This is a genomic window from Micromonospora sp. AMSO1212t, from assembly GCF_008868145.1.
In the GTDB taxonomy this organism is placed as follows: Bacteria; Actinomycetota; Actinomycetes; order Mycobacteriales; family Micromonosporaceae; genus Micromonospora; species Micromonospora tulbaghiae.
This window is the reverse complement of sequence record NZ_WBKS01000002.1, coordinates 1-57,671: the sequence shown is the minus strand read 5'-3', so window position 1 is coordinate 57,671 and position 57,671 is coordinate 1. Positions and strand designations below refer to the sequence as shown.

Annotated in this window: 34 protein-coding genes (1 of these 34 running past the window's edge); 12 read left to right on the top strand and 22 right to left on the bottom strand. The window is 74.2% G+C overall.

The window, feature by feature from the left end; all coding sequences use genetic code 11:
* The 14 genes from F8279_RS00755 to F8279_RS00690 all read right to left on the bottom strand — a co-directional run.
* Positions 1–14,981, bottom strand: the 5' portion of a protein-coding gene (locus tag F8279_RS00755; RefSeq protein WP_151498777.1) for a non-ribosomal peptide synthetase. The gene continues 31 nt to the left of window position 1, outside the view; only the first 14,981 of its 15,012 coding nucleotides appear in the window; the start codon lies at positions 14,979–14,981; its stop codon lies off the left edge, out of view.
* Positions 14,982–14,986: 5 nt separating this feature from the next.
* Positions 14,987–24,202, bottom strand: coding sequence for a non-ribosomal peptide synthetase (locus tag F8279_RS00750; RefSeq protein ID WP_151498776.1), 9,216 nt, complete (start codon positions 24,200–24,202; stop codon positions 14,987–14,989).
* A 106-nt stretch (positions 24,203–24,308) separates the two neighbouring features.
* Positions 24,309–25,097, bottom strand: a complete 789-nt coding sequence (locus F8279_RS00745; protein ID WP_151498775.1) for an ABC transporter permease — start codon at positions 25,095–25,097, stop codon at positions 24,309–24,311.
* The gene (locus F8279_RS00740; RefSeq protein ID WP_151498774.1) at positions 25,094–26,056 is read right to left on the bottom strand and encodes an ATP-binding cassette domain-containing protein; all 963 of its coding nucleotides are present in this window, start codon (positions 26,054–26,056) and stop codon (positions 25,094–25,096) included. Before F8279_RS00740 ends, F8279_RS00745 begins: the two co-directional genes overlap by 4 nt.
* 43 nt (positions 26,057–26,099) lie before the next feature.
* Positions 26,100–27,116: a 2,3-diaminopropionate biosynthesis protein SbnB gene (gene sbnB, locus F8279_RS00735; RefSeq protein WP_091416745.1), complete on the bottom strand. Its 1,017-nt coding sequence runs from the start codon at positions 27,114–27,116 to the stop codon at positions 26,100–26,102.
* 16 nt (positions 27,117–27,132) lie between these two features.
* Positions 27,133–28,122: a 2,3-diaminopropionate biosynthesis protein SbnA gene (gene sbnA, locus F8279_RS00730; protein ID WP_225853064.1), complete on the bottom strand. Its 990-nt coding sequence runs from the start codon at positions 28,120–28,122 to the stop codon at positions 27,133–27,135.
* Positions 28,123–28,391: 269 nt separating this feature from the next.
* Positions 28,392–29,339 carry a beta-ketoacyl-ACP synthase 3 gene (locus tag F8279_RS00725; protein WP_091416742.1) on the bottom strand — a complete coding sequence of 316 codons (948 nt, stop codon included), beginning with the start codon at positions 29,337–29,339 and terminating at the stop codon, positions 28,392–28,394.
* A gap of 22 nt (positions 29,340–29,361) precedes the next feature.
* On the bottom strand, positions 29,362–30,078 hold the full coding sequence (locus tag F8279_RS00720) for a 2-hydroxychromene-2-carboxylate isomerase (RefSeq protein WP_091418401.1): 717 nt from the start codon (positions 30,076–30,078) through the stop codon (positions 29,362–29,364).
* Positions 30,075–30,977: a thioesterase gene (locus F8279_RS00715; RefSeq protein ID WP_151498773.1), complete on the bottom strand. Its 903-nt coding sequence runs from the start codon at positions 30,975–30,977 to the stop codon at positions 30,075–30,077. Before F8279_RS00715 ends, F8279_RS00720 begins: the two co-directional genes overlap by 4 nt.
* The gene (locus F8279_RS00710) at positions 30,974–31,798 is read right to left on the bottom strand and encodes an alpha/beta fold hydrolase (protein ID WP_175438663.1); all 825 of its coding nucleotides are present in this window, start codon (positions 31,796–31,798) and stop codon (positions 30,974–30,976) included. Before F8279_RS00710 ends, F8279_RS00715 begins: the two co-directional genes overlap by 4 nt.
* Complete coding sequence (locus tag F8279_RS00705; protein ID WP_091416730.1) at positions 31,795–32,712, bottom strand: beta-ketoacyl synthase N-terminal-like domain-containing protein; 918 nt, start codon at positions 32,710–32,712, stop codon at positions 31,795–31,797. The genes F8279_RS00710 and F8279_RS00705 overlap by 4 nt, the downstream gene beginning before the upstream one ends.
* Positions 32,702–33,829, bottom strand: a complete 1,128-nt coding sequence (locus tag F8279_RS00700) for a beta-ketoacyl synthase N-terminal-like domain-containing protein (protein ID WP_151498772.1) — start codon at positions 33,827–33,829, stop codon at positions 32,702–32,704. Before F8279_RS00700 ends, F8279_RS00705 begins: the two co-directional genes overlap by 11 nt.
* Positions 33,807–34,928, bottom strand: coding sequence for a beta-ketoacyl synthase N-terminal-like domain-containing protein (locus F8279_RS00695; RefSeq protein WP_151498771.1), 1,122 nt, complete (start codon positions 34,926–34,928; stop codon positions 33,807–33,809). Before F8279_RS00695 ends, F8279_RS00700 begins: the two co-directional genes overlap by 23 nt.
* On the bottom strand, positions 34,925–36,133 hold the full coding sequence (locus F8279_RS00690) for a beta-ketoacyl synthase (RefSeq protein WP_151498770.1): 1,209 nt from the start codon (positions 36,131–36,133) through the stop codon (positions 34,925–34,927). Before F8279_RS00690 ends, F8279_RS00695 begins: the two co-directional genes overlap by 4 nt.
* 280 nt (positions 36,134–36,413) lie before the next feature.
* Between F8279_RS00690 and F8279_RS00685 the strand changes: the two genes are divergently transcribed.
* The 3 genes from F8279_RS00685 (at position 36,414) to F8279_RS00675 (ending at position 38,817) form a co-directional block, all read left to right on the top strand.
* Positions 36,414–36,959, top strand: coding sequence for a DUF3995 domain-containing protein (locus F8279_RS00685; RefSeq protein ID WP_151498769.1), 546 nt, complete (start codon positions 36,414–36,416; stop codon positions 36,957–36,959).
* A gap of 164 nt (positions 36,960–37,123) precedes the next feature.
* Entirely contained in the window at positions 37,124–38,140 is a 1,017-nt protein-coding gene (locus F8279_RS00680; protein ID WP_175438662.1) for a sensor histidine kinase, read from the top strand.
* 20 nt (positions 38,141–38,160) lie between these two features.
* Complete coding sequence (locus tag F8279_RS00675; RefSeq protein WP_225853063.1) at positions 38,161–38,817, top strand: response regulator transcription factor; 657 nt, start codon at positions 38,161–38,163, stop codon at positions 38,815–38,817.
* A gap of 60 nt (positions 38,818–38,877) precedes the next feature.
* Here F8279_RS00675 and F8279_RS00670 read toward each other — a convergent pair whose 3' ends face one another.
* The gene (locus F8279_RS00670) at positions 38,878–39,660 is read right to left on the bottom strand and encodes an AfsR/SARP family transcriptional regulator (protein ID WP_091416704.1); all 783 of its coding nucleotides are present in this window, start codon (positions 39,658–39,660) and stop codon (positions 38,878–38,880) included.
* 265 nt (positions 39,661–39,925) lie between these two features.
* A complete protein-coding gene (locus F8279_RS00665; RefSeq protein WP_208576252.1) occupies positions 39,926–40,456 on the bottom strand; it encodes a hypothetical protein in 531 nt (176 codons plus the stop codon).
* A 229-nt stretch (positions 40,457–40,685) separates the two neighbouring features.
* On the opposite strand from F8279_RS00665, the gene F8279_RS00660 reads away from it, so the two are divergent.
* A complete protein-coding gene (locus F8279_RS00660) occupies positions 40,686–41,360 on the top strand; it encodes a pyridoxamine 5'-phosphate oxidase family protein (protein WP_151498768.1) in 675 nt (224 codons plus the stop codon).
* 48 nt (positions 41,361–41,408) lie between these two features.
* On the opposite strand, the gene F8279_RS00655 is transcribed toward F8279_RS00660, so the two are convergent.
* A complete protein-coding gene (locus F8279_RS00655; protein ID WP_225853062.1) occupies positions 41,409–42,314 on the bottom strand; it encodes a helix-turn-helix domain-containing protein in 906 nt (301 codons plus the stop codon).
* 297 nt (positions 42,315–42,611) lie between these two features.
* Between F8279_RS00655 and F8279_RS00650 the strand changes: the two genes are divergently transcribed.
* The 6 genes from F8279_RS00650 to F8279_RS00625 are packed head-to-tail and all read left to right on the top strand — an operon-like array spanning position 42,612 to position 47,706.
* Entirely contained in the window at positions 42,612–42,986 is a 375-nt protein-coding gene (locus F8279_RS00650) for a cupin domain-containing protein (protein ID WP_091416694.1), read from the top strand.
* A complete protein-coding gene (locus tag F8279_RS00645; protein WP_151498766.1) occupies positions 42,979–44,343 on the top strand; it encodes a class I tRNA ligase family protein in 1,365 nt (454 codons plus the stop codon). Before F8279_RS00650 ends, F8279_RS00645 begins: the two co-directional genes overlap by 8 nt.
* Positions 44,336–45,379: an FAD-binding oxidoreductase gene (locus F8279_RS00640; protein ID WP_151498765.1), complete on the top strand. Its 1,044-nt coding sequence runs from the start codon at positions 44,336–44,338 to the stop codon at positions 45,377–45,379. The genes F8279_RS00645 and F8279_RS00640 overlap by 8 nt, the downstream gene beginning before the upstream one ends.
* Positions 45,379–46,638, top strand: coding sequence for a SidA/IucD/PvdA family monooxygenase (locus F8279_RS00635; protein WP_151498764.1), 1,260 nt, complete (start codon positions 45,379–45,381; stop codon positions 46,636–46,638). The genes F8279_RS00640 and F8279_RS00635 overlap by 1 nt, the downstream gene beginning before the upstream one ends.
* Positions 46,639–46,643: 5 nt before the next feature.
* The gene (locus F8279_RS00630) at positions 46,644–47,018 is read left to right on the top strand and encodes a hypothetical protein (RefSeq protein ID WP_225853061.1); all 375 of its coding nucleotides are present in this window, start codon (positions 46,644–46,646) and stop codon (positions 47,016–47,018) included.
* A complete protein-coding gene (locus F8279_RS00625) occupies positions 47,011–47,706 on the top strand; it encodes a LysE family translocator (RefSeq protein ID WP_151498762.1) in 696 nt (231 codons plus the stop codon). The genes F8279_RS00630 and F8279_RS00625 overlap by 8 nt, the downstream gene beginning before the upstream one ends.
* Before the next feature lie 59 nt (positions 47,707–47,765).
* On the opposite strand, the gene F8279_RS00620 is transcribed toward F8279_RS00625, so the two are convergent.
* Genes F8279_RS00620 through F8279_RS00610 form a run of 3 tightly spaced genes read right to left on the bottom strand, consistent with a single transcriptional unit; the run spans position 47,766 to position 52,832 of the window.
* The gene (locus tag F8279_RS00620; RefSeq protein ID WP_151498761.1) at positions 47,766–49,289 is read right to left on the bottom strand and encodes a class I SAM-dependent methyltransferase; all 1,524 of its coding nucleotides are present in this window, start codon (positions 49,287–49,289) and stop codon (positions 47,766–47,768) included.
* Between the two features lie 34 nt (positions 49,290–49,323).
* Positions 49,324–51,114, bottom strand: coding sequence for an ABC transporter ATP-binding protein (locus F8279_RS00615; protein WP_151498760.1), 1,791 nt, complete (start codon positions 51,112–51,114; stop codon positions 49,324–49,326).
* Positions 51,111–52,832, bottom strand: coding sequence for an ABC transporter ATP-binding protein (locus F8279_RS00610; protein ID WP_091416669.1), 1,722 nt, complete (start codon positions 52,830–52,832; stop codon positions 51,111–51,113). The genes F8279_RS00615 and F8279_RS00610 overlap by 4 nt, the downstream gene beginning before the upstream one ends.
* Before the next feature lie 170 nt (positions 52,833–53,002).
* Here F8279_RS00610 and F8279_RS00605 point away from each other — a divergent pair, with 170 nt between their 5' ends.
* Positions 53,003–55,033 carry an acyl-CoA dehydrogenase gene (locus F8279_RS00605; protein WP_151498759.1) on the top strand — a complete coding sequence of 677 codons (2,031 nt, stop codon included), beginning with the start codon at positions 53,003–53,005 and terminating at the stop codon, positions 55,031–55,033.
* A 36-nt stretch (positions 55,034–55,069) separates the two neighbouring features.
* Here the strand turns inward: F8279_RS00605 and F8279_RS00600 are convergent, their stop codons facing one another.
* Together F8279_RS00600 and F8279_RS00595 are read right to left on the bottom strand one after the other, a co-directional pair.
* A complete protein-coding gene (locus tag F8279_RS00600) occupies positions 55,070–56,047 on the bottom strand; it encodes a hypothetical protein (protein ID WP_192580592.1) in 978 nt (325 codons plus the stop codon).
* A complete protein-coding gene (locus tag F8279_RS00595) occupies positions 56,044–56,382 on the bottom strand; it encodes a PadR family transcriptional regulator (RefSeq protein WP_091416661.1) in 339 nt (112 codons plus the stop codon). Before F8279_RS00595 ends, F8279_RS00600 begins: the two co-directional genes overlap by 4 nt.
* Positions 56,383–56,811: 429 nt before the next feature.
* On the opposite strand from F8279_RS00595, the gene F8279_RS00590 reads away from it, so the two are divergent.
* The coding region (locus F8279_RS00590; RefSeq protein WP_151498758.1) for a cellulose-binding protein at positions 56,812–57,671 on the top strand (860 nt) is incomplete at its 3' end.

The window sequence follows — 57,671 nt, the reverse complement described above, 5'->3', positions numbered from 1 at the left end:
CGGACGCCGGCGGTGGTCTGGTCGCCGGCGGCGGCGGCATGCCCGCCGGTCCCGGCGTGCGTGTCGTCGGCGGCGTGCCGGTCGGCCTCGGCGTCGATCGCCGCGAGGCGGTCGGCGAGCACCCGGCCGACGGCGGCCAACGGCTCCGGCTGGGTCATGTCGTTGTGCCGGCAGTCGACGTCGTGCGTGCGCACGCCCGACAGGTGCGGTCGCCACGCGGCCACCGGGTCCAGGCTGGGCGCCCGGTCCCGGGTGGCCACGAACAGCAGCGCGTCGAGGTCCACGTGCCCCGGCCGGTGCTCACGGGCCAGCCGGGTGTTGTTGGCGAACACCTCGTACAGCGCGGTGAGGTGTCGCGCCTCCAGCCGGCCGAGCACGCCCTCGTTGCGGTTGAGCAGCTCGGCCACCTGCTCCTCGCCGGCCGGCGCACCGTCGGCGTCGGCCGGGTAGCCGGCGAGCTGAAGCATCCCGGCGAGGAACTCCGCGCGGTTCAGCGTGCCCCCGTCGGCCCGCTCCGCCTCGGTCTTCGGGAACGCGTCCAGCATCGCCAGCAGTGCCACCCGCTCCCCCCGCGCACGCAGCCGGGCCGCGATCTCGTGTGCGACCAACCCGCCGAACGACCAGCCGAGCAGGTGGTACGGGCCGGTGGGCTGGACCTCGCGGATTCGGGCCAGGTAGTCCTCGGCGACCCGCCCGACACTGTCCGGCAGGTCCTCCTGCCCGGCCAGGCCGGCGGACTGGAGCCCGTAGATCGGGCGGTCGGTGAGGTGCCCCATGAGGCCGGAGTAGGACCAGCTGAATCCGCTTGCCGGGTGGATGCAGAACAGCGGCGGCCGGGCGCCGTGGCGGCGCAGCGGCAACAGCACCTCGAACGCGCCCCGGCCGTCGTCGCCGGTGTCCAGCCGGTCGGTCAGCTCGGCCACCGAGGGCGCCTCGAACAGCGTACGCAGCGCCAGGTCCACCCCGAAGGTGGCGCGTACCCGGCTGATCAGCCGGCTGGCCAGCAGCGAGTGCCCGCCCAGGTCGAAGAAGCCGTCGTCGATGCCCACCTCGGACACGCCGAGCACCTCGGCGAACAGGCCGCACAACACCCGCTCGCGATGGCTGCGCGGGCCGCGCCGGTGGGCTCCCGCGCCGGTGTCGGTCGTGTCCGGCACCGGCAGTGCGCCCCGGTTGAGCTTCCCGTTCGGGGTCAGCGGCAGGTCGTCGAGGACCACCACGGCCGCGGGCACCATGTACTCGGGCATCGCCGCGGCCACCAGCGCCCGCAGCGCGGCCGGCTGCGGCGACGCGCCCGGGGCCGGCACCACGTACGCGACCAGCCGCTGGTCGCCGGGGCGGTCCTCGCGGACGACCGCCGCGCACCGGGCGACCTCGTCGGAGGCGGTCAGCAGCGCCTCGATCTCGCCCAGTTCGATGCGGAAGCCGCGCAGCTTGACCTGGTCGTCGACCCGCCGCAGGAACATCAGCTGGCCGGTGTCGGTCCAGCGCACCACGTCACCCGTGCGGTACATCCGGGTGCCGGGAGGGCCGAACGGATCGGCCACGAACCGGCCCGACGTCTGGCCCGGCCGGGCCAGATACCCGCGGGCCAGGCCGCCACCGGCCACGTACAGCTCGCCCGGTACGCCGGGCGGCACCGGACGCAGCCGGGCGTCGAGCACGTACAGGCGGGTGTTCGCCAGCGGCCCGCCGATCGGCAGCGGCCCCGGCGGCACCTGCCGGCCCGGCTCGATCCGGTACTCGGTGCAGTTCACAGTGGTCTCGGTCGGGCCGTACATGTTGTAGACGGCCACCCCGGGATGCCGCTTGCGCCAGTCGTCGACCACCTCGCCGAGCAGCAACTCCCCGCCGAGCAGCAGTTCGTCGGTCGGCGCGTAGTCGTCGGGCAGCGCGGCCAGCAACGGCAGGTGGCTGGGAGTGGCCTTGAGGAACGTGCAGGCGTGCCGGGCCAGCCGCCGCCGGGTGGCCGGATCGTCGTCCAGGCCGGCGACGTGCACGGTGCCGCCGACGGTGAGCGGCACCCACATGCCGGTCACGCTCAGGTCGAACGACACCGACGAGTGCAGCAGCACGCTGCCGCGAACGCCCCGGTAGCCGCCCCCGGCGAAGGTGAGGTAGTCGGTGAGCGAGCGGTGCTCGATCACCACCCCCTTGGGCCGCCCGGTCGAGCCGGAGGTGTAGATGACGTACGCCGGGTTGTGCGGCCGCGGGGCGGCGCGGCCGGTGCCGGGCGACGGCTCGGCGGCGACACCGTCGGGCTCCACCTGATCCACCAGCAGCCGCGGCACGTCGCCGGCCCGCCCGGCCGGCAGGGCGGTCGCCGTGGCCGCGTCGGTGAGCAGCAGCGCCGGTACGGTGTCGGCGAGCATGAAGGCGATCCGGTCCGCCGGGTAGCCCGGGTCGACGGGCACGTACGCGCCGCCGGCCTTGAGCACCGCGAGCAGCCAGCCGACCAGCCGGGCGGAGCGGGGCAGCGCCACCGCGACGAACCGCTCCGGTCCCACGCCGTGCGCCACCAGCAGCCGGGCCAGCCGGTCGGTCTGCTCGTCCAGTTCGGCGTAGGTCAGCTCGGTGTCGGCGTCGACCAGGGCCGGGGCGTGCGGCGTACGGGCGACCTGCGCGGCGAACAGCTCCGGCAGGGTCGCCGCCGGCACCGGCGCTGCCGTGTCGTTCCACGTCACCAGCACCTGCCGGCGTTCCTGCTCGGTGAGCAGGTCCACCGCGCCGATCGGCTGCTCCGGGTCGGTGGCCAGCGCGTCGAGTACGGCCTGGAACCGCGCGGCGATCCGCTCGACCGTGGCGTGGTCGAACAGGTCGGCGCTGTACTCGATCCGGCCGGACAGGCCGGCCGGCGCGTCGTCGGCGTCGGCCCGTTCGGCGAGACTGACGTTCAGGTCGAACTTCGCCCCGCCGGTGCCCGCGGTCAGGGCGGACACGGCCAGCCCGGGCAGCGCCACGTCGAGCCGGGCGTGGTTGTGCACCGCCAGCACCACCTGGAACAGCGGATGCCGGGCCACCGACCGGGCCGGGTTCAGCACCTCGACCAGCCGCTCGAACGGCACGTCCGCGTTCGCGTACGCGGCCAGGTCGGTGGCGCGGACCCGGTCCAGCAGTTCGGCGAAGCTCGGGTCACCGGCGGTGTCGGCCCGCAGCACCAGCGTGTTGACGAAGAAGCCGACCAGCCCGTCGAGGGCCTCGTCGACCCGGCCCGCGACCGGCGTGCCCAGCGGGATGTCCTCCCCCGCCCCGAGGCGGGTCAGCAGCGCGGCCAGCGCGGTCTGCGCGACCATGAACAGGCTCGCCTGCCGGTCCCGGGCCAGGCCGGTCAGCCGGCCGTGCAGCTCGGCCGGCACGTCGAAGGTGACGCTGCCGCCCCGGCGGGAGGAGACCGCCGGCCGGGGCCGGTCCACCGGCAGCTCGAGCTGCTCGGGCAGGCCGGCCAGGGCGTCGGCCCAGTAGGCGGTCTGCCGGCCGGCCAGGCTCGCCGGGTCGGCCTGGTCGCCGAGGGCCTGCCGCTGCCAGATCGCGAAGTCTGCGTACTGCAACGGCAGCGGGGTGAACTCCGGCGCGCGTCCGGCCCGGCGCGCCGTGTACGCGGCGGCGAGGTCCGCCGACAGCGGTCCGGCCGACTGCCCGTCGCTGGCGATGTGGTGCATCAGCAGCAGCAGGACGTGGCTGTCCGTGGCGAGGCGGAACAGGTGCGCGCGCAGCGGCGGCTCACCGGCCAGGTCGAACCGGTGCCCGATCGCCGCGGCCAGCACGGCCGGCAGCTCACCGGCGGTCACGTCCCGCTCCGCCAGCGCCGGCACGGCTGCCGCCGGGTCGAGGATCCGCTGGTACGGCTCGCCGTCGACCTCGACGAAGACGCTGCGCAGTGTCTCGTGCCGGGCGGTGACGTCGGCCAGCGCGGCACGCAGCGCGCCTCCGTCCAGCTCGCCGTCGAGGCGCAGCGCCAGCGGCACGTTGTAGCTGACGTCGGAGGCGTCGAATCGGTTGAGGAACCACAGCCTGCGCTGCGCGTACGACACCGGCACCAGCGGCGGGCGCGGGGCCGGGCGCAGCGGCGGACGGCTGTCCTGCCCGGCCAGCAGCCGGGCGGCGAGGCCGGCGACGGTCGGGGTCTCGAAGACCGACCGGACCGGCAGTTCCACGCCGAAGACCGTGCGGACCCGGTTGACGATCCGGGTGGCCAGCAGCGAGTGGCCACCGAGGGCGAAGAAGTCGTCGTCCACACCCACCCGGGCGGCGCCGAGCACCTCGGCGAAGACCCCGCAGAGCAGTTCCTCCTGCGGCGTGCGGGCGGCCCGGCCCGCGCCGCCCGTGGAGAAGTCCAGCGTGGGCAGCGCCCGGCGGTCGACCTTGCCGTTGGCGCTCAGCGGTAGCGCGTCCAGGACGAGCACCGCCGAGGGGACCATCGCGTCCGGCAGCCGGCCGGCGACGTGCTCGCGCACCGTCTCCGGTGCGGCGTCGCCGACCACGTAGCCGACGAGCCGGTTCGTGCCGGCCGGGTCGGTGTTCACCGCCACCGTCGCGGCGGTCACCCCGGGGGCGCCGCGCAGCGCCGCCTCCACCTCGCCCAGCTCGATCCGCTGTCCACGGATCTTGACCTGGTCGTCGGCGCGGCCGAGGAACTCCAACTGGCCGTCCGCGCGGTGGCGGACCCGGTCGCCGGTGCGGTAGAGCCGGGCCCCGGGCCGGCCGGAGAACGGGTCGGCGACGAAGACGGCGGCGGTGCGCGCCGGGTCGCCCAGATAGCCCCGGCCGACCCCGACGCCGCCGACGCAGAGTTCGCCCGGCACGCCGGGCGGCACCGGCTGGAGGTTCGCGTCCAGCACGTACAGCCGGGTGTTGCGCACCGCGCGGCCGATCGGCACCCGGTCACCCGCGGCGTCGGCCGGCACCGTGACGACCGCGTGGGTGACGTCGTCCGAGCACTCCGTCGGCCCGTACGCGTTGAGCAGCGGGACGGAGGGGTAGCGGGCGAGCCACCTGTGGCACAGCTGCGGTGGCAGCGCCTCGCCGGTCACCAGCAGCCAGCGCAGTGCCGGCAGTCGCGGCGGCGGCGCGCCGGCGTCCCACGCGTCCAGCGCGGTGCGCAGCAGCGACGGCACCACCTCCAGGACGGTCACCCGGTGGGCGTCCACCCGGCCGAACAGCGCGCCGGGGTCCAGCGCCGTCTCGTCGTCGACGACGTCCACCGCGCCGCCGGTGAGCAGCGAGGCGAGCATCTGCCACACCGACACGTCGAAGGTGAGCGCGGCGTTCTGCACGACGACGTCGCCGGCGGTGAGATCCAGGTCCTCCACCTTGGCCAGCAGGTGGTTGAGCATCCCCTGCCGGTGCACCATGGCGCCCTTCGGGCGGCCGGTGGAACCGGAGGTGAAGATGACGTACGCGAGGTCGTCCGGGCCGGCCGTCAGTGGCGCCGGCGGCGTCACCGGACCGGTACCCGCCAACGGCAGCACGGTGATCGGCACCCCGGCGCGGGCCACCACCTCGGCCGCCGCCGCCTCGTACGCGGGGTCCACCAGCAGCCACCGGCTGCCGCTGCCGGCCAGCAGGTCGGCGTTGCGCGCCACCGGCGAGCGCGGGTCCAGCGGCAGATAGGCGCCGTCGGCGGTGAGCGCGGCCAGCACGCCGGTGACGGCGTTCACGCCCCGGTCGGTCAGCAACGCGACGAGCGCGCCCCGCCCGGCACCGGCGGCGCGCAGCCGCGCGGCGAGGGCGTCGGCGCGGGCGAGCAGCCCGGCGTAGGTGACGGTCTGCCGGGGGTCGGTCACCGCCACCGCGTCGGGTCGGGTGGCGGCGACCGCCCGGATCAGCGCCACCGTGTCCTCGTCGGGCAGCGGCCGCCCGGTGACGTTCCAGTCGTCGAGCACGAGCCACCGTTCGTCCCGCCCGACCACGTCGACGACGCCGATCGGCGCGTCGGGGGTGGCCACCGCCGCCTCCAGCATGCGGATGAGTCCGGCGAGGATCCGCTGGGCGGTCGCGTCGTCGAACAGGTCGGCGCTGTAGTCCAGCCGCCCGTCGATGCCGCCGTTCGCGCCCGGCCGTTCGGTGAGGTCGATCGACAGGTCGAACTGGGCGGCGTGCGCGCCGACCTGGTCCACGGTGACCCGCAGCCCCGGCAGGTCCAGTTCCACTGTGGCGTTGTTCTGCAGGACCACCATGACCTGGAACAGCGGGTTGCGGGCCATCGACCGGGGCGGGTTGAGGACCTCCACCAGCCGCTCGAACGGAGTGTCCTGATGGGAGTAGGCGGCCAGGTCGGCGGTGCGGACCCGGTCGAGCAGCTCCCGGAAGGTCGGATTGCCGGCGGTGTCGGTACGCAGCACCAGCGTGTTGACGAACATGCCGACCAGGTCGTCGAGGGCCTCGTCGGTACGCCCGGCGATCGGGCTGCCGATCGGCACGTCGGTGCCGGCGCCCAGCCGGGTGAGCAGGGCCGCCAGGGCCGCCTGGAAGACCATGAACAGGCTCGCCCCGGTGGCGTGGGCGAGCGCGTCGAGCCGCTCGTGCAACGCCGGTTCGACGACGAAGCTCAGCATGCCGCCCTGGTGGGTGGCGACCGGCGGGCGCGGCCGGTCGGCAGGCAGCGTCAGCTCCTCCGGGACGCCGGCCAGGGCGTCGCGCCAGAACCGCACCTGCTCGGCGATCGCGCTGCCCGGGTCGGACTCGTCGCCGAGCACCGCCCGCTGCCAGATGGCGTAGTCGGCGTACTGCACCGGCAGCGGGCCGAACTCCGGCTCGCGGCCGGCGACGCGGGCGGCGTACGCGGTGGAGAAGTCCCGGCCCAGCGGCGCCATCGACCAGCCGTCACCGGCGATGTGGTGCAGCACCAGCAGCAGGCGGTGCTCCCCGTGGCCGAGGGCGAAGAGCCGGGCCCGCAGCGGCGGGTCCACGCCCAGGTCGAAGCCGCGCGCGGTCTCCGCGAGCAGAAGCACACGCAACCGGTCCGCATCGGCCGGCTCGGCGGTGACCTCCGGGCAGGCCGCGTCCGGGTCGAGGACCACCTGGTACGGGTCGCCGTCGACGTCGGGGTAGACGGTGCGCAGGCTCTCGTGCCGGGCGATCACGTCGCGCAGCGCGGCGCGGAGGGCTGCCACGTCCAGCTCACCGGTCAGCCGCAGCAGGATGGGGATCTTGTACGGGGAGTCGGCGCCGGAGAGCCGGTTGATGAACCAGAGCCGGTTCTGCGCGTAGGACAGCGGGATACGGTCCGGGCGGGGCATCGGCGTGAGCGCCTGCCGGGCCGCCTTCGCCCCGCCGAGGCGCTCGGCCAGGCCCGCCACGGTGGGCGACTCGAACAGATCCCGGATGGCCAGTTCCGCGCCCAGCGCGGTGCGGATCCGGCTGACCAGGCGGGTGGCCAGCAGCGAGTGGCCGCCGAGCGCGAAGAAGTTGTCCTCGATGCCGACCTCGGTCAGGCCGAGCACGTCGGCGAAGAGCGCGCAGAGCGTCTCCTCCTGCCGGTTGCGCGGCGCCCGGCGAGTGGAGCCGGCCGTGTAGTCGGGTGCCGGGAGGGCCCGCCGGTCCACCTTGCCGTTGCCGGTCAGCGGCAGGGCGTCGAGCGTCACCACCGCGGCCGGGACCATGTACTCGGGCAGCACCGTGGCGGCTCGGGCGCGCAGCGTCTCCGCCTCGGGGGTGGGTGCGTCGGCGGCCGGCACGACGTACGCGACGAGCCGCTTGTCGCCGGGGCGGTCCTCGCGCACCACCACGGCGACCTGGCCCAGGCCGGGTTCGCGGGCCAGCACCGCCTCGATCTCGCCGAGTTCGATCCGGAAGCCGCGGATCTTGACCTGTTCGTCGGCGCGGCCGACGAACTCCAGTGCGCCGTCGGGGCGCCGGCGCACCACGTCGCCGGTGCGATACATCCGCTCCCCGGCCGGGCCGAACGGGTCGGCCAGATACCGTTGCGCGGTCAGCCGGGGCCGGTTCAGGTAGCCCCGGGACAGTCCGGCTCCGGCGACGTACAGCTCACCGGCCGTCCCGGGCGGCGTGGGACGCAGGAAGTCGTCGAGCACGTACAGCCGCATGTTGTCCAGCGGCCGCCCGATCGGCACCGAGTCGGGCACCTCGGCCACCGCGCGCATCAGGTGGTGGGAGGCGAAGGTGGTGGTCTCGGTCGGGCCGTAGCCGTCACCGACCACCAGGCCGGGGCAGGCGGCCAGCACCCGACGCACCATCGGTGCGGGCACCACGTCCCCGCCGGTCCAGACCTCCTGCACCCGGGCGAACGCCTCCGGGGCCTCCTCGGCCAGCAGCCGGAACAGCCCGGCGGTCAGCCAGAGCGCGCTGACCGCGCCGCCGGACAGGACCGCCCGCAGATCGTCCATGGTCAGGTCGCCGGGCGGCGCGACGACCAGCAGGCCGCCGCTGAGCAACGGCACCCACAGCTCGTACGTCGAGGCGTCGAAGGCCAGCGGCGAGTGCAGCAGGACGCGGCGCTGCCGGTCGGTACGCCAGCAGCGGTCCCCGGCGAGGCTCACCACGTCGTGGTGGGTGACCATCACGCCCTTGGGGGTGCCGGTGGAACCCGACGTGTACATGACGTAGGCGAGCTGCCGGGGATGGGCCGGCCGGTCCGGGTCGGCGTCCGGCCGGGCGGCGATCTCGGCGGCGGTGGTCTCGTCGTCGACCGTCACCGCCGTCATGCCGTGGTCGAACCGCACATGCGCCATCGCGCGGTCGGTGAGCAGGACCGAGCTGCCGGTGTCGCCGGCGATGTGGGTCAGCCGGTGCGCCGGGTAGCGCGGGTCCAGCGGCACGTACGCGGCACCCGCCTTGAGGATCGCCAGCACCGACACGACCTGGTCGACCGAGCGTTCCTGGAGCAGGGCCACCCGGTCCTCGACCCCGACACCGAGCGCGACCAGGTGCCGGGCCAGCCGGTTCGCCCGGGCGTCCAGGTCACGGTAGGTCAGGCCGGCGCCGTCGACGGTGCGGACGGCGACCTGGTCCGGGGTACGGGCGGCCTGCGCGGCGAACCGGCCCGCCACCCCGCCTGCCGACTCCGGCTCGGGCTGCCCGCTGTCCTTCCACTCGGCCAGAACCAGGTGCCGCTCCGCGGCGGTCAGCACGTCCAGCCGGCCCACCGGCGTGTCGGCGTCGACGGCCACCGCACCGAGCAGCCCGAGCAGCCGATCGGCGAGACGCCGCGCGGCCTCGGCGGGGATGAGGTCGGCGCGGTGGTCCAGGTGCAGGCGGAGCCGCTCCCCGGGGATCGCGGTGACGGTCAGCGGATAGTGGGTGGCATCCCGGCCGGACACCCCGGTCAGCCGCAGACCGGAGCCGGGCAGGCTGAGCAGCTTCGGGTCCAGCGGGTAGTTCTCGAACACCACGAGGGTGTCGAACAGCTCGGCGTGCCCGGCCAGCCGCTGCACCTCGGTCAGCGGAAGGTGCTGGTGGGCCATCAGCGCGGACTGCCCGTCCTGCAGGCGGGACAGCAGCCCCACGAACGGCTCGGCCGGGTCCAGCCGCAACCGCACCGGCAGGGTGTTGATGAACAGGCCCACCATGGTCTCCACGCCCGGGATCTCCGGAGGGCGGCCGGCGACGGTGCCGCCGAAGACGACGTCCTGCCGGCCGGTGACCGCGCCGAGCAGCACGCCCCAGACGCCCTGCAGGATCGTGTTCAGGGTGATCCCGTGGCGGCGGGTCTGCGCCCGCAACGCGGCGGTCAGGTCGGTCGAGAGGTCGACGGTGAGCGGCTCCGGCGGTTGCGGCGCCCGGGCCGGGTCGGCCGGTACGAGCAGGGTGGGCTCGGCCAGACCGGCGAGCGCGTCGGTCCAGGCGTGCTCCGCGGCCGTCCGGTCCTGCGCGCCCAGCCAGGCCAGATAGTCGCGGTACGGCGCCACCCGGGGCAGTTCCCGGCCGCCACCGGCGTAGAGGGTCAGCAGCTCGCGCATCAGCGTCGGCACCGACCATCCGTCCAGCAGGATGTGGTGGTTGGTGAGCACCAGCCGGTGCGTGGTGTCGCCGAGGCGCAGCAGGGTGAACCGCAGCAGCGGTGGGCGCGTCAGGTCGAAGCCCTCGGCCCGGTCGGCGACGAGCAACTCGCGGGCCCGCTCGGCCCGCGCCGCGTCGGTCAGCGCGCGCAGGTCGTGTTCCCGCCACCCGGCACGCAGCCCGGCGGCCAGCACCTGGACCGACTCGCCGTTGGGACGCTGCCGGTATCCGGCCGTCAGGTTGGGGTGGCGGGCCAGCAGCGCGTCGGCGGCGTCGCGCAGGGCCGCCCCGTCGAGTTCGCCGGCCAGGTCGAAGCAGAGCTGCACGGTGTAGACGTCGCGGTCCGGCCCGTCGTAGAGGGCGTGGAAGAGCAGGCCTTCCTGCAAAGTGGACAGCGGCAGCAGGTCGGTCGCGTCCGGCCGGGCGGCCTCGATCGACTCGATCTCCTCCTGGGACAGCGGCAGCAGGAGGTCCGACGGGGTGTGCCCGCCGGCACCCGGCGTGGCGGCGTGCCGGACCAGGGCCTCCAGCGCGGCCAGCCAGTCGTCGGCGAGCGCCCGCACCTCCGCCTCGGCGAGCAGGGTCTGCGGCCAGGCGAAGGTGGCGGACAGGTGCGGGCCGTCGGCGTGGTCCCGGGTGACGGCGGTGACCTCGACGGCGTGCGGCACCGCCAGGGCCCCGTCCGCACCGCCACCGATCGCCTCGGCGTCAGCGGCGACCGCCCAGTCCGCGTCGCCGCGGTCGTCGGCCCGGAACCGGCCGAGGTAGTTGAAACCGATCTGGGCCGCGGGCGCCGCCGCCAGCCGGGGAGCGGTCTCGGTGTTGAGGTGCCGCAGCAGCCCGTACCCGATGCCGTTGTCCGGCACCGCCCGCAGCTGTTCCTTGACCCGCTTCACCGCCCGGCCGGCGGCCGCGCCGCCGGCGAACGCCTCGTCGAGATCGAGCGGACCCGGGTCCAGGCGGACCGGGTACATGCTCGTGAACCAGCCGACGGTGCGGGACAGGTCCAGCCCCGCGTCGAGCTCTTCGCGGCCGTGCCCCTCCAGGTCGATCAGCAGGTCGGTGCGCCCGGCCGCGCCGCGCCGCCGTCGCCACCGGCCGACGGCCAGCGTCAACGCGGTGAGCAGCACGTCGTTGACAGCGCCGTGGAAGGCAGCCGGCACCCGGGTCAGCAGCGGCCCGGTGCGCTCCGCGGGCAGCGTGACGGTCACCGTCCGCCCGCTGTCCACCGTGTCCCGGGCCGGGTCCAGCGGACGGTCGGCCAGCGGGGCCTCGGCATCGCCGAGCCGGGCCAGCCAGCCGTCCAGTTCGGCCACCCGTTCCGGCCGCGCCGCCTCGGCGGCGAGCCGGCCGGCGAATCGGCGCAGCGAGGCCCGCACCGGCTCCAGCTCGGGGGTACGCCCGGCGGCCACCGCCCGGACGGCGGCGGCGAGGTCGGGCAGCAGGATCCGCCAGGAGACCCCGTCGACCACCAGGTGGTGCAGGGCCAGCAGCAGCCGGCCGGGGCGGTCCGGACCGAGGTCGAACCACATCGCCCGCAGCATCCGTCCCGCGACCGGGGCCAGTCCGGCCTGGACCGTCTTCGCCTGCTCCTCGACCAGCCCGCGCAGCGCGCCGGCGTCGAGCCCGGCGGCGTCGACCCGTGTCACCAGTTCCGCGGCTGCCACAGCGCCGCGCTCGCCGACGACCTGCCGCCACTCACCCGACTCGTCGACGATCAGCCGCATCCGCAGCGCGTCGTGGTGGTCGAGCACCGCCTGCACGCCGGCGACGAGGTGGTCCGACCGCAGCCCGGCCGGCGTGTTCACCAGCATGGACTGGTGGAAGCCGTCGACCGGCCCGTCGCGTTCGCGCAGCCAGTGCACGATCGGTGTCAGCGGCACCTCCCCGGTGCCGTCGTCGTCGGCCACCGCCGTGGCGTCGACCACGACAGCGGCCCCGGCGAGCGCGGCCACCGTACGGTGCACGAAGACGTCCCGGGGGGTGAACGACAGGCCCGCCTTGCGGGCCCGGCTGACCAGCTGGATCGAGACGATGCTGTCCCCGCCCAGGTCGAAGAAGCTGTCGTCGACACCGACCGCGTCCAGGCCGAGCACCTCGGCGAAGAGCCCGGCGAGCAGCGACTCGCCGGCGGTGGCCGGGGTACGCCCGCCACCGCCGGAGCCGAACCCGGGTACTGGCAACGCGCGGCGGTCCAGCTTCCCGCTGGGCGTCAGCGGCAGCGCGGGCAGGCCGACGACCGCCGCCGGCACCATGTACTCGGGCAGCTCGGCGCCGACGTGGGCGCGCAGCGCCACCCCGTCGACAAGCGCGCCGGGAGCCGGCACGACGTAGCCCACCAGGCGCCGTACGCCCGGCTGGTCCTCGCGGACGACGACCGTCACCTGCGCCACGGCCGGATGGCGGGCGAGCACCGCCTCGATCTCGCCCGGCTCGACGCGGAAACCACGGATCTTCACCTGGGCGTCGGCCCGGCCGACGAATTCCAGCGCCCCGTCGGAGCGCCAACGGACCAGATCGCCGGTGCGGTACATGCGCCCGCCGGGCTCGCCGGACGGGTCCGCCACGAAGCGGTCGGCGGTCAGCCCCGGCCGGTCCAGGTAGCCGCGGGCCAGGCCGGGTCCGGCGACGTACAGCTCCCCCGCCACACCGGGCGGAACCGGACGCAGGAACCGGTCGAGGACGTAGGTCCTGGCGCCCGCGATCGGGGTGCCGATCGGCGGGGCGCCGGCGCCGGGGACCAGCGGCGCGCTGAGCGTGGCGGCCACGGTGATCTCGGTCGGACCGTACGCGTTGACCATGCGCCGGCCGGGCGCGAACCGGGCGACCAGGTCCTCGCCGCAGGCGTCACCCCCGACCACCAGGGTGCGCAGTACCGGCGGGGCCACGTCCGGCAGGCCGGCCAGGGCGGCCGGCGGAATCAGCGCGTGTGTCACCCGCTGGTCGACCAGCACCGTCGCCAGGTCGTCACCGACCAGCGGCCCCGGGGAGGGCACGACGAGCGCCGCCCCGGCGCCGAAGGCCGCGCACAGTTCCAGAACTGACGCGTCGAAGCTGGGCGAGGAGAACTGGAGCACCCGGCTGCTCTCGTCGACGTCGAAACCGGTGACGACCGCGCGGGTGAAGCTGGGCAGCCCGGCGTGGGTGACGACGACGCCCTTCGGCCGGCCGGTCGAGCCGGAGGTGTAGATGACGTACGCCGGGTGTCCGGTCCGCAGCGGGGCGAGGCGCTCGGCGTCGGTGAGCGGCCCCGCGGGCTGCGCCGACCAGTCGGTGACCGTCGACTGCTCGTCCAGCCGCAGGTGCGGCACGCCGGTGTCGGGAAGCGCGATCCCGGTCATCGTGGCCAACAGCACCGGCCGGGCGTCCCGGAGCATGAACGCGATCCGGTCCGACGGGTAGTCGGGGTCGACGGGCAACCACGCACCGCCGGCCTTGCTGACCGCGAGCGCGGCGGTGACGAGTTCCGGGCTGCGCGGCAGGACCAGCGCCACCGTCCGCTCCGGGCCCACGCCGTGCGCGATCAGCAGCCGGGCCAGCCGGTCGGCGACCGCGTCCAGCTCGGCGTACGACATGGTGTCGTCGTCGCAGATCAGGGCCGGCGCCTCCGGGCGGGCGGCGACCTGGGCGGCGAACAGGTCGGGGAAGGTGCGCGGCGGCACGGCGGCCGGGCCGGTGGCCCAGGTGCCGAGCACGACGGCGCGTTCCACGTCGTCGAGCACGTCGAGCGTGGCCACCGGGGTCTGCGGCGCGTCCACGACGGTGCTGAGCAGGCGGACCAGACGGTCGGCGATCCGGCGGGTGGCCGGCTCGTCCAGCAGGTCCGCCCGGTGGTCCAGCCGGAGGGTGAGCCGCTCGCCGGGCAGCACGGCCAGGGTGAGCGGGTAGTGGGTGGCGTCGTGGCCGGTGACCGCCGTGACCCGCAGGCCCGTGCCGCCCAGGTCCAGCGCGGACGGGTCCAGCGGGTAGTTCTCGAAGACCGTCAGGGTGTCGAACAGATCGCCGGAGCCGGCCAGCCGGCGGATGTCGGCCAGGCCCAGGTGCTGGTGCGCCATCAGCGACGCCTGCTCGTCCTGCACCCGCACCAGCAGGGCAGCCAGGGACTCGGCCGGGTCGAGGCGGATCCGCACCGGCACCGTGTTGATGAACAGGCCGAGCATCGACTCCACGCCGGGCAGTTCCGGTGGCCGGCCGGCCACCGTGGCGCCGAAGACCAGGTCGTCGTCGCCGGTGAGCGCGCCGAGCAGCAGGGCCCACGCGCCCTGTACGGCCGTGTTGAGCGTGACGCCGAGCCGGCGGGTGGCGGCGGTGAGCGCGCCGGTCAACTCCTCGGGCAGCGACACGGTGAGCTGCCGCGGGGTGGTCGGCCGGCGGCCCGGGTCGGCGGGCGCCAGCAGCGTCGGGCCGGCCAGCCCGGCCAGCGCGTCCCGCCAGGCCTGCTCGGCCGCGTCCCGGTCCTGCCGGTCGAGCCAGCCCAGGTACTCGCGGTACGGGGTGACCGCCGGCAGCGTCCGGTCGTGTCCGCCGGCCACGTAGTGCGCGAACAACTCCTTGGCCAGCAGCGGCATCGACCAGCCGTCGAGCAGCACGTGGTGGTTGGTGAGCACCAGCCGGGACCGGTCCGGCCCGGTACGGATCAGCGCGGCGCGCAGCAGCGGCGGCCGGGCCAGGTCGAAACCGGCGGCGCGGTCGGCGGCGAGCAGCCGGGCCACCTCACCCTCGCGTCCGGCCACCGGATGGCCGCTCAGGTCGTGCTCCTGCCAGGCGGGCGTGACCTCGCGCGGCACCACCGCCACCGATTCCCCGGTGCGGCGCTGCCGGATGCCGACCCGGAGGTTGGCGTGCCGGGCCAGGATCGTGCCGACGGCGTCCCGCATCCGGTCGCCGTCGACCGGACCGGCCAGGTCCAGCACGAACTGCACCGTGTAGAGGTCCGATGCCGTCCCGTCGTAGAGCGCGTGGAACAGCAGGCCCTGCTGCAACGGCGACAGCGGCAGGATGTCCTCGACACGCGACTGCTTCACCACGGCTACTCCCACTCCGCTTCCAGTTCGTCCTCGAACTCGTCGATCTCGTCCTGGGACAGCGAGCCCAGGGTCAGGTCCGACGGGGTGTGCCCGCCGGTGCCACCCGATGCGGCGTACGCGACGACGCCGTCCAGTGCGGCCCGCCAGTCGTCGGCGAGCTGCCGCACGTCGGCCTCGTCGAGCAGTTCGCCGGGCCAGCGCCACACCGCGGTGAGCCGGGGCCCCACGTCGGTGTCGGCCGTCCAGGCGGCCACCTCGACCGGGTACGCCACCGGCTGCTCCGGGTCCGCCCCGCCGCCGATGACCACCCCGGCGCCGGCACGGTCGGCACCGCTCAGCCGGCCGAGGTAGTTGAACATCACCTGCGCCCCGGCCAGTTCGGACAGCGCCCCGGCGGTCTCGTCGTTGAGGTGCCGGAGCAGGCCGTACCCGATTCCGTCGTCGGGGGCGGCCCGCAGTTGCTCCTTGACCCGCTTCAGCGCCACGGCGACGGCGGGGCCGCCCTCGCGTAGCTGATGCCAGTCGACCGTCCCCGGATCGAGTCGGACTGGAGCCAGGCTCGTGAACCAGCCGACGGTGCGGGACAGGTCGATGCCGGGCAGGTCGGCCCGGCCGTGCCGCTCCAGGTCGACCAGAACCGACGGGTCGTCGCCCAGCCCGCGCCGCGCGCGTCGGCGCGCCACCGCCAGGGCCAGGGCCGCCAGCAACGCGTCGTCGACCCGGGCGTGGAACAGCGCAGGCACGGCGGTCAGCAGCGATCGGGTCCGGTCGACGGGCAGTTCCACGCGGATCTCGGCCAGCGTGGCGACGGTGTCCCGGTACGGGTCCAGGGGCCGGGTGGCAACCGGTGGCTCCACCTGGTCGAGCAGCTTCGTCCAGAACGGCAACTCGGCCAGCCGGCCAGGGCTGCGCGCCTCCCGCACCAGGTACCCGGCCCACTCCCGCAGCGACGTGCCGACCGGGGTGAGCCGGGTCGGGGTACCGGGCACGGCGTCCAGCGCGGCGGTCAGGTCGGGCAGCAGAATCCGCCAGGAGACCCCGTCGACGACCAGGTGGTGGGCCAGGATCAGCAGGTTGCCCGGCTGCCCGGGCGCGCCCTCGCACCACACGACACGCAACATCCGGCCGGCGGCCGGGTCCAGCCGGAGGCGCGCCGCCTCGGCCGCTGCGGCGAGGTCGGCTCCCCCGGGTCCGGCGTGCGCGCCGGTGCCGGCCGGCCGGTGGGTGATCAGGTCCTCCGCCGCCACGGCGCCGCGCGGACCGATCACCAGTCGCCGCCGTCCCGCCTCGCCGGTGAGCCGCATGCGCAACGCGTCGTGGTGGTCGAGGAGCGCCTGCAGCGCGTCGCGCAGCCGGTCGGCGGTCAGCCCGGCCGGCGCGGGCACCACCACGGACTGGTGGAAGCCGCCCAGCGGACCGGCCCGCTCCAGCCACCAGTGCACGATCGGGGTCAGCGGCACGTCGCCGATGCCGGCGTCGGGGTCGGTGACGGCGGCGGTGGTCTCCCGCGCCACCGCCGCCAGCGCGGCGACGGTCTTGTGGGTGAAGACCTCACGCGGGGTGAGTTCCAGCCCGGCCGACCGGGCGCGGCTGACCAGCTGGATCGAGATGATGCTGTCGCCGCCGAGGTCGAAGAAGCTGTCGTCGGCACCGACCCGGGGCAGCCCGAGCACCTCGGCGACGAGCCCGGCGAGCAGTTCCTCGCGCGGGCCGGACGCGGCGCGGCCGTCGGCGGTGGCCACGACGAAGTCCGGCGCGGGAAGCGCCGCCCGGTCGAGCTTGCCGTTCACGGTGACCGGCAGGGCGTCGAGGGTGACCACCGCCGCCGGCACCATGTGGTCGGGCAGCCGGCCGGCGACGTGCTCCCGTAGCGCGCTCGCGTCGATCTCCCGCCCGGTCGCCGGGACGGCGTAGCCGACGAGGCGTCGCGCCCCTGGCTGGTCCTCACGGGCCAGGACCACGCACTGTCCCACCGACGGGTGGTCGGCGAGGACCGCCTCGATCTCGCCCAGCTCGATCCGGAAGCCACGGATCTTGACCTGGTGGTCGGTGCGGCCCACGTACTCCAGCACCCCGTCGGCGCGGCGGCGGACCATGTCCCCCGTCCGGTACATGCGCTCGCCGGGAACGACGGACGGATCCGTGGCGGCCAGCATCGCGGCGAACGGGTCGGCCACGAACCGCTCCGCGGTGAGCCCGGCGCGCCCCCGGTAGCCCCGGGCCAGTTGCACACCCGCCAGGTACAGCTCGCCGGTCACGCCCGGCGGCACCGGGCGCAGGAAGCCGTCGAGCACGTACAGCCGGGTGTTCCAGACCGGCACGCCGATCGGCACGGTGCGTTCCGCCGGGCGGCACGGCCAGTACGTGACGTCCACCGACGCCTCGGTCGGGCCGTACAGGTTGTGCAGCTCGACGCCGTGCTCACCGGCCGGGTCCACGGTGGCGAAGAACCGCTCGCCCAACTCGGCGGGCAGTGCCTCGCCGCTGCAGATGACCCGGCGCATGCCGACGCACCCGGCGGCGGCCGGCTCGGCGAGGAACGCCGCCAGCATGGACGGGACGAAGTGCAGCGTGGTCACGCGCTCGGCGCGGATCAGCTCGGCCAGGTACGCCGGGTCCCGGTGGCCCTCGGGCCGCGCCATCACCAGGGTGGCGCCCACGACGGTGGCCCAGAAGAACTCCCAGACCGACACGTCGAAGCTGGACGGGGTCTTCTGCAGCACCCGGTCGGCGTCGGTGAGCCGGTACTCGTCCTGCATCCACGCCAGCCGGTTGACGATGCCGGCGTGCGGCACCACGACGCCCTTGGGCCGGCCGGTCGAGCCGGAGGTGTAGATCATGTACGCCGGGTTGGCGGGGCGCAGCGGCGCGTGCCGGTCGGCGTCGGTCAGCGCGGCCGGGGACATCTCGGCCGTCGCACGCCGGACCTCGTCGGTGTCGAGCACCAGCGCGGGGGCGTCACCGGCCGGCCCGGCGGTCGCCCGGGTGGTGAGCAGCAGCGCCGGGCGCGCGTCGTCGAGCAGGTACGCGATCCGGTCGACCGGATAGTCCGGATCCACCGGCAGGTACGCCGCCCCGGCCTTGAGCACCGCCCAGAGCGCGACCACCAGTTCCCGCGAACGGGGCACCGCGACCGCGACGAACCGCTCGGGGCCCACCCCGTGGCCGACCAGCAGCCGGGCCAGGCGGTTGCTGTCCCGGTCCAGCTCGGCGAAGGTCAGCTCGCTGCCCTCGAAGACCACCGCGACGGCGTCCGGGGTGGCCGCCACCTGCCAGGCCAGCAGGTCAGGCAGGGTGGCCTCCGGGACGGGGTGAGTGGTGGCGTTCCACTCCACGAGCATCCGGCGCCGCTCGGCCGGGGTGATCGGTTCGAGGCGGCCCACCGGGGCGGCCGGGTCCGCCGCGATGTCGCGCAGCAGCCGGCACGCCCGGTCGAGCAACGCACCCGCGCCGTCCTGGTCGACGACGTCCGGCCGGAACTCCAGCCGCAGCCCCAGCCGGTCGCCGGGGACGAGCACCAGGCTCAGCGGGTAGTGCGTGGCGTCCAGCCCGTGCACGCCGCGTACGGACAGGCCGGTGCCGGCGAGGTCGAGCACGCCCGGGTCCACCGGGTAGTTCTCGAAGACCACCAGCGTGTCGAAGAGTTCCCCGTGCCCGGTGAGCCGCTGGATGTCGGCCAGCCCGAGATGCTGGTGCGGTTGCAGCGAGCTCTGCCGCTCCTGGACGCGGCGCAGCATGGCGGTGACCGGTTCGGCCGGGTCCAGGCGTACCCGCACCGGGACGGTGTTGATGAAGAGTCCGACCATCGTCTCGACGCCGGGCAGTTCGGCCGGGCGGCCCGCCACCGTGGCGCCGAAGACGACGTCGTCGCGGCCGGTGAGGCTGCCGACGAGCACCGCCCAGGCGGCCTGCACCACGGTGTTCAGGGTGACCCCGGCGGTACGGGCCGTCCGGGTCAGGGCGTCGGTGAGCGACGCCGGCAGCTCCCGCAGGAGCTTCGCCGGCGGCATCGGGGAGCGTCCGGCGACGGCCGGCGCCACCACTGTCGGCTCCGTCAGACCGGCGAGGGCGTCGCGCCACGCCGTCTCGGCCGCGCCGCGGTCCTGCCGGGCTCGCCAGGCGGGGTACGCCCGGGCGTCGGTGACCGGCGGCAGCCCGTCGCCCCGGCCGCCCGAGCGGTAGAGCGCGAACAGCTCACCGGCGAGCACCGGCATCGACCAGCCGTCCAACAGGATGTGGTGGTTGGTCAGGACCAGCCGGTGGCGGCCGGCGGGCAGCCGCACCAGGGTGAAGCGCAGCAGCGGCGGGCGGGACAGGTCGAAGCGCTCCGCCCGGTCCGCGGCGAGCAGACCGTCCAGCGCTTCGTCCAGCCCGGCCGGTGCGACGGCGGACAGGTCCGGCTCCCGCCAGTCCACCTCCACCGAGTCCAGCACCACCGCCGCAGGCCGGCGCAGCCCTCGGTGGACGAAGCCGCTGCGCAGTCCGGGATGCCGGTCGAGCAGCGCCTGCGCGGCGGCCCGCAGGCGCTGACGGTCCGGCGTCCCGTCGAGGTCGAAGACGAACTGCACGGTGTAGACGTCGGGGGCCTGCTCGTCGTAGGCCGAGAGGAACAGCAGCCCCTCCTGCAACGGGGCCGGCGGCAGCACGTCGACAAGCGCCGGGTAGGCCGCCTCGAGCCGCTCCACCTCGTCCTGGTCGAGATCGGCCAGCGGCAGGTCGGAGGGGGTACGGCCGCCCTCCGGCTGGTTCGCGTACGCCGTGATCGCCGCCAGGGCGGTGAGCCATCCGTCGGTCAGCTCCCGCACGTCGTGGGCGGTCAGCACACCGTCCGGCCAGCTCCACTCGGCCGTCAGCAGTGGCCCGTCCGGCCCGTCCACGACAACCGCGTTGATCTCCAGCGGGTGGGCTACCGGCAGCGCGCCGACGCCGCCCGCGGCGACCGCGCCGTCGATCGTCCGCACCGACCAGTCGCCGGCGCCGGCGGCCAGCCGCCCGAGGTAGTTGAACCCGATCTCCGGCCCGGACGGCGTGGCGGTCGAGTCGCCGGAGCGGGCCGCCCGCAGCTGTTCCTTGATCCGCTTGACCGCCCGGCCGGCAGCCGGACCGCCTGCCCGCGCCTCGGCGGGGTCCACGTCGCCGAGGTCGAGTCGCACCGCGTCCAGGCGGGTGAACCAGCCCACCGTGCGGGACAGGTCCAGACCGTCGACGTCGCCGCGACCGTGTCCCTCGACGTGCACCAGCAGATCCGTGCCCGGCCCCGGCCGGCGGCGCCGATCGGCCACGCTGACGGCCAGCGCGGTCAGCAGCAACTCGTCGACGCCGGCGTGCCGGCGGGCGGCGGCGCGTAGCAGCATCTCGGTGCCGGGCACGGGCAACCCGACCGTTCGGCGCCGCGCCGTCGCCTCGGTGTCGTCCGGCCTGATCGGCCGCCGGGCAAGCGAACTCTCCACGCTGGACGGCGTCGCGTCGACGGCCGTGACGGTCCGTTCCGCGACACGCCGGGCCCAGGTGCGGTACGACGTGGGCACCGGAGCCAGCCGGGGCTGCGCGCCGCCGCCCGCCGCGGCCACGGCGGCGGCCAGGTCGCCCAGCAGGATCCGCCAGGACACCCCGTCCACGGCGAGGTGGTGCACGGCGAGCACCAGCCAGCCCGTGCGGCCGGCGCCGGCGTCGCCCCAGACCGCCCGCACCAGCCGTCCTTCGGCCGGGCGCAGCCCGTCCACCGCTTCCGCACGGGCGGCGCGGATCGCGTCGTCCTGCTCGGCCGGTCCGGTGGCGTCGATCCGGCGTAGGCAGGCGGCGGCGGCGACGGCGCCGCGCGGCGGGACCGTCAGCCGCCACGCCGTGCCGTCCCGGTCCAGGATCATCCGCAGCGCGTCGTGCTGGTCGAGCAGCGCCTGCACGCCGGCCGTCAACTCGGCCCGGCCCAGGCCGGCGGGGGTACGCACCACGACGCTCTGCGCCACCGCGTCGACCGGGTGCGTCGTGCCCGCCCGCTCGCGCAGCCACTCGACGATCGGCGGCAGCGGCACCTCGCCGAGAGCGTCCCGCGGGTCCTCGGCGTCGGTCCCGTCGAGGTCGCCGGCCACCCGGGCCAGGGCGGCCGGTGTCCGGTGGGTGAACACGTCGCGCGGTGTCAGCCGCAGCCCGGCCAGCCGGGCCCGGCTGGCGAGCTGGATCGAGACGATGCTGTCCCCGCCCAGGTCGAAGAAGCTGTCCTCGGCGCCGACCGTGGGCACCCCCAGCACCTCGGCGAAGAGGCCGGCCAGCAGCGTCTCGCGGCGGCCTGCGGGAGCCCGGCCCGCGCCGGCCGCGGCGGCGAAGTCCGGTGCCGGCAGGGCCCGCCGGTCCAGCTTCCCGGTGGGGTTCAGCGGCAGCGCCGCCAGCGACACGAACGCCGCCGGCACCATGTATTCCGGCAGTGCCGCGGCGAGGTGATCGCGCAGCTCGGCGGCGGTCGGGGCGGCGGAGGCGCCGGCCGGGACGACGTAGCCGACGAGATGGGTCACGCCGGCGTCGGCGCGGGCCACCACAGCGGCCCGGCCCACCCCGGGGTGGGCCAGCAGGACCGCCTCGATCTCGCCCAGCTCGATCCGGTAGCCGCGCACCTTGACCTGGTCGTCGACGCGGCCGAGGTAGTCGATGTCGCCGTCGGCCAGCCAGCGGACCAGGTCGCCGGTCCGGTACATGCGCGTGCCGGGCGCTCCGAACGGGTCCGCGACGAACCGCTCGGCGGACAGGCGGGGCCGGTGGAGATACCCCCGGGCCAGTCCGGCGCCGGCGAGGTAGAGCTCGCCGGCGGTGCCGGGCGGCACCGGACGCAGTGCGGCGTCCAGGATGTACGCCCGGGTGTTGGTGGTCGGCCGGCCGATCGGCGGGGCGGCCCCGTCCTGGAGGTCCCCGCCGGGCCAGGCGGTGGAGTAGACGGTCGCCTCGGTCGGGCCGTAGATGTTCGCCACCCGCGCGCCGGGCAGCGCGGCGCTGATGTCCCGCACCGCCGCGGCCGACAGCGCCTCACCGGCGAGCACGACGACCTCGGCGTGGGCGTCGACGGCCCCTTCGGCCAGCAGCTGCGCGAACGCCGACGGCACCGCGCTGATCAGGCTGCCGGACCAGCCGGCGGGGCGTTCGGCGAGGGCGAGCAGGTCGTCGACCACCTCGATCTCGCCGCCGCACGCCAACGGGCCGAACATCTCGAACACGGAGACGTCGAAGTTCAGCGAGGTGCTGGCCAGGACCCGGCGCAATGCCTCCGGGCCGATCTCGGCGACCGCCCAGCGGGCCAGGTCGACGACGTTGTCATGGCTCACCACGACGCCCTTGGGCCGACCTGTGGAGCCGGAGGTGTAGATCACGTACGCCGGGCTGGCGCCGCGCAGCGGTCGCAGCCGGTCGGCGTCGGTCAGGTCGGTGTCGTCCTGCCCGGCGAGCGCGGCGACGACCGTGGGTCCGTCCAGGGGCAACAGCTGGCCGGCGGCGGAGGCCGGCAGCCGGCCGGCGACGTCGGTGCCGGTGAGCACCAGCCGGGGGGCGGCGTCGGCCAGCATGAACTCGATACGATCCGGTGGATACCGCAGGTCCACCGGCAGATAGCCGGCGCCGGACTTCAGCACGGCGAGCAGGGCGACCATCATCTCCGCCGACCGGGGCAGCGCCAGCGCCACCAGCCGCTCGGGCCCCGCGCCGCGGGCGACGAGCACCCGGGCGAGCCGGTTCGCCGCGGCGTTGAGCTGCGCGTACGTCAGCGTGGTGTCGCCGCAGGTCACCGCCGGGGCGTCCGGCGTGACGGCCACCTGCCGCTCGATCAGGGTGGACAGCCGTACGTCGGGCACCGGCGAGGTGGTCCCGCCCCACTCCCCCAGCACGAACCGCCGCACGTCGGGTCCGGTCAGGTCCAGCCCGCCGGTCGGGGTGTGCGGCGCCGCCGCCGCGGCAGCGGCGAAGGTGTCCAGGAAGGCGGCGAGCCGACGGGCGTGCTCGCCGACCTGTTCCGCGCCGTAGTGGTCGGCGTTGGCGTCCAGGTCCAGCCGGGCGTCGCCGTCGCCCCGCCGGCCGTCGAGCACGACGGCCAGGTCGTCGACCGGGCCGCCGGCCAGGTTGTGGTCGACGCCGGTGGCCGTGCCGAATCGGACACGGCCGCCGTCGGGGTCGGCGCCGAGCAGGATGTTGACGTGCGGGCCGAGCACCGACGCGCCCCCGGTGAGGCCGAGGTCGCGGTGCAGGTCCTCGAAGCGGTAACGCTGGTGGCGCAGCGCGGCGTGCAACTCCCGGGACACCTCGGCCACGAACTGGCCGAGCGGCGTGCGGGGCCGCACCGCGACGCGCAGGGGCGCGATCGTGGAGACCGTTGCGGGTACGCGGCGCGCCAGGGAGCTGCGACGGGCAGTCGACGGCAGGGCCAGCACCACGTCCTCGTCGCCGGTGAGCCCGTTCAGGTACGCGGCGACGGCGGCCACCACGATCGTCGGCACGGCGACGTCCCGCTCACGCGCGGCGGCACGCAGCCGTCGCATCGTCGCGGGGTCCACCGTGGCGCTGCGCCGGATGAGCCGGCGGGCGGTGGTGGGCTGCCGGCCGGCGAGGCTGGTCGGGGTGGGGCGGTCGGCGAACTGTCCGGTCCAGTAGCGACGGTCCCGGTCGAACCGTTCGCCGGTCCGGTCGGCGGTCTCCTCCGCCACCAGCGCCCGCAGCGCGCCGAACGGCGCGGGGCCGGGTTCACCTCCGCCGCTCAACGCGGTGTAGACCTCGGCCACCCGCCGGGCCACCAGGACCATGCCGTACCCGTCGAGCGCGATGTGGTGGTAGCACTGGTACCACAGCGTGCGGTCGTCGGCGAGGCGCAGCAGCGCGTAGCGGAAGACCGGTTCGCGCTGCGGATCGACGGCCCTGGACCTGTCGGCGTGCATCCACGCCGTCGCGGCCGCGTACGGGTCGGACTCCTGCCGCAGGTCGAGTACGGGCAGCGTCCAGTCGACGCCGGGCAGCACCGACAGCACCGGGCGTCCGTCGGCGGGCTCGTCGACCCGCACGCGCAGCGCCTCGGTGTCGGCGACGGTACGGCGCAGCGCCGCCTCGAACGCGACCGGGTCGACCGGACCGGCGAGGTCGGCGTACTCGGCCAGGTTGTAGACGGGGTTGTCCGGCTCGAGCCGCTGGGCCAGCCAGATCCCGTACTGCGCGGTGGTCAGCGGACAGGGAATGTCCTCGTGGTCGGGCACGGCAGTCCTCCGGGCTACGGACGCGGCGGGTTCGTGGATGGCCGAGCGCGCCCGCGCGGGCCGCCGGCTGCCCGGCCGGGTCGGACGCGACCCGGCCGGCGACGGGTCAGCGGCCCCGGGCCGCCGCGCGGTACGTGTGCGCCGCCAGCGTTGCGCTGACCAGCAGCAGCGCGACGGTGAGCAGCAGCGACGCGGCGACCGGGTGGCGCATCGGCAGCGCGTCGCCGGTCGTGCCCGGGTTGCCGAACAGCTCGCGGCAGGCCGCGACGACGGCGGAGAGGGGGTTCCACTCGCAGGCGGTGCGCAGCCAGTCGGGAAGCCCGCGCAGCGGGATGAACGCGTTGGACAGGAAGGTCATCGGCATGATGACGAGGAAGGCCACCGCGCTGACCGTCTCGGCCGAGCGCAGCCTCAGTCCGAGCAGGACGCCGATCCAGGAGGCGGCGAAGCCGAGCAGGAGCAGCAGGCCGAAACCGGCGAGCACCTGAGCCGGCCCGGTGTGGGTACGCCAGCCCATCGCGTAACCCACGACGGCCATCGCGACGCAGGCGATCACCACGCGGGTGAGGTCGGCCACGGTCCGGGCCAGCGGCACGGCGAGCCCGGCTATCGGCAGCGACCGGAACCGGTCGTCGATGCCGTTGCCCAGGTCGTCGACCACGCCGAGCGCGGTGTGCTGAAGGTTGGTCAGCATCATCTGGGCGAAGATCCCGGCCATCAGGAACTCGCGGTACCCGCCGTCGGGCACCTCGATGACGCTGCCGAACAGGTAGCCGAAGATCACCACGTAGGCGACCGGCATGACTGTCACCCCGAGCAGCCGCATCGGTACCCGGCCCAGGTGGCGCAGGTGACGGCCCACCAGGGCCGACGTCTCGACGGTCAGGGTGGTCATGCCGCTGCCTCCGGCTGCTCGGCGGAACTGCGTCCGGTGAGATTGAGGAAGACGTCGTCCAGCGTCGGCGCGCAGCTGGCGAACGACTCGACGTCGACGCGGGCCGCGTCGAGCGCCGACGCGGCGGCCGCGAGACCGGTCAGCCCGTCGCCCATCGGTAGCCGCAGGCTCACCCCGTCGTCGTCGAGCACCGGACGGTGGGTGGTGACGGCGGTCAGGGCGGCGACGGCCGCCGCACGCTGCGCCGCCTCGCGTACCCGTATCTGGAGGTGCTCGTCGCCGACCTTGCGCTTCAGCTCGTCCGAGGTGCCCTCGGCGATGACCTTCCCGCCGTCGAGGACCAGGATCCGGCCGGCGAGATGGTCGGCCTCTTCGAGGTACTGCGTGGTGAGCAGCACCGTGGTGCCCTTGGCGACCTGCTCGCGGACCATCGCCCACAGCGTGCGCCGGTTCGTGACGTCCAGGCCGGTGGTGGGCTCGTCGAGCACCAGCACCGGGGGGTCCGCCACCAGGCTGGCGGCCAGGTCGAGCCGGCGACGCATGCCGCCGGAGTAGGTCCGGGCGGCCCGTTCGGCGGCGTCGGTGAGCTGGAAGCGCTCCAGCAACTCGTCGGCGCGGGTGCGGGCCGCCCGCCGTCCGAGATGGTGCAGGACGCCGATCAGGACCAGGTTCTCCCGGCCGGTGAGCAGCTCGTCCACGGCCGCGTACTGGCCGGTGAGACCTACCCTCCGGCGCACCTCACGCGGCTTGCGGACCACGTCGTAGCCGCAGACCCGGGCGCTGCCGCCGTCGGGGGTGAGCAGCGTGGAGAGGATCCGCACCATGGTGGTCTTGCCGGCCCCGTTCGGGCCGAGCAGGCCGAGCACCGTGCCGGCCGGCACGGCGAGGTCCACCCCGGCAAGGGCGGTGTGGGTGCCGTAGCTCTTGCGGAGCCCTTCGGCCTCGATCGTCAGGTCCATGTGCCATCCCATCGGCGGTCGTCGTGCGAACGGTGCGCGGACATCAGGTCGCCGACGGGAAGAAGTCGGCGACGGTACGGCCACCACCTGCGGCGCGTACCCGGTCGAAGGCCCAGGCCCCGACGGCGAGATCGAGCACGCCGAGGCCGAACGGCGCGAAGATCGCGGCTCGGTCGGGGTCCCGGCGCACACGGCCCCGCAGCACGTCGGCGACGGTGCCGTCGACGAAGTCCCGATGCCCGACCCGTTGCTCGGCCAGGTGCAGCGAGGTGCGTTCCCGGACCGCGTGGTCGACGTCGTCGGTGATGTTCTGCCCGGCCAGCACGACCTCGGGTGACAGGTCCCGCAGCGACAGGTGCAGCACTGTCGGGCGGTGGGCGAGCAGCGCCGGGTCGTGCAGGTGCGGTTCCCCGGCCACTGTGGCCAGCACCACCAGGTCGGCGCCGAACGCGTCGGCGGCCTCCGGGACCACCTTGACCGCGCCCACTCCGTCGGCCCGCACCGTGGCGGCGAATCGACCGGCCGCCGCCGGATCCAGGTCGAACAGTCGGTACTCGTCGATGTCCCAGTCCAGGTCACGCAGGAAGCGGCGGACGTGCTCGGCGATCAGGCCGGTGCCGATGAAGCCGACGCTGGGCGCCCGCCGGCAGCCGACCAGTTCCTCGGCGCCGAGCACGGCGGAGGCCGCGGTGCGGGTCGCGGAGATCAGCGACGACTCCAGGCAGGCGTACGGATGACCGGTGGCCAGGTCGTTGAGGATCAGAACCGCCGAGGCGCGGGGAATGTCGTGCGCGGTGTTGCCCGGGAAGCTGGCGATCCACTTGATGCCGGCCACCTCGAAGTCGGCGCCCAGGTAGGCGGGCAGGGCGATGATCCGGTCCCGGGGCAGGTCGGGGAAGCGCAGGAAGCTGCTGTGCGGCAGCGCGCTGGCGCCCTCGTCGTGGGCGAGATAGCAGCGGCGCACCGCGTCCAGGCAGGCCGGCCGGTCGGCCTCGACGGCCGCCGCCACCTCGGCCGCGGTCACCACCGTGAACGGGGGGATGGTCGGTCGATCGGTCATGCTGTTCGGGTTCCTCTCAGACCAGCGCCACGGTCGGACCGCGGTCGCGTCGGGCGGCGAACCGGTCGACCCACTCCGGGTCGTACACCGTGTCGGCGTAGCCGGTGCCCCGGTCGGCGCACAGGAAGGCGACTGTGGGGCGCGGCCCGCGATGGTCGGCGAAGTAGCGTTCGATCGCGCTGTAGACGCTTCCGGTCGAACCGCCGGCGTACAGTCCGTGCCGCTGGAACAGCTCGTGACAGCCGCGTACCGCGTCCAGCTCGGGCACGATCACCACGTCGTCGATGTGTGCCCGGTCGACCAGGGGCGGCACGATGCTCGAACCGAGACCGGGCAGACGGCGCTTGGCCGGTGGGCCGCCGAAGATGACCGACCCCTCGGCGTCGACGGCGACCACCCAGGTGTCCGGGCGCAGCCGCTTGAGCCGGGCGGACAGTCCGGCGATGGTGCCGCCGGTGCTCACCCCGACGAACAGGTAGTCCACCCGGGGCAGGTCTCCGCACAGCTCGGCGCCGGTGAGCAGGTCGTGTGCGTCGACGGCATCCTGATTGGCGTACTGATTGGGCCAGTAGACCCTCGGCAGTTCGGCGCGCAGCTCCTCCACCCGGCGCAGCCGGGTGCCGAGATAGCCGCCCGTCTCGTCGGGCTCGGTCACCTTCTCCACCCGGTCGCAGAGCCGGCGCAGGTACGCCTCGGTGGCGGCGTTGACGTTCGGGTCGACGACCGGGACGAAGGTCAGCCCCAGCCAGCGGCAGAACGAGGCGAGCGAGATGGCGAAGTTCCCCGAGGACGACTCCACCACAGTGGTTCCTTCGACGACCTCACCGCGCTCGACGGCCCGCCGCAGGATCCAGTACGCCGAGCGGTCCTTGGAACTGCCGTTGAGGTTGACGTACTCCAGCTTGGCGAACAGGTCCAGCCGGTCGTGGCGAAGCTGCACCAGCGGGGTACGCGGCATCGCCTGCCCCACCACCGCCAGCTGTTCCAGCAGGGACTCATGACTCACGGCTATCACTTCCGCACTGCGGCATCACTGCGGCTCCCGATCCGGCTCGATGGTGGGCCCAGCGGCTCAACGGAGACGACCGGCGGGCGGATGAATGGATGGCACAACGCCCGCTCACCGTGGGGCATGCGGCTCGGGGAACCCTCGGACCGTGATCGGGCCCGGATAGCGGCCCGCTCGAGCCGCGCGGACCGGGACTGTCCGGACCGGCCGCCTCCGGCCGGGTCCGCCCGGCGCGCTCGTGGCGGCGCCGGACGGACCCGGAGGCGTCAGGGGCAGGTCACCACCTGACCGGCGAAGGTCAGTCCGCCGCCGAATCCGAGCAGCAGCACCGGCGCGCCCTCGGGCACCTCCCGCCGCTCCACCAGTTTTGCCAGGGCGATCGGTGTGCTCGCCGAGGACGTGTTGCCCGAGGACACGATGTCCCGGGCGATCACCGTCTTCTCCGTGACGCCGAGATCGCGGGCGATCGCGTTGATGATGCGCAGGTTCGCCTGGTGCGGCACGAACGCCGCCAGGTCCTCCGGCTCGACTCCGGCCCGGCGGCACGCCTCCCGCGCGACCGGCGTCAGCGCCGTCGTGGCCCAGTGGAACACGGTCTTGCCGTCCTGCTCGATGTGCGCCGAAGCGCCCTCGATCCGGATGGCCGACCCGCGTTGGGCGGACCCGCCCCACACCACCGGGCCGACGCCGGGTCGTTCGGCGCCGACCAGTACCGCCGCCCCGGCGCCGTCACCGAACAGGATGCAGGTGCTGCGGTCCTGCCAGTCGACGTAGTCGGTGAGGCGCTCGGCACCGATCACCACGGCGGTCGCCGCGGCACCGGCCCGGATGGCGTGGTCGGCGGTGGCCAGCGCGTAGGAGAATCCGGAACACGCGGTGTTGACGTCGTAGGCCGCCTGCCCCGACATCTCCAGGTTCGCCGCGACCCGGCTCGCCACGTTGGGCACGCGGTCCACCGCGGTGCACGTGGCGACCACCACCAGGTCCACCTGGCCCGGCTGGACACCGGCCGCGCTGAGCGCCTTGCCCGCGGCGGCGGTGGCCATGTCGGCCACCGACTGGTCCTCGGCGACGTGCCGGCGTTCGATGCCGACCCGGCTGCGGATCCACGCGTCGTCGGTGTCGACGCGTTCGGACAGCTCCTCGTTGGTCAGCACCCGCGGCGGCTGGTAGTACCCAAGACCGGCGACGCGGGTTCCCGCCCAGTTGCGCACAGTGGTCTCCTCTCCCGCCCGGTCAGCCACAGCCGCCGGGCTCGTCGTGATCGAAAGAGCCGATCGTCGCGAGCGCCGCCACCGGAAGACGGTCGCTCGGGTCCGCCGCGCCGCCCGGCTGCGCGGCGCTCCGCGCGCGCACCGCCGACTCGACCTCGGCCACCCGGTCCACGCCCCAGAAGCGGTGCCGTCCCACGATGAACAGCGGGATGCCGAACACCTCGTCGCGGTGGGCGCGGACCAGCGCGTCCAACCCCAGTTCGCGAATCCGGTCGTCGTCGGCGGCGGCCATCAGTTCAGCCCCGGGCAGTCCGGCGGCGTCGCAGGCGGCCCGAAGCGTCTGCGGGTCGCTGATGTTGTCGCCCCGGTGCCAGCGGGCCTCGGTGACGACCCGGTAGAACCGCCGCTCGCAGCCCAGTTCGCGGGCACGCAGCCAGCCCAGGGCGGACGGCTCCCACCAGGGCGCGACGTCCACCGGCCAGACCAGGCGGTAGCCGAGGCCGGCGGCGAGGCGCTTGGTGTCGTGCAGGATGTACAGGTGCTTGGCCTTGCTCATCACCGTGTAGTGGAAGTCCGCGCCGCGGTCGGCGAGAGCGGCGCGCATCCGGGTGTCGGGATCCCAGAAGGGCACGTACTCGAACCGGTCCGCGAAGTCGGGCACCCGTTCTTCGAGCTGCCGCAACGCCATCCAGCTGAACGGGCTCTGGAAGGAGAAGTACACCCGCGGGCGGTCGGTCACGCGGCGCTCCACAGCAGCGCGGCCTGGGTCGGTCCGTCCATCACGGCGACCCGGCCGGCGTCCGGGCCGCTCGCCACCCCGTACCCGTGGGTGATCGACCCGGTCGCGGTGGGCACGATCACGCCGTCGCGTACGACATAGCAGTCCATCCGGCCGGTGAACATCACGTCCTTGACGATGTCGTCGACTGTGAAGACCGTGTGCAGCTCCTCCTCCAGGCGCGCGTCGGCGAGCAGCCGCACCTGGGAGCGCGTCACCGCCGGGATCCAGTTCCGCTCGGTGAGCATGCGCCGGATCGAGATGCCGCGCTCCGCCAGGTAGCGGTGCACCACCTCCTCCAGGTCCCGCACGTAGCCGGAGTGCTGCATCCGGTCGGAGAACTGGCAGTGCGGGTACGGGATGGTCTCGGACCACCGGAAGCCGGACCGGAACGCGGCCGGCGTGGGGCCCGGCGCCCGCAGCTGGGCCAGGTCGGTCACCACCCGGCCGGCGATCTCCCGCGGCAGCTCGCCGGTGACGCCGGACGGCGCGACGAAGGCCACCCGGACCTTGCCCTTGAGCACGGGGACCGGTCGTCCCTCCCGCTCCACCAGCAGGGTGACCGCGAAGGTGTCCTCGGCACCGCCGGAACCGCCCACCGGGACCGCCTCGGCCCGTACCTCGTCGTCGACGAAGACCGGGCCGGGAAGCCGGAGCGAGTGTTCCACGAAGGACAGCTGCACGCCGTGGTCGTGGAAGAGCCGACCGGGCCCGGTCCCACGGTCGCGGTAGTGCTGGAGCACCACGTCCTCGGCCAGGTACACGAACTGCTTGAAGCCGACCCAGGTCCCGATGTTGGCGCCCTCGTAGCGAGGGCGGCCGCGACAGGTGGTGGGCTGGGCGTCGACGGCGAGAGTCATGCGTAAACCTCCATGGTCGGGCCGGCCGGCGCGGCGGCCGGTACGACTCGGTCGAAGAACTCGGCGCACTCGGCGGCGACCTCGGCCGCCTGGGTCACGTGGCAGAAGTGGCCGTAGTGCGGGTGTACGCGGACCCGCGCCGCCGGCATCACGGCGAGCGAGTCCGCCCGCGCCCCGGCCAGTCGCTGGTCACCGAGACCGGCCAGGACGAGCGTCGGCGTGACCACCCGGGCCAACTCGGGCCGGGGCGTCGCCAGCAGCCGGTCGAGCACCACCTCGGCGGCCCCGTCGGGAACCCGTTGCAGGGCCTTTCCCACCATCACGGCCAGCACGTCGTCGGCCACCGCCTCCGCACGGCGGCCGAGCCGGACCCGCAGCCCGTCGGCGACCACCTGCCGGATCGCGGCCCGGGTGCGGGCGACCAGCACCGGTCGCGGAGCCCGGCCCGCGGGGCGCACCAGGGGCGCGATCAGCACTGCGGCGCGGGCCGCGGGCCGGGCCGCCCCGGCGAGGTGGTCCAGGACCGCGTTGGCGCCGAACGAGTGCCCGACCAGGACGTCGGCGGGTTCGGGCAGCTCCGCCAGGGCGGTCCGCAGCCATTCGGCGGGCCCGGCGGACGTGGCCGCCCATGGGGTGGCCGGGCCTTCGACGGCGCCGCACCACGGCGCGTCGACGACCCAGCAGCGGTAACCCGGACCGAGCCGCCTGGCGAGTTCCTGCCAGGTGCCACCGTGGTCGGCCAGTCCGTGCACCGCCGCCAGCACCCGTCCACGCCCCGCCGGCGGAACGGCACCGGGCCCGGTGAGCAGCCGCCAGGTCACCGGCGCCCCCGGTGGCGGCTCAGCCGGCCGGTGGCGAAGCCGTCGTCGGCAGAGCCGCAGGTCACCGCCGCCTCGGTCGCGTCGCCCACACCGGCCGGCCGGTCCGCCGGATCGGCGAGCCACCGGGCGGCCAGCGCGGTCTGCAGCACGCCCGTCGCGCCGTACCCGGACGCCAGGACGCCGGCCAGGTCGGCGCTGGGGGCGTCCGCACCGGACAGCCGCACCACCGGCCCGGCGTCGGCCGGAACCGGCTCCGGCGCGCTGTGCCGGCGCACCGAGCGCAGGCGTACTCCCGGGCGGTCCGCCGCGGTGAGCACCACGCACGCGGCGATGCCCTCGGGCGGTCCGGGCGGCAGTCCGGCAGCGGACCGCAGCGCGGCGGCGACCGCGTCGCCCGGTTCGGCGCCGACGACGACGGCGCGACGGGTCCGCCCGCCGCGCACCAGCAGGGCACCGAGGCGCACGGCGTCGAGCCCGCCCGTCGCCCCGGAGCAGACCATCAGGTTGGGGCCGGTGAAGCCGTACCGGATGGCGATGCTGCTCGCGATGATGTTGCTCGATGCGTTCGGGGCCTGCATCGGGCTCACCCCGCGCAGACCGCCCGCGCGGACCTGGTCGACGATGTCGCAGACGGTGGCGACGTTGCCCAGGTTGGAGCTGACCACCACTGCCGTGCCGGCGGCGCCGGGCACCGGTCCGGTGGGCCGGCCGGGCGGCAGCCCGAGAGCCTTGTGCACGGCGCACATGGCCAGCCGCACCGCCGGTTCCTTGAACAGCAGCCCCTTGCGCCCGAGGAGGCCGTGCGCCTCGTCCGGGCCGCAGGCCGGCGTGGTGTCCGAGGCGATCAGCAGGCCCGGGGCGACGGCGGGCACGTGTACGGCCGCCGCCTCGATCAGCACCCCGTCAGCGGTCATGCCGCACCTCCACCAGACAGACGGCGTTCACGCCGCCGAAGCCGAACGCGTTGACCTGGGCGACGTGCGCGCCGGTGCGAGCCGGCCGGCCGATCACCAGGTCCAGTGGCGCCGCCTCGGCGATCGGCATCCGCAGTCCGGTCACCGGCGGCACCGTGCCGTGCCGCAGCGCCTCGACGGCGACCAGCAGGCTCATCAGTCCGGCGCTGCCGGAGGTGTGCCCGATCGCGCCTTTGATCGCGGTGACCAGTGGCGGGCGGCGTACGTCGGCGAACAGTCCGGCCAGCACCCGGGCCTCGGTGGGATCGTTCAGCGCGGTGCCCGTGCCGTGCGCCAGCACCAGGCCGACGTCGGCGGGGCGCAGGCCGGCCCGCTGGTAGGCGTCGGCCATCGCGGCGCGCAGGCCCTCCGGGTCCGGGGCCGTCTCGTGGTAGGCGTCGCAGGACATGCCCACGCCTCGCAGGCGCACCTCGGCCTCGCTGTCCGGCACGGAGCGCAGCACGACTGCCGCCGCGCCGTCGCCGAGCAGCACCCCCCGGCGATCGGCGTCGAACGGTCGTACCGCGTCGCTGGACTCGTCGCCGACCCGTCCGATCATCGCGAGCATGCTCTCGGTCATCGCGTCGGCCCCGCAGGCCACCACCGCGTCGGCCTCGTCGAGGCGGATCAGGTCGGCGGCGAGCGCCAGCGCGTGCGACGACGCCGAACAGGCGTTGGAGACGGTGACCACCTCGGTCACGCCGGGCAGCGTGTCGCGGACCGCGCCGGCGAAGTGCAGCGCGTGCGGTTCCACAGGCAGGCCGTCGGCCCGCCACCGTTCCACAGCGCGCAGTTCCCGCAGTCCGGTGCCGACGATCACGACGATCCGTTCCCGGGCGCCGTCCAGGCCGGCCTGCCGGGCCGCCTCGGCCACGCATTCGGCGAGCCAGGCGCTGGCCCGGTACGGACGCTCCTCCTCGACGGCGTCGACGTGGTAGCCGTACCGCACGTTCACCTGGTCCGGGTTGACGTACCCCAGTGGCCGGCGACCGGACTTCCCGGCGAGCAACGCGGTGAACGTCTCCGCGGTGCCGCCCAGCGCGGTGCGCATGGCACTACCGGTGATTGCGAGCGCCATGCCCGGTCCCCCTCAGCAGGGCCGCGCCGACGGTGCCGTCGGGGCTGCCGGCGACGATCAACGACAGCGAGCCGTCGTCGGGCGTACGCCGGTGGTGGGCCAGCAGCACCGCGACCTGGAGCGCGCCGGCCGCGGTCGGGCAGTCACCGGCGACGCCGGTGACGGAACTGCGGTCGGCCTGCCGGCCGACGGTGGCGTCCAGGGCCCGTTCCTCCTCGGCCGCACCGCAGGAGAGCACGCGCGCGAGGTCCGTCGCGGCGACGCCGGCGTGTCGCAGCATCCGGCGCACCAGGCCGGCGAGCGCGGTCGCGACGTCCATGCCGGCGCCGGTGTGCGCGACGTCGACCGCCACGATCTCGGCCGACGGTGTGCGTCCGGCGGCCCGCATGGCGGTGGCGTCCTCGACCAGGAAGACCGCGCCGCCCTCACCGCCGGCGGTCGCCGGGGCGCCGTCGGAGCCCGGGCTGCCCGCCCAGGCCATGTGCGGGGTGTACTCCTCGACCGCCCCGACCAGCAGTGCGTCCGCCCGGCCGCGCCCCAGCATGGTCCGGGCGTAGCGCAGCGCGGTGATGGTGGCCGTCCCCCCGCCGGCGAGGGTGGCGTTGACCCCGCGCAGCCCGTGCCAGATGGCCGCCTGACCGGCGGCGCAGTTGAGCACCGTGTTGGGGAAGAGGATCGGGTTGACCAGGTAGGGCTTGTCCTGCACGTGGGTGTCGCGGCTGTAGTCACTCGTCGACTGGAGGCTCCCGACACTGGTGCCGAGCACCACGCCGACCCGCTCCCGGTTGTCGTCGTCGACGACCAGGTCGCTGTCGGCGAGCGCCTGGCGGCAGGCGAGCACCGCGAACGCGGTCCGGCGGTCGAGGAAGCTGGTGCCCTTGCGGCCGAGATGGTCCCGGGCGCGGAAGCCCGCGAGGGCGTACGCCCGCGGGTGCGGCACCGGCTCGTCGGTCAGCTCGGCGGCGTCGACGGTGACGTCACGGCCCGCGCGCAGGCCGGCGGTGAACTCGTCGGCGCCCAAGCCGTACGGCGACACCACACCCCATCCGGAGATGCCGAGCACTGTGGTGATGCCGGGAAGGTCGGTGGTCACTGTCATGCGAGCCGTCCCAGGATCGTGATGGCGTTGTTGCCACCGAAGGCGAACCCGTTGACCTGGACGATCTGTGCCTGCGCGGGTCGGGCCCGGTTCGGCACCACGTCGAGGCCGGGCATCGCCGGGTCGGTGGTGAGGTGGTTGATGGTGGGAGCGAGGAAGCCGGACGACAGGGCCAGTGCCGCGGCGACGGCGCTGAACCCGCTCGCCGCGCCCATGGTGTGCCCGAGCATCGACTTGACCGAGCTCATCGGGGGCAGCCGGTCGCCGAACACCTCGCGGACCGCCTCGTACTCGGCGGCGTCGTTGGCGGGAGTCGCGGTCCCGTGGGCGCAGATGAAATCCACCTCGTCGGGCTTGATGCCGGCGTCGCGGTGGGCCAGCCGCATGCACCGGGCCACGCTCGCCGCGTCCGGGGCGGTCGGATGCTTGGCGTCGCAGGTGAGGCCGTAGCCCAGCACCTCGCAGTAGATCCGGGCCCCTCGGGCCTGGGCCGAGTCGAGGCTCTCCAGGAACAGCGCCACCCCGCCTTCGGCGGTGATGACCCCGGCGCGGTCCCGGTCGAACGGCGCGCAGCGTTCGGCGGCCAGGGCGCCCAGCCGGTAGAACCCGGCGTGCGCCCACCGGCACACCGAGTCGGCCCCACCGACGATCATGTAGTCCTGGTCGCCGGCGGCGATGGCGTCGAAGGCGTACCCCAGTGCGTAGTTGCTGGCCGAGCAGGCCGTCGAGACGGTCGTCGTGGTGCCCCGCAGGTCGAGCTCGCGGCTCACCGCCTCGGCGACCCGACCGGCCGGCATCTGACGGGCCAGCGACCGCGGCGTCGGCCGGTAACCGTCACGCAGCCAGTGCTCCGTGAGTCGCTCCACCACCTGTGATTCGCCGCTGGTCGTGCCCATGCAGACACCCACGCGGGCCGAGCCCGCCGCGACGTCGAGCGCCCCCGCGTCGCTGAGCGCGAGCCGGGCCGCCGCGGCGGCGAAGAGGCTGCTGCGCCCCCATTCGGCGGGATCGATCCGGCTCACCATGTCGTACGGCTGGAACCCGTGCACCTCGCCGGCGCGCTCGGTCACGAAGCCGGTGGTGTCGAAGCTGGCGATCGGCGTGATTCCGCTGCGTCCGGCGCGCAGCGCGGCCGCGAAGACGTCGATGCCTGTGCCGATGCTCGAGACCGGCCCTAGCCCGGTCACCACAACCCTTCGGTTCATCACTGGGGTGTCCTCCGTGAGTCCTTGGGCCGCGGTCGCGGGAGCGCCGGGGCGCCACCCCGCCATCCGTGGCGTGGTCGGATGCCACCCTCGGGCCGCGGCCTTGTGCGGGCCTCGCGGCGCCCTCGACATCACCTCGAGCAGGGCAACGGCACGTCGAGCAGGCCTGGAGAGTGCTTCGAGGAGGACGGGTGACCGTCGGGCGGGCCGGCGTTCCGCCGGCGCGGGACTTCATCGATACCATCCGACGGACCGCCGCACCGACCGACCGGGAGGACCCTTGAGCCGCAACACCGTGACGAACACCGACGGCCGGAGCGGCGACGGCACCACCGGCGTGCGGCCGGGCTCCTGGGCCGGGTACGGCGCCTGCATATGGGCACTGCTGTTCGCGGGGCTCAGCTTCTACTGGGCGGCCGGCGGGCTCGTGGGCCAGGGCACGATCGGCCCGGCTGTCGAGGAGCCGGCGTTGGCCCGGGAGCCGGCGTTCGTCGCGCTGCTCTGGGGCACCGCGGTGCTCAAGCTGCTCGCCGCGCCGCTGGGTCTGGCGCTGGCCACCGGACGCCCGCGCTGGGTGCCGCGCTGGCTGCTGCTGCTCGGCGGCTGGGGCGCGGCGGCGTTGCTGTCTCTCTACGGCCTGGCCAACCTGACGCAGCACCTGCTGATTGTGGCCGGAGTCGTCGATCTGCCCGCCGGGCTCGGATCGGCTCTGCCCTGGCATCTGTTTCTCTGGGATCCGGTCTGGCTCTCCGGTGGGGCCCTGTTCACATTGGCCGCAATTTCCTACACTCGACCGCCGGGGCTACTCAACAACACAAAACGGTGAACTGAGGAGATTGTCCCGGCGAGATCTTGCCCACTCGGCACGGCCAATGGAAACTATCCTTCGCAGGCCGGTCGGGGCGAGGGGGCAGAGGGCTTATGGATACGAACGCGCTCGCCACAGGCTTGTCCGTAGCGAGCGCGTTCGAGGGCCGGCACGCTGCAATTATGGCCACCTTTCGGAAGCGTCTCCTGACGGTCACCGGTGAGCTGGGCCTCGACCAGGACCAGATGGACCAGATAGTCGCCCAGGCCGGGCAGGTGCTGGACGACGTCACGGCGAGCCTGCGCACCGGTCAGCCCGAGATCAACGAAGTGCGGATCGGCCTCGCCTCGCAGGCCGGCCCGAAGCCCGCCCCCCGAGCCGTGATCCACCCGGTCGACTCGCTACGGGCCGCGAACGAACTGATCGAGCCCGTGCTGGACGCGGTGATCGAGACCGCGGCCGGTCTGCCCGACGCCACGTGCATCTTCCGGACCGCCAATCAGGCGCTGCAACGCAGCGTCCTCACGCGCATCCGCTGGTCCTCCGAGTCGTACCTGGCGTTCCTGCTCGACCGGGTGCGGCAGGCCCAGATGGCGGAGCGCCGCCGGATCGCCCGGGAACTGCACGACCGGGTGGGCGGGCCGACAAGCGTGGTGAACCGCAACCTGCAGCTGGCCAAGCGGTACGCCGAGGTCGACCTGAACCGGCTCCAGGAGAAGGTGGAGGTCGCCTACGAGGCCAGCGTGCAGAGCATGGACGCGCTCCGGGGCGTGGCGACGGACCTGCGCCTGGAGTCCGAGTTCAACAACCTGGAACAGGCTCTGCGCGGGTTCGTCTCGGCGATGACCGACGGCAGCGCAGTGGTCGACCTCGCGATCAGCGGGGACGAGTCATGGGTGCCGGCCGAGGCGCTCGCGGAGCTCTTCCTCGTGGTACGTGAGGCGCTGCGCAACGCGTTCCACCACGCCGGCGCGAGCACGATCGTGAGCCACATCGACATCGCACCGCACGAGGTACGCGCCTGGGTGGGCGACGACGGACAGGGCTTCGATCCGGCCTCCGGCCGGTCCGTGCACGGGCACGGGCTGACCTCCATGCGCGAGCGGATCGAACTGCTCGGTGGGAAGCTCGTCGTGCAGACCGCACCGGGGCGCGGCACGCACATCGAGATCTTCGTCCCCCTGTCGAGGAAGACATGACACCGCCTGCTGAATCCGACGTGTCCATCACCATCGTGCTCGTCGACGACCACGCACTGTTCCGGCACGGCCTGCGCGAGCTGCTGTCGATGGAGCCCGACCTGGTCGTACTCGGCGAGGCCGGCACGGGCGCCGAGGCGGTGGTGATGGCGGCGAGGCACCGGCCGGACGTGATGCTCCTCGACGCGGGCATCCCGGGCGAGCAGGCCGCGGCCACCATCGCCCGTACGCTCGCCGTCGCCCCGGACACCCGGATCATCATCCTCAGCATGTTCGACGAGCCTGCCGTCGTGAAGGAGCTGCTCGGCGCCGGAGCCCAGGCGTACCTGGTCAAGACCGTCACCCGCGACGACCTCGTGGCGACGCTGCGCAGCGTGCGGGGCGACGGCGACCGGGTGATGCTGTCGATCTCGCGGGAGAGCTTCGAACGGGTCAGCGACGGCCGCTCCAGCATCCTGTCCGCCCGCGAGGCGGAGATCCTCGCCCTGGTGGCCCAGGCGTACAGCAACTCGCAGATCGGGCGGCGGCTGGACATCACCGAGGGGACCGTCAAACGGCACCTGCGCAACGTGTTCACGAAGCTGGGGGCGGTGTCCCGGCTCGACGCGGTGAACAAGGCCGTGGCGTCGAACCTGATCACGGTGGAGAAGCCGGCCGCGCCGGCGCCCCGAGGCTAGCCGTACACGCTCGGGCCCCATGTCGGCACCACGCCGACATGGGGCCCGGGTCGGCTGGGTTCAGCCGGCCGGCACCAGCAGGCGCGCGTCCGCGCCGTTGAGCACCTGCCGTTGGAGGTCCTGCAACTCCGGCGTCGGTTCGAGACCGAGTTCCTCGGACAGCGTCTGCCGCAGGCTCTGATACGCGCTCAGCGCTTCGGCCCTTCGCCCGCACCGGCTCAACGACGAGATCAGGTGGGCGTGGAGCCACTCGTTGAGCGGGTGCGCCGCGACCAGTGCACGCAGCTCGGTGACGAGTTCCCGGTGCCGGCCGAGCCGGGCGTCGGCCTCGATGCGCAGCTCCAGCGCCCGCATCCGCAGCTCGGCCAGGTGCGTGACGTCCGCGCTTGTCCACGCCCCGACGCTGACGTCGTCGAGCACCGGCCCCCGCCACAGCGACAGGGCACGGCGCAGCACCTGGACGGCCTCGACGGGCCGTCCCTGGTCCAACAGGCCGTCACCCTCGCGACAGAGGCGGGCGAAGAGGGTGGCGTCAAGCTGGTCCTCCCGCATCGACATGCGGTAGCCCGCCGGGCGGGTCACGAGAAGCTGGCCGGAGGGCCCGGTGGCGCCGACCCGCTCGAACAGGTTACGGAGCTGGTAGATGTACGTCTGCGTGGTGGTGGCCGCGCTCCGGGGCGGTCGGTCGCCCCACAACCAGTGGAAGATGCTGTCCTGGCTCACGGTCTGGTTCGCCCGCAGCAGCAGCAGCGCCAGAACGGCCCGCACCTTGGGTGCGGTGGGGGCGCAGTCGACACCGTCGTGCCGCACTTCCAGGCCGCCGAGAATGTTGAAGCGGAGCATTGTGTACCCTCTTCTCTTCGCAACTGGCGTAGACGCTAATCGTCGACCAGCCGGAATCCGCTCCCGCTGCGCCCAACGTGATCATCACGGCCACCAATCGGAACGCGGCAGTACGTCTTTAGAGGTAGTTCATCGAATCCGCCGCATGCTCAGCCGACATTCCTCAGATCAAATAAATCGCATGGCCAGCCGCGCTTTGCGAATACTATTCGCACCACTTCCGGGGCACCCCGAACAGCGCCGCAACAGCGCGCGGAGCAGGCCGTCAGGCCCCGGCGTCCCGCGCGGTCGCCTCCGCCAACGACTTGATGTTGAGGAGTTGCCTGCGCCCCATGAGCGCGTCACCGACGGCCAGCGCGCTGCGGCGGGCACGCTCGAACGTGGTCGAGGCGCCCACGTCGAGCCGCCCGACCAGTCGCGTGCCCTGCGGGGCGGGACTGACCCGGTAGGTCACCGCCACCTCGCCGTAGCTACGTCGATGGCGATCGGCGATGACGCCGGTGAGGTGGTCGTCGAGAGCGAACTCGGCCACCGTGAAGATCAAGAACTTCTGCCCCGCCGCCAGCTTCTCCGCGCCCGGGGTGAGGGTCCGCGGGCTGCGCCGTCCGAGGTTGTCGACCAGGTCGTAGCTGTACGGCGCCACCTTGAGCTGGCACAGCCACCGGTAGACCACCGGAACCGGCGCCGCCACGTCCACCGCCCGGACGAACGAGCGGAACGGCACGGTCAGGTACCGATCGCAGGGATAGCGGTCGGCGACCTCCTCCGGCGTGGCGTTCCATACCCGAGGGTCCAACCGCCGCAGTCTCTCAATCAGCACAACTGTCCGCCTTGTCGATGAGCCGGCCGGCCACGCGCCCCGGTCGGTGCGCGCATTCGCCGATCGACCAGTGAACCCCGCGCGGGTCGAGAGTGCGTCGACGACGGCTGGAAGCCGTCCGCCGGCGCACCGCCCGACCGGGCACCGGTCCTTGATGATCCGGAGCCGGCCCGGTAGAAACGGCGGGGCCGACAGGAGATCACTCATGACCGATGCCCACGGACAGCTGTCCGCGACGCCCCGCACGAGCCTGCGCCGGATGAAGGAGAAGGGGCACCACGACCGCGCCGCCCTGCTCGACGTGCTCCGGGCCGGGTTCGTCTGCCACCTCGGCGCCCTGGTGGACGGTGACCCGATGGTGGTACCCACCGTCTACGGGTTCGACGACAGCCACCTCTACCTGCACGGCTCGGTGGCCAGCCGGAGCCTCACCACCGACACCGACGTCTGCGTCACGGTCACCGTGGTCGACGGCCTGGTGCTGGCGCGCTCGGTGTTCGAGCACGGGGTCAACTACCGCAGCGCGATGGTCTACGGCCGGCCCCGGTGGGTGACCGACACCGAGGAGAAGCTGCACGGCCTGCGGCTGCTGACCGAGCACGTGGCACCCGGCCAGTGGGACCACGCCCGCCGCCCGAACCGGCGGGAGCTGGCGGCCACGGCCCTGCTGGCGCTGCCGCTGGCGGAGGCGTCGGTCAAGACCCGCAGCGGCCCGCCGGACGACGGCGACAGCCCGGACGCCGCGCTCGGGCTCTGGGCCGGCGAGCTTCCGCTGGTGGCGCGCTGGCAGCAGCCGGTGACCGATCCGGCGCTCCCGCCGACGGCACCGGTGCCGGCACACGTGGCCGCCCGCGCCGGCACCCGCGTCGACAGGCACTGACCGCCCGGGGCGGCCGCGCACACGCGACCGCCCCGGTCCGGCGGCGTCCTACCGCAGCCGCCGGGCCACCTCCGCGAGCGGCAGCCGGGGCTGGACGGCGGCGCGGGCGGCGACCACGGCCAGCGCCCGGGGCACCCCCGCGCAGTGGGCGATGATCTGCCGTACCGCCTCGCGTTCGGCGGTCAGCCGGCGCTCGCCGAGACGGGCCGCCAGCAGTTCCCACGCCTCGCCGGCAGCCAGCTCGTCCACCACGACCGGGCGCGCCGCCTCGCCGACGACCAGTCCGGTGAGGCGGTCCCGGCTGGTCACCACCACCATGCAGCCGGGGACGCCGGGGAGCAGCGGCCGTACCTGGTCGGCGTCGCGCGCGTCGTCGAGCACGATGAGCATCCGGCGTCCGGCGAGCACGCTGCGGTAGAGACCGGCGCGCGCGGCCGGGCCGCACGGAATGCCGCCCGGTACGTCGAGCGCCTCGATGAGGCCACCGAGCGCCTCCGCCGGCGCCACCGCCGGGCGGCGCGAGTCGCTGCCGCCGAGCTGGACGTGCAGCACCCCGTCGACGAACCGGGCGGCGGACCGGTGGGCCCAGCGCAGCGCCAGCGCCGTCTTGCCGATTCCGGAGCGTCCGGACAGGACGCACACCACGACACTGGACATCCGTCGTGGTCCGCCGTCGAGCAGCCGGTCGAGTTGCCGCAGTTGTGCCGAGCGCCCGGTGAAGCCGGGGATCTCCAGCGGCAACTGCATGGGACGGATCCGGGCCGGCGCCGGATGGGCCGGCAGGCCGAGCACCTCGCGCAGCAGCCGGACGGTCGCCGGCCGCGGGCTGGTCACCCGCGACGACTCCAGGTTGCGGATGCTCCGGACACTCAGGCCGGTGCGGGCGGCCAGCTCCTCCTGTGTGAGGTTGGCCCGTCGCCGAGCGGTAGCGATTTCATCACCCAACGTATCCATGTAGCCGATCACAGCGTCGTCTCCGTACCGGTTCTGGCGGATTCGTACAGGCGGACCACCACGGCGTGACAACTGAGCGGGCAATCAGCAGCGCCATTGCCGGTGATCTGCCGGTGAAGCTCCTGTTAGCCAGCCGAGGTTAGGTCCACAGTGGTTCCGACGCTATCGACCGGAGTCGAATTGCCACCCGGGCGGGAGACCGGCATGGCGTCGCACAAGCACCACTTCCGGTCACTCTCCGCAAACCTGATCCGTCCGGCGCGCCCGACGGGAATCGCGCCGACCAGGAGGACGAACATGCGAAGGTACGTCAGCGACACCGCCGAACTCACCGACGAGTACGGCATCCAGATCGGCCGCTGGACGCAGTACCGCGATCTCGGCCCGTTGCCGTTCGACGCCATGTGGTGCGTGATCCCGCCCGGTGGCAGCAGCAGCGAGGACATCCACCCCGAGGTGGAGTTCGCCGTGGTGACCCGCGGCACCGCCATCTACGAGGCGGGCGGCGAGAAGGTCGAGGTGCCGACCGGCGGGGTGATCCTGCTCGAACCCGAGCAGCGTCACGTCATCCACAACCCCTCGCCGGAGCAGCCGCTCACCATCCTCAGCATCTACTGGATGCCCCGCGCCGACGGCGCCGCCGACGCGGGCGACGGGACCGGCCGTGGCTGACGGACGGGCCGCCGCCGGCGCGGTGCTGGTGGTGACGCCGCCACCGACGCCGAACGGGCCGCTGCACCTCGGGCACCTGAGCGGCCCGTACGTCGCCGGCGACGTCGCGGCCCGCGCGCTGCGTGCCGCCGGTCGGCGGGTGGTGACCCAGTGCGGCCTGGACGCGCACCAGAACTACGTGCTGGCCCGGGCGCAGGCGCACGGCGAGACCCCGGCCGACACGGTCGCCCGCTACGGGTCGTTGATCCACGCCGCGTTGGGCGCCGCACGCATCCGGTACGACGTCATGGCCGACCCGCTGGAAGACGAGAGCTACCGCCGGGCGGTGGCCGGTTTGCTCACCGAACTGGTCGAGGCCAAGGTGGTGGAGGTCGCCCCGGTGTCGCTGCGCGCCTGCGCGGCCTGTGGGCGGACCCTGCACCACGTCCGGGTCGCCGGGCGCTGCCCGGCCTGCGGCGCCGGCGCGAACGGCGGCACCTGCGAGGGGTGCGGTGGCTTCTGCACCGCCGCGAACCTGATCGGCGCGCGTTCGACCTGCTGCGAGGCGTCACCCGAGCCGGTCACGCACACGGTCCCGGTGCTCCGGCTCGACGACCACCGGGAACGACTCGCCGAGTTCTGGTCCCGCGCGGTGCTGCCGCCCCGGCTGCGGCGCCTCGTCGCGTCCCACCTCGACGGCGGGCTGCCGGAGGTGCCGCTGGCGTACCCGACGGACTGGGGAATCGAGTGGGACGACGGCCTGCGCATCGACGTCTGGGCCGAGATGGCCCTGGCCAACCTGGTCCTGCCCGCCCGCCACCTGCGGCCGGACGCGGACACGCTGGCCGGGTACCTGGACGCGTGGCGTGACGTGGACGAGCAGTGGATCTTCCTCGGGATCGACAACGCCTTCTACTACGCGCTGCTCATCCCGGCACTGCACCTGGCCGCCGGGCTGCCCGACCGGCCGACCGGGCTGGTGGTCAACGAGTTCTACCGGCTCACCGGCTCCAAGTTCTCCACCAGCCGCGAACACGCGATCTGGGCGCACGAGTTCCTGGCCACCGAGGACCCGGCGGTGGTCCGGGCGTTCCTGAGCTGGGACCGGCCGGACAGCTACGAGTCGGACTTCCGCCCCGAGGCGTACGAGGCGTTCACCGCCCGGTACGCCGCGACCCTGGCCGGCACCACCGCCGGCCTGGACGGCGTCCTGGCCGACACCGAGCTGACCCGAGGCGAGCAGGCGCTGCGCCTGGAGCACTTCGACCCCGCCACCGCGGTCCGGGCGGCGCTGGCCGCGTACCCCGGCCGGCCGGAGCGGGCGGCCCGGCTGCTCGGCGTCATCGGCGGCGCGGAAGCGGCGGAGTCCGATGGGTGAGCCGCGCGTGCTCGTCGTCGGCGCGGGCGTGAGCGGTGTCCTGCTGGCCCGGCGGCTGCGGGACGCGGGCGCCGAGGCGGTCCTGATCGGGCCGTCCGACAGCGGCGCGGCCGGACGGCCCGCCGACGCGACGGCCGCGTCCGGTGGGCTGGTGCGGGCCTTCGAGCCCGATCCGGCCGCCCGGTCCCTGGCGGCCGCGAGCCTCGCCGAGCTGCTGGGCGACCCGTCCCTCGCGACCGCCGCCGGGTGGCGGCGGACCGGCTCGCTCTACCTGCTCGACGCCGGGGCGGCGGCCGGCGTGGACGGCGCCGAGGTGCTGACCCGGGACGAGGTCGCCCACCGGTTCGGCTTCGCCGGGCTCCCGGACGGCACGGTGGGGATCTGGGAGCGCCGGGCCGGCTACCTCGATCCGGACCGGCTGCGCCGGACCGTCCTGCGTGGCCTGGACCGCACCGAGACGACACCGGTGGCCCGCCTCGACGACCGCGTGGTCGAACTGCGCGACGGCCGCCGCCTCACCGGCGACCTCGTCGTCGTGGCCGCCGGCGCCTGGACCCCACGGCTGCTGCGCGCCGCCGGACTGCCGACCTCGCTGCGCACCAAGCACATCCAGTACACCCGTCACGCCACCGGCCGGGCCGACCTGCCGTGCTTCGTGGACGAGACCAGCGGCCTCTACGGCCGGCCGGCCGGTCCGGGGCGCGTGCTGCTCGGGCTGCCGAGCGACAGGTGGGACGTCGACCCGCCGGCCCCCGAACCGGACACCGCACTGGCGGCACGGGTCCGGGCGGTGGCCACGCAGCGGCTGCCCGGCCTGGATCCGCGACCGGTCGGCCCGCCGGTGAGCGCCGCCGACTGCTACAGCGAGCCCACCGGCCTGGCCCTGCGCCACGTGGCCGGCGCCGTACACACGTTCACCGGCGGCAGCGGCGGCGCCGCCAAGACCGTCCTGGCCGCCAGCCGGCTCGCCGCCACCGCCCTGCTGAACACCCGAACCGCGATCCCTGTCCCCCACGGCCAGACAGAGGCAGACTGATGACGCAGACCTTTCACACAGTGGGAATCGGCGCCGGGCCGGCGAACCTGAGCCTCGCGGCGATGTACGACACCCTCGCACCGCACGACATCGCGTTGTTCGAGGCGCGGGACCGGCCGGGCTGGCACGACGGGATGCTGCACAGCGGCGTACGCATGCAGACCGGCTGGGTCAAGGACCTGGTCTCGCTCTACGACCCGACCCACCCGCTGTCGTTCCTCAACTACCTGGTCACCACCGGCCGGGTGTACGCACTGCTGGGCGCCGGGTTCGACACCATCCCCCGGATCGAGTACCAGCAGTACCTGGTGTGGGCGGCGGGCCAGCTGCCGCGCATCACGTACGGCACCCGCGTCGACCGGGTCGAGTTCGACGGTGCGCTGGTCAGCCGCAGCGGCGGTGCGGCCCTCGCCCGCTCCCGGCACCTGGTGCTCGGCAGCGGGACCGTCCCCTTCGTACCGGAGTTCCTGGACGCCCTCGACCCCCGGCACCTGTTCGTCGCCGACGAGCTGCACCGGCGACTCGCCACCGTGCCGGACGAGCCGGACCTGCCGTGGATCGTGATCGGCAGCGGCCAGACCAGCGCGGAGTGCGTCGCGGCGCTGCTCGCCCGCGGGTGCCGCGACATCAAGTGGATCGGGCGGCGATCGTGGTTCGCCCCGCTGGAGGACTCCCCGTCGGCGAACGACCTGTACCGGCCCGCCTACCAGGAGGCGTTCCTCACCCTGTCCCGGGACGTGCGGGAACGCCTCGTCTCCGGCCAGATCCTGACCAGCGACGGCATCTCCCCGGGCACGTTGCGCGGCGTCTACCAGCACAACTACGAGGAGCGGCTGCGTACCGGCCGGTTCCCGGTCACGATCATGCCGAGCCGGACCGTGACCGGAGCCCGGCAGCTCGACGGGGAGGTCGAGCTGGAGTGCCTGACCGCCGGCAGCGGCGAGGAACGGCACCGGGCGGTGAACCTGGTCGTCGCGGCGGGACGCCGGCAGGCGCCGCTGCCCTTCGATCCGGAGCTGACCGCGCTGCTCGACCTGGACGAGCGCGGCGAGCCGATCATCGAGTCGGACTACTCGATCCGGTGGAAGCACGCCGACGACCACAAGATCTTCGTGCTGAACCGGGGGCGGTACGTCCAGGGGCTCGTCGACTCCAACCTGAGCATCCTGCCGATCCGCAGCGCGATGATCCTCAACTCGATCGCCGGCCGCACCGTCTGCCGGTTCCGCGACGACTACCTGAGCACCCGATGGGCGTGAGCGCGATGACGTCATTCGACTACGACGACCGGATCTTCGTCTCCGTCGACCACGCCGGTGACGCCGAACCGCTGCGGGGGCACTACCACCAGCGCGGCGACCTGGTCTGGGCGGAGATCTCCGGCGGCCCGGTACGGCACGGCCGGCTCGCCGGCACCTGCGACGCGCAGGGCGTGGTGCGCTTCGCGTACCTGGAGGTGCTCACCGACGGCAGGATCGTGGTCGGCGAGTGCGAGTCCCGGCCCGAGCGGCTGCCGGACGGCCGGATCCGGCTGCGCGAGCAGTGGCGCCGGCACGGGCCGCGCCGCGACAGCGGCGTCTCGGTCATCGAGGAGGCCGGCCCGGCCCGTGTCGAGGCGAGGGAGGAGCAGCGTGTCTGACATCCAGATCGTCAGCTTCGTCGCCGCGAGCCTGCTCATCATCATCGTGCCGGGCGTCGACTTCGCCCTGGTCACCCGGCAGACCGTCAGGTACGGGCGGCGGGCCGGATTCGTGGTGCTGGCCGGGCTGTTCGCCGCCGCCCTGGTGCACGCCTCGCTCGCCACCGCCGGTCTGTCCGCCCTGCTGGTCTCCTCACCGGCGCTCTACACGGTGCTGCGCGTCGCCGGTGCGCTGTACCTGCTCTATCTGGGCGGCACCATCCTCTGGGCCACCCGGCCCCGCCGGACAGCCCCGGTGGCGCAGCCGGTCCCGGTCGGCGCGGGCGGGGCCGGTGCCGGCACGGAGGCCGCCGCGCCGGTCCGGGACGTCCCGGCCGCCGACGAGCCGCACGTGGCGCGGCGCTCCTTCGTCATGGGCGTCACCAGCCAGCTGCTGAACGTCAAGGTGGTCGTCTTCTACGTCTCGTTCGTGCCGCAGTTCGTCAAGGCGGGCGACGGTGCGGCGGCCCGCACGGCGGTGCTGGCCGCCACGTTCATCGGCCTGGCCGTGCTCTGGTGGGCCTGCTACATCCTGCTCATCGACCGGTTGCAGCCCTGGCTGACCCGGCCGTCGGTGCTGCTGGTGATCGAACGGCTGACCGGGCTGATCCTGATCGCCCTGGCGGTACGGATCGCGCTGAGCCACTGACCCCGCGTCACCGCGCCCGCCGGGCCGGCCGTCCAGCCGGCCCGGCGGGCGCCGTGGTGTCAGGCGTTGCGCGGGCGGTGGGCGACGGTGAGGACGTGGGTGGTGGGCCAGTCCAGCGGCCGTCCGTCGAGGTCGGTGAGGGACGCGACGGGTGCGATCCGGTTGTCGATCACCCAGTCGTTGCGGACCGGTGCCGAGGCGGGGCCGATCTCGAAGCCCACCTCGGCCAGCAGCACCGTCCAGTCGGCGAAGCTCAGCCCGCAGAACTGCTCCTTCGTCTCCGACAGCCAGTTGTCCGTGTAGTCCTTGCGGGTCAGGTAGTCCATCGCCGCGCCCAGGCCGATGCGGACCGCGCCGTCGGCGAGCGGCTCGTACGCGACGCCGAACGCGAAGTCCACGGCGAACTGGTCCAGCCGCGCCCGCGTCGACAGGCCCGAGACGTACCGCCGGACCTCGGCCGAGGTCAGGTCGGCCAGATCCAGGCGGGGCGAGGCGGGGTTGTCGCCGTCGTCGGCGGCCAGCCGCAGGATCACCTGCCGCCCGGGGTCGTCCGGTCCGCACACGTCACTGTTGATCCAGACGCCGCCGGGCACGGTGTGGTCGTGGATGCGGCGGGCGAACTGGAGCAGCGACTCCCGCTGCCGCCCGTACGACCAGATCTCGTGGGTGAGCGCGAAGGTGAGCGTGGTGTCCACCGACCGATCCTTGAACACCGCGCCGCCGAGGACGTTGCGGTGGAAGAAGTACACGTTGGCGTTGCGGAACACGCCCTGCGCCTTCTTGTGCAGGCACTCCTGGTAGAGGTGGCGGGCCACCTCCACGCCGATCAGGTCGCTCTCCCGCAGCGCGGCCTCCCGGTCGGCCAGCTCCAGCACCGCGCCCGCTCCGCAGCCGATGTCCACGATGCGTCCGGGCTGCACGTACCGGCGCACCGAGTCCCACTTGCGTTGCGCGGCCGAGGCGAACGCCTCCACGTACGTCCGGTAGTCGCGGGTCACCGTGAGGCCGCCCTCGTCGCCCACCAGCGGGTCGTTCACCACCGACCGGATCGCCTCGACCAGGCGGTAGCGCTCGAACACGTCGATCGTCGCCGGGTGGGTGAGCGTACGCCAGGTCTCGTCGCCGCCGGCCAGGCGCAGCAGCACGTCCCACGGCCGTTCGGGCGTCTCCGGCAGGTCGGGGTCCGCCTCGACCAGCGCGATCGCGAAGCCGAGCCGCTCGTACAGCTTCGCGACCTCCGGTGTGGAGCAGGCCACCACCGTGTCGGCGGGCGTGAGTTCGAGCCCGGTGGCCACCGCGATGCTCTTGAGCGTGACCTCCGCGAACGCGTCGGTGTACGCGGTGTCGAAGATCGGCACGGCCAGCGAACGCAGCCCGGTCAGCACGCTGAACCGCTCGATCGCGGCCTCCCGCCTGTGGTATGCGACGGGGTTGCGCCGGGTGTTCTCGTGGTTGGCCGACGTCACCGCCCAGACCACTGTGGCCTCGTCGCCGGCGAGCCGGCGCAGGTAGTCGGCCTGGAACCGGGTCAGCAGGTGATGCCGCCCGGGGAACAGCACGAAGCGGGTCGGCAGGTCGGTCATGGACACCTCGCCTGGGCGGTGGAGCGGTCGGTGATCATACGGGGACGCGCCAGGAACGCCACAGATGGCCGTACCGGCCGTCGGCGGCCAGCAGCTCGTCGTGCGTGCCCTGCTCCACGATCCGGCCGTGGTCGAGCACGACGATCCGGTCCGCGGTGACCGCCTGGCTGAGCCGGTGCGCCACGATCAGCGTGGTACGCCCCCGCGTGGCCGCCAACGCCGCCCGGTCCAGGTCGCGGGCTCCGGCGCTGCCGGCCTCGGCGGTCGCCTCGTCCAGTACGGCGACGGCGGGCGCGGTGAGCACCAGCCGGGCCAGGGCCACCTGCTGGGCCTGGGCGGCGGTGAGCCGGTGGCCGCCCTCGCCCACCGGCGTCGCCAGCCCGTCCGGCAGGGCACGCAGCCACGTGGTGGCGCCGACCCGCTCCAGCGCGTCGAGCAGCTCGGCGTCGCTCGCGTCCGGGGCGGCCAGGCGCAGGTCCTCGGCGAGCGGCCCGGCGAAGACGTGCACCTCCTGGCTGACCAGTGCCACGTCCCGCCGGGAGGTGACCTCGCCCGACCCGGTCAGCGGCACGCCGTCGAGGCGTACCGATCCGTCGGTGGGCGCGATGATCCCGGCGGCGATGCCGGCGAGTGTGGTCTTGCCGGCGCCGCTGGCGCCGACGAGCGCGACCCGCTCCCCCGGTGCCAGGCGCAGCTCGACGTCGGCCAGCACCAGCGGCCCGTCGTCGTAGTGGTGCCGGCGCACGGTGACGTCCAGCGCCGCCGGGCCGCGCGGGCCGGCGGGCGGTGCGGCCGGGCCGGGCGCGGTGGCCGGTGCGGTGTCGGGCAGGTTCGCCACGCCGACCAGGCGGGCGAGGCTCGCGCCGGCCTGCAACACCGAGTCGGACTCCATCAGCAGCAGGCCGATCGGGTTGAACAGGCGGTGGAAGTAGAGCGCGGCGGTGGTCGCCGCGCCGACGGTGACCAGGTCGTCACGGACCAGGAAGAACCCGGCCACGAGCACCGCGGCCAGGCCGAGGAACTCCGACCTGTTGATCCGCAGCCCGAAGCGGGTGTGCAGGTTGAAGATCTCCAGCGACAGGTCGCGGGCCAGGCCGGACCGCTCGGCGATCGCCGCCACGTGCGCGTCCTCGGTCCGGTACGCGCGCACCGTCGCCGCGCCGCGCAGCGCGCCGGCCAGCGCCTGCGTCCGCTCGCCGGTGGCGACCCGCTCGCGGGCGTAGTACGGCATCGAGCGCCGCAGGTACCAGCGCAGCGCCAGCGCGTACGCGGGCGCGGCCACCAGCCCGGCGAGGCCGAGCCGCCAGTCCAGCGCGACCAGCCCGAACACGGTGAGCACGACGGACAGCAGTGCGCCGACGAACGCCGGTCCGCTCACCGCGATCACGTTCGTCACCACCGCCACGTCGTCGCCGACGCGGGCCAGCAGGTCACCGGTGCCGGCCCGCTCCAGCGTCGCCGACGGCAGGTGCAGCGCCCGGTCGAGGACGCGCTCGCGCAGCCGGGCCAGCACCGTCTCGCCGAGCCGGGACGCGAGCGCGGCGCCGAGCGCCGTGAGCAGGCCGGTGACCACGGCGGCGGCGGCGATCACCGCCACCCGGCCGGCGATCCGGGAGACCGGGGCGTCGGCGATGACGTCGTCGACCAGGCGGCCGAGCACCCAGGGCGCGACCAGGCCGCCCGTGGCGGCGGCGACGAGCACCGTCGCGGCGGCGGCGGCGAGGCCGGGCCGGGCGCGGAACTGGGCGCCGAGCGTGGTCCAGGTCTGCCGGGCGGACGCGACCGGCAGCAACGTCCGGCCGGGGGTACGCGGGTCAGCGGTCACCGCAGTGTCTCCTCGCGGTAGCGGGCGTCGGAGGCCAGCAGGCGTTCGTGCGGTCCCTCGGCGGCCACCCGGCCGTCGGCGATCACCACCACCCGGTCGGTGATCCGCAGCAGGGCGGGGCTGCTGGTGATCAGCAGCGTGCCCCGGGGCGCCACCCGGCGCGCCGCGGCCAGTCCCTCGGCGAGCTGCGCCTCGGTGGCCGCGTCGACGGCGGTGGTGGGGTCGTGCAGCACCAGCACGGGCGGGTCGGCGTGCAGCGCCCGCGCCAGCCCGAGCCGCTGGCGCTGTCCCCCGGAGAGGTTCGCGCCCCGCTCGACGAGCCGGTGGTCGAGGCCGCCGGGGTGCGCGTCCACCACGTCCTGGGCGGCGGCGGCCCGGACGGCGGCGTGCAGCCGCGCCTGGTCGGTACGGGCACCGGCGGCGAGGTTGGCCGCCACCGTGCCCTCGAAGAGCGTCACGTCGTGCGGCTCGACCAGCACGGTGCCGCGCAGCGCGTCGACGTGCAGGTCGTCGGCGGGTACGCCGTCGACACGCACGGCGCCGCGGCGCGCGTCCGGCGGCACCCGCCCGGACAGCAGCGCCACCAGCGCGTCGGCGTCGGCCGGGTCGTACGCGAGCACACCGACCACCTCGCCGGGGCCGACGCGCAGGTTCACCCCGTCCAGTCCGGCGTGCCCGACGTCGTCGAGGGCCAGCCGTGGCCCGTCCGGGTGTGCCGGCGCCGGCGCGTCACCGGGCCGGGTGAGCGGCTCGGCGCCGAGCACGCGCGCCACCCGGGCGGCGGAGGCGCGGGCCATCGCGAACAGCTGCACGCACCAGCCCATGGTCTGCACCGGCTCGGCGACGAACTGCGCGAGCCCGACCACTGTGACCAGCTCGCCGATGGTGAGCCGGCCGCGCAGGGCGAGCCAGCCGGCCACTCCGGCGACGGCCGCGAGGAACAGGCCGTTGGCGGCGGTGGTGAGCCCGAGGTGGAGCCCCTTGGTGTTGGCGGCGCGCAGCGTGACCGCGAGGGCGTTGCGGCTGGCGGCGGCGTACCGGCCGGCGGCGTGGTGCTGGGCGCCGATGCCGCGCAGCACGCGCAGGCCGGAGACGAGGTCCACGGCGAGCGCGGTGGTCTCGGCGAGGGCCTCCTGTTGGGAGGCGCTGCGCCGGGACAGCAGCGGCGCCATCCGTTGCAGCACCAGGACCAGCACCGGTACGCCGACGAGCACGCCGAGTCCGAGGGGGACGTCGATGACCAGCAGGGCGGTCGCCGCGACGGTGAGCGCGGTCACCGCGGCGACGCCGAACCCGGCCACCCGCACCACGAGCGCGGAGAGTTCGGCGTCGGAGGCGGCGACCGAGAGCAGCTCGCCGTCGCGCAGGCCGGAGCGGTGCCCGCGCGGGTCGAGCGCGCGCTCGGCCATCTCCACCCGCAGCAGGTGCGCCTCCCGCTCCACCGCGGCGAATGCCTGGCGGGCGCCGTTGCGGTAGGCGAACGCGAGCACGGCGAAAAGGGCCGCGAGGCCGGCGACCGAGTACGCCAGCGCCCACGGGTCGCCGGTCACCACGGCGCGGTCGATGATGAGGCCGATCGCCACCGGCACGAGCGCCTCGGCGACCTGGTGCAGGCCGAGCAGCGTCACGCCGATCAGCACCGGCCGCCGCTGGCGGCGCAACGCCTGACGGAGCACGTGCCGGGCCGTGACGGCGCTGCCGACGGGGAGCGGGGACACGAGGGGTTGCCTCCAGTGATCGAAGTGAGGACAGCCTAACCTCAGGCCTCGTGGTGGCCGAGCCGGGTGGCACGGCTCACCACGGCCTCCGCCAGCGGGGCGCGGTGACCGCCGGTAATGTTGATCAGGCCGAGAGTGCACCCATATGTCCGCCGCCCCGAGGAGCGACCATGCTCGATCAAGCGTCCGGCCGCATCGACATCGCCCGCCTTCAGGAGACGCTCGACGGACCGTGGGCCGAGGTCCGTCAGGCTCACCGCAAACACCTCGACGACCGTTTCCTCCCGGTCTACGGCGAGACCGGCGACGAGGCGCGCCAGCGCATCACCCGGCTGCTCGGCGAACTGCCGGTCGAGCTGGGCATCGCCGCGGGCTTCCCGGCCGAGTACGGCGGCCGGTCCGACGTGGGCGCCTCGATCGTCGCCACCGAGATGCTGGCCCAGGTCGACCTGTCACTGATGGTGAAGGCCGGCGTGCAGTGGGGCCTGTTCGGCGGCGCGGTCGCCGCGCTCGGCACGAAGCGGCACCACGACGCCTACCTCCGGGACATCGTCGAGGGACGAATCTTCGGTTGCTTCGCGATGACCGAGACCGGCCACGGCTCGGACGTGCAGCAGCTGCGCACCACCTGCGTGTACGACCCGCAGACGCAGACCTTCGACCTGCACACGCCACACGAGGCGGCGCGCAAGGACTACATCGGCAACGCGGCCCGGGACGGTCGGATGGCTGTGGTCTTCGCCCAGCTGATCAGCGGTGGGCGCCGCCACGGGGTGCACGCGTGGCTGGTGCCGATCCGCGACGAGCACGGCAACCCGATGCCCGGCGTGACCATCGGCGACGCCGGGCCCAAGGCCGGCCTGCTCGGCGTCGACAACGGGCGGCTCAGCTTCGACCACGTACGGGTGCCGCGGAACATGCTGCTGGACCGGTACGCGCAGGTGGCCGAGGACGGTACGTACACCAGCCCGATCGAGAACGACTCCCGCCGCTTCTTCACCATGCTCGGCACGCTGGTGCGGGGCCGGGTCAGCGTGGGCGGCGCCGCGTCGGCGGCCACCAAGGCGGCGCTCGCCATCGCGGTGCGGTACGGCGACATCCGCCGCCAGTTCAGTGACGCCGAGGGCGACCGCGAGGTGCTGCTCAACGACTACCTGGCCCACCAGCGCAAGCTGCTGCCCGCACTGGCCACCACGTACGCGCTGCACTTCGCCCAGACCGAGCTGGTCGCCGCGCTCGACGAGATCCAGGGCGGCGACGGGCCGGTCGACGAGCACCGGCAGCGGGAGCTGGAGTCCCGGGCCGCCGGGCTCAAGGCGGCGCAGACCTGGCACGCCACACGCACCATCCAGGCGTGCCGGGAGGCGTGCGGCGGCGCCGGCTACCTGTCGGAGAACCGGCTGCCCAGCCTCAAGGCCGACACCGACGTCTTCACCACGTTCGAGGGCGACAACACGGTCCTGCTCCAGCTGGTCGCCAAGGGGTTGCTGACCGGCTACCGGGACGAGTTCGGCTCGCTGGACGGCTGGGGGCGTGCCTCCTTCGTCGCCGAGCAGGTACGCGAGATGGTGCTGGAGCGCACCGCCGCGCGGGCGCTCATCGCGCGGCTGGTCGGCGCCGTGCCGGGCCGGGACGACGAGGTAGCCGTCACCGACCGGGGCTGGCAGCTCAAGGTGTTCGAGGACCGGGAGGAGCACCTGCTCGACAGCGCGGTCCGCCGCCTGCGCGGTGGCGCCTCCAGCAAGAAGGACCGTCCGTTCGACATCTTCAACGACGTCCAGGACCACGTCCTCGCCGTCGCCGCCGCGCACGTCGACCGGGTGACCCTGGAGGCGTTCGTAGCAGGTATCGACGCCACCGCCGACCCGGCGGTCAAGGAGCTGCTGTCGCGGGTCTGCGACCTGTACGCGCTGAGCGTCATCGAGGCGAACAAGGGCTGGCTGCTGGAGCACGGCCGGCTCACCCCGGCCCGGTCGAAGGCGATCACCGGCGTGGTGAACGGGCTGCTCAAGGAGCTGCGCCCGTACATGCGCACGCTCGTCGACGGCTTCGCCATCCCGGACGCGTGGCTGCACGCAGCGATCCTGCGCGAGGAACCCGCCCGGCAGGACGAGATGGCCGCGCACGACGCCGCCGACCCGCAGGCCGCCGGGACCGATTCGCCGGGCGGCGTCGCCGACTCGGCGGCCGCCGCCCCGTAGCCGGCCGGCCGGAGACGCCGGCGTCACGGCCCTCGGTCAGCCTCCGGGGGCCGGTGCGGGGCGCGTCCGTGCCGGTCGGCCGGTTGTCCCGGCCGGTTCGCCGTCGGCCGCCCGCGACGCGGCGTACGCGCCGGCGCCGATCGCCAGGTACAGCCCGCCGAACAGCCAGAACGCGGCGAACAGGAAGCCGCGCTCGGCCATCGAGAGGATCATGACGAGCGCGCCGGCCAGGGCGGTCACGGCGTATCCCGCCCGGATGCCGTACGCGCACAGCGCGCCGGCCGCGAGTGGTCCGGCGATCCACAGCGCCGCGCCCACCCAGCCGACACCGACCGAGCCGCCGGCCGACGCGACCGCCACGAGCACGCCGGGCAGCGCCACGAAGCCGCCGGTCAGGTAGCGCCACCACCGTCCACCGGCGCCTCGCCGCACGGCCCACGGCACGATCGCCGCCGCCCAGGCCACCAGCGCGAGCGGGAAGTAGTACAGGCCGATCTCGCCGGCCGCGCAGGCCGCCACGGTCAGGACCGTCGCGGCGGCGAACCGTGCTGCGCCGCGGAACCGGCCGGGCAGCACGAGCGGCGCGGCCACGAGGAGCGCCGGCAGCAGGGTGAGCATCGCGATCCCGGGGCCGAACCGGCGGACGACGCCCTGCTCGCCGGAGTCGGCTTCGAGTGCGTCCACCGGCACCGTGGACGGCAGCAGGAAGCTCACGCACACGGCGATCAGCACGCCGGCCGCCACCGCGACCACTGACAGCGTCCGGGCGGCCCGCTCCGCGCCGTCCCGGACCGGCAGGCCCAGTTCCTCCCGCGCCTGGCTCGCCACGGCGTCCGCACCGCCGAGACCGGCGAGGATCTCGGCGATGTCGCGTCCACCGTCCAGCGCGTCCGCGATGTGCGCGCGGACGTCCGCGACGATCTCGCGCGCCGGGTCCGGCGGGATCTCCGACAACTCCGCGTCGAGTGCCCGCAGGTAGGTCTCCGCCGCCTCCGGGAGGCCGTCGTCGCTCATGTCTCCTCCACCATCAGCTCGTCCACGTGCGGCTGGATCTCCCGCCACACCGCCGCGAACATCCGCAGGTGCGCCCGCCCCTGATCGGTGATCGTGTAGTACCGCCGGGCGTGCCCCTGCTCGGGCGCCACCCACCGGGTCTCCACGGTGCCCGCCTGCCGCATGCGGGCGAGCAGCGGGTACAGGCTGCCCTCGCTCGCGGTCAGGCCACGGACGGCGAGCCACTCGGCCAGCTCCAGGCCGTACATGTCGCGTCGCGAGAGCAACGCGAGCACGCAGTACTCCAGCACGCCCTTGCGGATGTTCGTGGTGATCCGCTCACGTGCGCCGTCCATGCATCGCAAGATACCTTGTTATGCAAGGCATATGGCGCGAGGGGTCCGCGGTACGCCCCGCACGGCGTACCGCGGACCGGCGTCGCGGGGCTTGTCAGAGCGTCCGGTACGAGCCGAAGGTGCCGCGCGTCGTCCAGCCCCGGAAGAGGCCGAGCCCGTACCCGTGCCCGCCGCAGTCGGCGGACTGGTAGCCGATCACGTTCTGGAAGCCGCCGCTCCAGCCGAGCAGCCAGTCGGCGTCGGCCGGGAACGGGCGGCAGGCATCGACCGACGTTTATTGACACATTTCGTTACGGCGGTGATAGTGACTGCAAAGCTCCCGCCGGTCCCTCCGCTGGGACGCATCGCGGCGGCGCCACATCGACGTGGCCGACACACCGCCACCACCACCATCCAGGGAGCGCCGTCACGACGTCCCCTGGAGGGCGCATGAGAAGAAGATCGAAGATCTACGCCGGGCTGGCGGCCGCCCTCGTCCCGCTCGCCTCCGTGGTCGTGGCGCTCGGCGCGACACCCGCGGGCGCCGCGATCGGCGGCTCGGGGCCCTACCCCGCCGACTACGAGACCTCGTCGAGCCTGCCCAACCACACCGTCTTCCGGCCCCAGACGCTCCCGTCCGAGCGCCTTCCCGTCCTGGTCTGGGGCAACGGCGCCTGCTCGGCGAACGGCCTGTCGCAGGGCAACTTCCTCCGCGAGATCGCCTCCCACGGCTTCCTCGCCATCGCCAACGGCGCACCGAACGGCTCCGGCTCCACGAACTCCCAGATGCTCACCCAGTCCATCGACTGGGCGGTGGCGGAGAACTCCCGGTCGGGCAGCAAGTACTTCAACCGGATCGACACCACGAAGATCGCCGTGGCCGGGTTCTCCTGCGGTGGCCTGGAGGCGTACGCGGTCTCGAACGACCCGCGCGTCACCACCACCGGCATCTTCAGCAGCGGGCTGCTGAACGACGCCGACGACTACCAGCTGCGGAGACTGACCAAACCGATCGCGTACTTCATCGGCGGGCCCAGCGACATCGCGTACCCGAACGCGATGGACGACTGGGGCAAGCTGCCGGCCGGGCTGCCCGCCTTCATGGGCAACCTGAACGTCGGGCACGGCGGTACGTACGACCAGCCCAACGGCGGCGAGTTCGGCCGGGTCGCGGTGCTCTACCTCAAGTGGCGCCTGAAGGGCGACATCAGCGCCGGAGCCAACTTCGTCGGCCCGGACTGCGGCCTGTGCCGCAGCCAGTGGAGCGTCCAGCAGAAGAACCTGACGCTGGACGGCCCGCCGCCCACCAC

Coding starts and splice junctions, on each gene's coding strand:
- F8279_RS00745 (WP_151498775.1), bottom strand. CDS start 25,097: ATGACCACCCTGACCGTCGAGACGTCGGCCCTGGTGGGCCGTCACCTG.
- F8279_RS00740 (WP_151498774.1), bottom strand. CDS start 26,056: ATGGACCTGACGATCGAGGCCGAAGGGCTCCGCAAGAGCTACGGCACC.
- sbnB (WP_091416745.1), bottom strand. CDS start 27,116: ATGACCGATCGACCGACCATCCCCCCGTTCACGGTGGTGACCGCGGCC.
- F8279_RS00715 (WP_151498773.1), bottom strand. CDS start 30,977: ATGACTCTCGCCGTCGACGCCCAGCCCACCACCTGTCGCGGCCGCCCT.
- F8279_RS00705 (WP_091416730.1), bottom strand. CDS start 32,712: ATGACCGCTGACGGGGTGCTGATCGAGGCGGCGGCCGTACACGTGCCC.
- F8279_RS00700 (WP_151498772.1), bottom strand. CDS start 33,829: ATGGCGCTCGCAATCACCGGTAGTGCCATGCGCACCGCGCTGGGCGGC.
- F8279_RS00695 (WP_151498771.1), bottom strand. CDS start 34,928: ATGACAGTGACCACCGACCTTCCCGGCATCACCACAGTGCTCGGCATC.
- F8279_RS00690 (WP_151498770.1), bottom strand. CDS start 36,133: ATGAACCGAAGGGTTGTGGTGACCGGGCTAGGGCCGGTCTCGAGCATC.
- F8279_RS00680 (WP_175438662.1), top strand. CDS start 37,124: ATGGCCACCTTTCGGAAGCGTCTCCTGACGGTCACCGGTGAGCTGGGC.
- F8279_RS00670 (WP_091416704.1), bottom strand. CDS start 39,660: ATGCTCCGCTTCAACATTCTCGGCGGCCTGGAAGTGCGGCACGACGGT.
- F8279_RS00660 (WP_151498768.1), top strand. CDS start 40,686: ATGACCGATGCCCACGGACAGCTGTCCGCGACGCCCCGCACGAGCCTG.
- F8279_RS00655 (WP_225853062.1), bottom strand. CDS start 42,314: ATGGATACGTTGGGTGATGAAATCGCTACCGCTCGGCGACGGGCCAAC.
- F8279_RS00650 (WP_091416694.1), top strand. CDS start 42,612: ATGCGAAGGTACGTCAGCGACACCGCCGAACTCACCGACGAGTACGGC.
- F8279_RS00640 (WP_151498765.1), top strand. CDS start 44,336: ATGGGTGAGCCGCGCGTGCTCGTCGTCGGCGCGGGCGTGAGCGGTGTC.
- F8279_RS00635 (WP_151498764.1), top strand. CDS start 45,379: ATGACGCAGACCTTTCACACAGTGGGAATCGGCGCCGGGCCGGCGAAC.
- F8279_RS00630 (WP_225853061.1), top strand. CDS start 46,644: ATGACGTCATTCGACTACGACGACCGGATCTTCGTCTCCGTCGACCAC.
- F8279_RS00620 (WP_151498761.1), bottom strand. CDS start 49,289: ATGACCGACCTGCCGACCCGCTTCGTGCTGTTCCCCGGGCGGCATCAC.
- F8279_RS00605 (WP_151498759.1), top strand. CDS start 53,003: ATGCTCGATCAAGCGTCCGGCCGCATCGACATCGCCCGCCTTCAGGAG.
- F8279_RS00600 (WP_192580592.1), bottom strand. CDS start 56,047: ATGAGCGACGACGGCCTCCCGGAGGCGGCGGAGACCTACCTGCGGGCA.
- F8279_RS00595 (WP_091416661.1), bottom strand. CDS start 56,382: ATGGACGGCGCACGTGAGCGGATCACCACGAACATCCGCAAGGGCGTG.